Origin of the sequence: Epilithonimonas zeae (assembly GCF_900141765.1) — a bacterium.
Lineage (GTDB): Bacteria > Bacteroidota > Bacteroidia > Flavobacteriales > Weeksellaceae > Epilithonimonas > Epilithonimonas zeae.
The window spans coordinates 2364528-2422198 of record NZ_FSRK01000001.1 but is presented as its reverse complement, the minus strand read 5'-3'; the positions used below and the strand labels follow the sequence as shown (position 1 = coordinate 2422198).

Genomic DNA, 57671 nt, shown 5'->3' with positions numbered 1-57671 from the left:
TTTTTTAAAACAGAGGAAACCCTAGAGTTTCCTCTGCTTCTGTTAACTGAATATTTAGAAAGCTATGGCTGCTTCTAATACAAATCCATTGAATTTGCCACCATAAAGGATGTTGGTTGGCGCATACCCATCATATTTTTGGTTGACGTACTCCAGTTTGGTAAGGATATTTTTTGTCATAAACCATCCACCCCCAACATTGAATCTTGTGACATCCACTTTTTCTCCGGTAGCCAATTTTCCGTCTACGCCATTGTATCTTCCTGCAACGTATAGATTTTCGTTATTTCCAAATCTGTAAAGTAATTCTGCAGCGTATTGGTTCCATGTTCTTCTGTCTGTCTCCGCGAAGTTTCTGCCAGACGCATTTTCATAAGTTCCGAAGAATTCCAATCCTTTGTATTTTACAAACGGGTTGATCATAAATGAGGTCAGTTTGTTTTTGAAGTCAGGAACAATCTGTCCAGATCTGAAGTTGGCAGAAGAAGTTGCTGCTGTATTTTCCATTACAAAGTAATATCTTGATCCTGCTCTGTCGCCATCATAGAAGTCGAGTCTTTGGGTGTGCGCTGTATTATAAACAGATCCTGTTAGTCTCACTCTAAGATCTTCATTGAGCTGTTTGTCATAGCCTAATTTGGCGTAAAGTGAAGGACTCGTTCCACCATTAGCAGTTTGGTTCAGTCTTCCGTTGGTTATACCTGCCATTCCTATAAATCCGTCTCTTCTGTAATAGACCTCAGCAAAAACCATTGTTGCAAAAGCATCCATCAGATAGTTGCCTACAAAAGGATTGTTTGTAACATAAGCATTATCACTTCTTCTGAAATGGACATCGCCATAGTTGATCTCATCGTGACCAAATTTGATGGTTGCATACTTCATCACATCTTTAAGAAAGTCTTTCTTGATGAAGTCTAATTTGTTGATTTGTAAATATCCACCTTTTACATAAGTCTCGTTATGGTGACGAGAAGATAAAAAAGTTCTCAAGTGTAAGTTAACGCCGTCGTATAATGCCACGTCAAGATCAAGGTTGGCAGTTGCCAGGTTGAAGTTGTTTCCGATATCATACAATTGGTTTGTATTGACTCCAGCAGCGTTGAGTACAGGTGTTGCATTATTCTCGTGCTGGATAGCCTGGAACTGAAGTGCGAATGCGCCTCCAACTCTCACTTTCATTTTTTCAAAAGTACTTACAGTATCTTTTGGGTTTTCAAAAGCATTGATGCTTCTGTGATCACGTGGATTAAGATTGTCGATTGGAAATTCTTGAGCCAAGCCAAGGTTTGCCATTGCTAAAGCAGCGATGAAGCTAACTTTTAATAGATTTCTTTTCATGATATTAAAATTATTCAGTTATTATTCAGTTTGATTTTTTATTCTGCTACAACATTCACTTTTACAGTGACAGCATCTCCGGTTTTGATTCCCATAAATCCTGGACGATCCATCCCAAATTCAGATAATTTAACCGTTTCGGTTCCGTCTATGATGTAAGCATTTCCTTTTTTTACTACAGACACTGGGAAAGAAACATTTTTAGCAGTTCCTGCTATGGTTAATTTTCCTGTAACATTGCTTTTCCCGATATTAATTGAGCTTGCTGTGAAGGTTACGTTTGGTGCTTTGTCAGATTTTAAAGCTTCATAAGCTTTCTTTTCCATTGTTTTACCTTTTTCTGCATTCAAAGCCTTTACTGGAACTATAAGGTTTACATTTGTAATTACATTTCCGGCTACTATTCCACTGAAAGTTGATGTTGAACCTTTCATTTCCCAATCGTGCATTGGAGAAGTTCCTGAAATAGTGATTGTGGTAGTTTTTTGAGTTATTTTTTGAGCATTTGATAATTGAGGTAATAATAGGCCTCCTAAAACTAAACCAAGACTAATTAGATTTTTCGCTGTTTTCATTTTATTAAATATTAATTGTTATTATTATGTATCTTGTGTTATTGATAGGGCAAAGGTATAAGGATGATAAATAATTTGCTATTTTTTTACAATGACAAAAATCTTATTAAACTTGCCTGTTGTGATATTGATAAATAATATCAATATGACTTATCGATTTAATCAAATAGTAATTTGTTTTGTCAATAAGTTAAAGTCGTTTATGGGTAAAGATTATAGAATAATCAGAGATGATATTTGTTAGGTCGTTAATTGATGATGAATATCAGTATTGATATTTTTTAATTTTTATAAAAAATGTTAAATTATTAAGGGATTAATAAATTTTTATGACGGATGTCATGGTTTAGTTTTTTGGGAATTGCTTCAAGTATTTTTTATAAAAGATTTAGTTTGTTAAGCCAAATTAACAATGGTTTTGTTGAAAATTTTAAAATTGACAGCTTATATTGTTGGGAAAATAGATAAAGAATGTCATTTAATTGATGGAAAACCAACAATTAATTCATATTACCAAACATCAGACGATGATAATCCTAGACTTATACCTTATAACTTTGCACAAGGAGAATTTTTAGAAGGCAAATATCAAGGAATTTGGAAGTATTATGATAAAAAAAGACAGGCTTATTAAAAAAGAAAAATGAGATAATGGCAAGCTTATTTACAGGAAAGAATATAATTTTAATACGTGTGATAATTTAGAAGAATATGAATTTTGTAATATAAAATCATCAGGATGTAATTCGATAGAGCAATTAAAAAAAAATTTTCAATTAAGTCAGGGAAATTAGTTTGTAAAATGGGGTTATTAAAAGTATGCGACTAATATTTGATGAAGAAACTATTTCTGATAAGGTCAATTGGAAAAAGAGATAGATGAAATAGAATCAGAGTCTAAAAAACAAAGTATCGACTTGGAAAATAAAATAATCTCTACAGAAACCATAATTAAATTTTACACAAGAATTGAGGAATACCATAAAATATACTTTAATAAATCTACGACTGATACCATTATGGATTATAATTCTTTTAAATATGGTTTTTTGATTATCAATTTGACATAATAACAAAGCTCAATGAAGAATTTAAACATATGTAGCTTGTTTTTCCTGCAATTTTTTTTGCTTTTTTTTTGCATGTAAACCAAAAATATATATAAATGAAAAACCAAATCCAAATAATGATGGAACTTGAGACATTGCATGGGAATTGAGAAAAAATTTATGAAAAAAAAGAACAGGCATATTCATATATCCTAATTTAGGACCCAATTTTCTTTGAAAAGAGGTACATTTAATGGCGTTTTCAAAATAATTGATATTGATAAGAATGGTACAATATTTTATTGTAACTATGTTGATAATCTACCAGTTGGTAGGTATGTTAAAAATTTCTATCACCGAAATAAATATAGACATTTTAGAATACTTCCATTGAAACCTAAAATAGATTTTAATGATGGTAAAGGTTATAACCAACATCAAAAAGAAGGGGTTTGAATAGAAGGTTTTGGACATTGTACTCGTAAAGGCAATTATATAAATAATAAAAAGGAAGGAGTCTGGGAAGAAAATTGTTTTGAAGATGTTAGAGGTTTCTATACAAACAAAATAGATTTATATAAAAATGATAGTATAATAAGTATGAATCAATATTGATAAGTTAAAGAAAAAACTTTTTAAGAAACAAGATTTAACATTGAACTATATAAAAGTTTCAAAATTTGATTTCGAATCTCGAACATTTTATAACGGAGACACTTTGGCTTATTGGAATCTTACAACCTATAAAAAGTTTGGATACTAAAAAAATGTAGTGCAAAAAAAAGATAAAATATAGCTTCGGTTGTGGATATGAGAAATATGAAAGGACTCTCTGTTTTTGATAGGAAAATCATAAATAACCAAATCAAAGTGTTTTAATTTTTTTTATTAAGTTTTGATAATCTCTTTACAAGATATTATTTTGTAATAAATTTTGTGATATTCCTTAACTCAATTGTATTAAGTTAAGGAAAAATCAAAATATCTAAAAATTAATATTTTTTTTCTCTAAAATGTAAAATTGAATATTCGCAACAAATTTTGGTAAAATATTAAGTGTTAAAATTACATTTTTTAATGCTTTTTGCCCTTAATTTTTGATTTATTAAAAAAAAATAAGATTAATTTTAAATAATTCTTATCATCATTTACCTTAAGTTATATATTATAAATTTAATATTTTTTAACATCCTAATTCTTTGTTTATTAATAGTTTTAAAAATTATATCATTAAAATAATGATAACCTTATCATATAATTGATATAAATCTTATCATAAAAAATAGATATGTAAAGTGTTGATATATAGTAAGTAATTGAAAATTTATTTTTTTTTATCAATTGTATTTTTATATTTGTGATGTTACGTAAATGTTAACAGGCAAATGAATCCAAATTTCATTCATACTTATTTATCTGTAGACTGTGTGGTCTTTGGTTTTGATTTTGAGAATAAACTTAATATTCTCTTGGTGCAACGTCACGTGGAAGATATTCCTGTAGAACAACAGAAAAAATTGCCAGGCAGCCTTATTTATAGTAATGAGGATGTAGATGATGCAGCAAACCGAGTTCTATTGGAATTGACGGGGATCAAAAAGATGGTTCTGAAGCAATTTAAGTGTTTTGCAGACCCTAATCGTGCGAGCAATCAAAATGATATCAGATGGATGGGAGAAGAGTATAAGCATAATATAGACAGAATCATTACTGTAGCTTATCTTTCACTATGCCGTATTGACCATAAAATAAACAGTACAAAATATGATACTGTAGATTGGCATCCCATAGACAAAGTTCCGCAACTGCCATTTGATCACAATAAAATTATAGACGAATCTCTAATAGAAATAAGAAAGTGGATCGATTCTGATTTTTCTATCATCTTTGTGCTCCTGCCAAAGAAATTTACAATCAGACAATTGTATCAGCTATATAACGCTTTGAGTGAGAAGAAAATAGATATTAAGAATTTTCATAAAAAAATCTCCTCATTCAGTTATATCATTCCGTTAGATGAGATAGAAACCAATGTATCACACCGTGCAGCAAGATATTACAAGTTCGATCCGAAAATCTACAAGAAAACTCAAAATAAATTAATCAAATAAAATAAGCCTCAAAATAAAATGTATTTATTAGGATTCGATATCGGCAGTTCATCTGTAAAAGTTTGTCTTATTGAGGCATCCAGCGGCAAAGTCATTGCATCTGATTTTTCTCCGAAAAAAGAGATGAAGATCATTGCAGAACAGCCTGGATGGGCAGAACAAAATCCTTCCGATTGGTGGACTAATCTTAAACTGGCGCATCAGTCTGTAATGTCTCACGCAAATATTGAGCCAGAAGATATCAAGGGAATCGGGATTACTTGGCAGATGCACGGATTGATTTTGGTAGATAAATATCAGAATGTTCTTCGTCCGTCCATCATCTGGTGTGACAGCCGCGCAGTTCCTTATGGCGAAAAAGCGTTTAAAGAAATTGGCGAAGAAAAATGTTTGTCTCACCTTTTGAATTCACCAGGGAATTTTACAGCTTCAAAACTGGCTTGGGTTAAGGAAAATGAGCAGGAGCTTTTTGATAAGATTGATAAAATAATGTTGCCAGGAGATTACATCGCAATGAAACTTTCCGGCGAAATTGGAATTACTGTAGAAGGACTTTCCGAAGGGATTTTCTGGGATTTTAAAAACAATTGCATCTCGGAAGATGTTATTAATTATTACGGAATTCCGAAGAGCTTCTTTCCAGAGATTGTTCCAACATTTGGAATTCAGTCTACTGTTTCTTCATCTGCAGCAGAAGAATTAGGATTAAAAGAAGGAACTCCAATTTCGTACAGAGCCGGAGACCAGCCGAATAATGCATTATCGCTTAATGTTTTCAATCCGGGAGAAATTGCTTCCACAGCAGGAACTTCAGGTGTTGTTTACGGCGTTTTGGATCAGTTGGATTATGATAAATTATCAAGAGTTAATACGTTCGCACACGTCAATCATACTGAGGAGCAGATGAGATTAGGCGTTTTACTTTGCATCAACGGAACAGGAATTCTTAATTCTTGGTTGAAGCACAATTTCGCAACTTCATTATCATCTTACGGCGATATGAATGAACTGGCTTCTCTTTCTCCGATTGGTTCCAGGGGTTTAAGCATTATTCCATTTGGAAACGGTGCAGAAAGGGTTTTAGAAAATAAAGATACAAGATGTTCTATCCACGGAATTAATTTTAATATTCATTCAAAAGGTGATGTTCTTCGCGCTGCACAGGAAGCCATCGTTTTTTCTTATGAATACGGGATGAACATTATGAGAGATATGGGAATGGACATCAATGTCATCCGCGCCGGGAATGCCAATATGTTTTTAAGTTCCATTTTCCGCCAGTCATTGGCGAGTGTAAGCAATGCAACAATTGAACTGTTTGATACAGACGGAGCAGTTGGTGCCGCAAGAGCCGCAGGAATGGGAATCGGTTTTTATGCAGATTCCAAAGAAGCATTTTCTTCGTTAGAAAAAATCACTGTTATAGAACCTGAACACGAAAAAAGAGAACAATACCTGGAAGCCTATGAGAGGTGGAAAGATCATCTTCAAGAAATAATTTAATCCAAAAAAAACATACCGAATTTACATTCACTTGCTGGCTCAAAACATCAGCAGGGAAGGGATTCTACAATCAAAATTAAAATCAATAATTAAAAATAAATTAAATAAATATGAACATTTCAAAAGAAACAAAAGCATTTTTTCCAGGGGTAGATCAAATTAGATTTGAAGGTAGAGAGAGTAGAAATCCTTTGGCGTTTCGCTATTATGATGCAGACCAGGTTGTGATGGGAAAACCGATGAAAGAATGGATGCGTTTTGCAATGGCTTGGTGGCATACACTATGTGCAGACGGAAGCGATCCATTTGGAGGACCAACTATTCACCATCCTTGGAGCCAGGGAACTGAGGCAGTTTCCAGAGCCAAATATAAAATGGACGCCGGATTTGAATTTATGCAAAAGATGGGATTTGGTTATTACTGTTTCCACGACATCGATTTGGTAGATCCTGCTGACAACTGGAGAGATTATGAAAAAAATCTACAAGCAGTTGTTGATTACGCTAAAGAAAAACAATCAGAAACGGGCATCAAATTGCTTTGGGGAACGGCTAACGTTTTCACACACGAAAGATATATGAATGGTGCTTCTACCAATCCAAACTTCGATGTTGTGGCTTGCGCAGGAACTCAGGTGAAGAATTCTATCGATGCAACTATTGCTCTAGGAGGCGAAAATTACGTGTTTTGGGGCGGAAGAGAAGGTTATATGAGCCTTTTGAATACCGATATGAAACGTGAAAAAGAGCACCTTGCTCGTTTCCTTACTATGTCTCGTGACTATGCAAGAAGCCAAGGTTTCCAAGGAACTTTCCTTATCGAACCAAAACCAATGGAGCCTACAAAACACCAATACGACTACGATGCAGAAACGGTCATTGGATTCTTGAAAAGCCACGGTTTAGAAAAAGATTTCAAATTAAACCTTGAGGTAAACCACGCAACATTAGCAGGGCACACTTTCGAACACGAACTTCAGGCAGCGGTTGATGCAGGAATGTTAGGAAGCATCGATGCCAACAGAGGAGATTATCAAAACGGATGGGATACAGATCAGTTTCCAATCGATTATTTTGAATTAGCTCAGGCTTGGTTGGTGATTCTTCCGAGTGGCGGTTTAGGTTCAGGAGGTGTCAACTTTGATGCAAAAATCCGTCGTAATTCGGTAGATGCAGATGATCTTTTCATTGCTCACGTTGCAGGTATGGATGCTTTCGCAAAAGGACTTTTGGTAGCAGCAGATATCCTAGAAAATTCGGATTACAGCAAATTGAGAACAGAAAGATATTCATCATTTGATAGCGGAAATGGGAAAGCATTTGAAGAAGGCAGATTGACTTTGCAGGATCTTCAGAAAATTGCTCACCAATCGGGGGAACCTATGCCAAAAAGTGGTAAACAGGAACTTTTCGAAGCGATCGTGAATATGTATATCTAAAATTATATAAGAAAGTTAATCCAATCTCAACGACGAGACTCAAAACTTTCTTATCAAACTAACTTTAAAAATAATAATTATGAATCTATTTCATTTAAGTAAAACCAATAGAGCGGCATTATTTTTTGCTATGACTCTATTACCAACAGGTCTTGTTTACTCGCAGAGTAAAAAAGATACTGTTCAAAAGGAGAAGCAGATTGAGGAGGTTGTTGTTATTGGATATGGAACTCAAAGAAAGGAATCAGTAACAGGGTCTGTTGCTACGGTGAAGGGAGATGCGTTAAGAGAAGTACCATCAGCTAATATCACTCAAGCTTTACAAGGTAGAACTGCGGGTGTGGATATATCACAAACTTCATCAAAACCGGGTGCTTCTATGCAAATTCGTATTAGAGGTGTACGTTCTTTAACTGGCGATAATAATCCGTTAATTGTTTTGGATGGAATTCCATTTGTAGGATCACTTGGCGACATCAGTTCCAGCGATATTAAAAGTATTGATATCCTTAAAGATGCCTCTGCTACAGCTATCTATGGTTCTAGAGGAGCAAATGGTGTAATCTTAGTAACTACAAACAGAGGTGCGAAAGGCCAAAAACCAAGATTTAGCTATAATTCTTTTACAGGTGTTCAAACCTTGTTTTCAAAGTATCCAATGATGAATGGTCCTAAATATGCCAAATTAAGAACCGATGCTGGTAATATTTATGGACTTGGAACTGACGAGACATTGACCACCAATACAGATTGGCAAAGTTTGTATTATAAACCAGCAATGATCACCAGCCAAGATGTTGGTGTTTCTGGCGGAACCGATGGAGGTAATTACAATGTTGGTTTGTCATACTTTAAACAAGATGCTTTGGTGCCGATTCAGAATTATGAAAGGTTTGCATTGAGAATTGGCTTAGATCAGCAGGTTGGTAAAAATTTTAAATTTGGTTTTACAACCAATACCAATTTTACTATTTCAGAAGGTAATGGTATTGCGGCTGCACCAACTCTGGGTAACTCTCCTTTAGCAAATCCATATAACCCAGACGGAACCTTCAAAAGAACGATCAGCACGGCTTCAAATGTTGACCAAGGTTGGGTATATACCAGAAAAACTGTTCAAAATCTGGGAGATAAATATATAGATGAAAGCAAAGCTTTCGCTTCTTACAATAATATATATGGAGAAGTAACCTTACCACTTAATGGATTGAAGTACAGATTAAATGTAGGCTTAGATTACCGTACCTCCAATAGCGGAAACTATACTGGTGTGGGAGCTTTCAATGTAAATGCGGCAGCACCTTCGTCAGCTGGACAAGGTAATAATCAGACATACCACTGGGTATTGGAAAATTTATTAACTTATGATAGAACTTTTGGTAAGCATAAAGTGAATGCAGTGGGTCTATACTCGGCTGAGCAAAACAGATATGTAAGTAGTTACATAAGCGCTAGAAATGTACCTGGTGATTTCTTCCAGTACTATAACATTGGACAGTCACCTCAGGCAGATATCACTATTGATCCAAATAATCAAGTCTATCAACAATGGGGGTTAATGTCTTATATGGGGAGAGTGATGTATACATTTGATAATAAATATATGTTAACCGCAACATTACGTGGAGACGGCTCATCTAGATTAGCCCCAGGAAACAAATGGCATACTTATCCGGCACTTTCATTAGGATGGAATGTGACAAACGAATCTTTTATGCAGAATTTCAGCTTTATTAATCTTTTCAAGTTAAGAGCAGGATGGGGACAAACCTCTAACCAGGCTGTCAATCCATATTCAACTTTGGGTGTGCTAACAGTAGTACCATATAACTTTGGTACCACAAATGGAACAGGACTTTACGTTAGTTCTGCGCCTAATCCAAATTTAGGATGGGAATATTCAAAAACACAAAACTATGGGGTTGATTTTGCATTTCTTAATAACAGATTAACTGGGACTGTAGAATATTATAGAACCAAAACAGAAGGACTTCTTCAAGCGGTGGCACTTCCACAATCCAGTGGTCTAGGATCACAAACTGCCAATGTAGGTGTAACAGAAAATAAAGGTTGGGAATTTTCATTGAATGGAAGTATTATACAAAGTGCGGAAGGTTTCAATTGGGATGCTGGAATTAACTGGTATACCAATAAAAATCAAATCTTAAGTCTGGCATCTGGTAGAGATAGAGACGAGGGAAATCTGTGGTTTGTAGGACACAATATTAATGCTTTGTTGGACTATCAAAATATAGGACTTTGGCAGCAAGGTGATCCTTATTTGAATATTCTGGAACCCCAAGCAGGTGCTGCAGTAGGAATGATTAAAGTATTATATACTGGTGGTTATAATGCGGATGGAACACCTATGCGAGCAATAGGAGCAGCGGATAGACAAATTATTGATACGGCGCCAGATTGGCAAGGTGGATTTAATATGAGATTTGCTTATAAAAACTTTGAATTAAGTACTGTAGGTGCTTTCCAACACGGCGGTGTTTTGATCAGTACTTTATATGGTTCTTCAAGTTATCTTAATCGATTGACAGGTAGAGGAGGCAACGTAGATGTGGACTATTGGACTGAAGAAAATCCGAATGTTAGATATCCAAAACCTGGTGGGCTAAGAGATGGTGATAATCCAAAATACGCTTCCACATTAGCACTTTTTGATGCTTCATATCTTAAGTTAAGAACTATAACTTTAGGATATAATGTAAATAAAGAATTTTTGAAAGATTTGAATTTAAATAGTTTGAGAATTTATTTTACAGTTACAAACCCATTAGTTTTATTCTCACCATACCACAAAGAGTCTGGAATGGATCCAGAACCGAACTCCGTGGGAGATCAAAATCAAGCTGTTAACTCAAATTATAAATCGAGACAATTGATTATAGGAACTAATAATCCGGCAACCAGAAACTATTTGATGGGACTTAATTTAACGTTTTAAAAAGAAGGTCATGATAAATTTAAACAAAAAAATAATAATCGGCTCAGTATTTTTATCACTAGCATTCACAGGATGTAATGATATTTTAGAAGAGCAACCAAGATCAAGTTATACTGTAGAGTTTTTCAATACCGAAGATGGTATTAGACAAGGTGTTACATCTCTCTACAGACATATGAGATCGCTTTATGGAAATGGCTATTATATGAGTAACTGCCAAAACGGAACAGACGAATCTACTTGGGGACAAAGTGCTGATGGAAACTTCAAAGACCTTGATATGACAGGTAATGTTGGAAGTATAAACCCAAACACATTTCCTACGAGTATGATATGGGGTTCAGTTTTTCCGTATATCAATAGCGCAAATGGAATTATTGAAAAAGGACCCAATTTTGGTATCGCAGAATCTTTGGTTTCTGAAGCAAGATTTTTCAGAGCTTTTGATTATTTCCTACTAGTTCAGACTTATGGCGGAGTGCCTTTGGATTTAGGTTCGGGAGAGCTGAAATTTAACACGTCTGCGGTAACAACTTCTACAAGAAATACAGTCACAGAAGTCTACACTAAAGCTATTTTTCCAGATCTCTTAAAAGCAATTGATAATCTACCAGTTGCACCAAGAGTAACTGGTGGGGTTACAAAAAATGTAGCAAGACTTTTCTTGGCTAAAGCTTACCTGACATATGGTTGGTGGTTACAAAACCCAAATAGTATTCCAACTTATCCAGAAACGCCAAGAGTTGATCCAAACGGTCAAACTGCACAATGGTACTTTCAACAAGCTTACGATATAGCGATGACAGGAATCACTAATCCTGGTCCTTACTCATTACAACCTACGTTCTATGATGTTAACGTTGGATCTAATGACCGTAATAGCGAGTGTATGCTTTATGCAGATCATACAGCTTCAAGTACTTATTATAACGAAGGTGATCCAACAGGTTTTGGTGCGGCATGGTCGCCAGATAACTTTGCAGCTTGGATGCAGACTTGGAATTATACCAATCTAAAAAGCAGTAAAACGCCAGCTTGGGGAACTAATGACATTGTAAGTTCTGTACAAAGAGCTGCTACACAATCTCTTGGTAGACCTTGGGTACGTATGGCTCCTCCTATTGGAGTTATTAAAAATACTTTTGCCGATAAATCTGTGGATTCTCGTTACGATGGAACATTTGTAAGTGCATACAGAGGAAATTGGGATAAAGCTGGATTGGGTAATATTACACTTTACAATGCTAATGCATTACCTGTACAACCAGGTGGAGTTATCCTATCTTTCTTAGATGATGATTCTGTGACACCAACTTATCCAACAGGAGCAGGGCAAAACGGCGTTGGAGCAGGAACCTTGCCAGGCAGAGCTGATTATGTTGTTGCACCTAATGGTATTAGTAGAATGGTGTATCCAGGTCTTTGGAAAATTGGAACTTACACTACGCTTGACCCTAATGGTTTAGGATATCCTAACGCAGGTTTAACAAGACCTTTTAATGTTGCTAAATTCTCAGAATTTTATTTCATCGCTGCTGAAGCTGCTGTAAAAGGTGCGACTGGTACAATGTCAGCAAGAGAGTTGATCAATGTGATCCGAGCTAGAGCGGGTAAATGGAAATTTAACAATGCTAAAAATGCTCCTATGGTTGCCGATAATAGTGCTGCAATGGTTGCAGCAACACCATCTGTTATTACAATTGATTATATTTTGGCGGAACGTTCTAGAGAATATTATGGAGAATTTTACAGATGGTATGATCTTGTACGTACTCAAAAATGGGAAGAGTATGCTGCTACTTATCAAATTGGTGGAGTTAATTATGGTGATCATACGCCTCAAACCTTTACTCGTAATATTCAAAAGTTTCATTATCTAAGACCAATTCCTCAAGGTCAGTTGGATAATATGAGCTTAAGTGCAGAAGAAAAAGCAAAATACCAGAACCCTGGTTACAATTAATAATTTTCACATTCATATCAATCAAAACAAAGTAGGTGTAGCCTTTACACCTGCTTTGTTTAATAAATAAAATTAAAGAAAAAGTATGGAAAAAACCTGGCGTTGGTTTGGGAAAAAAGATAAAATTAAATTACAGACACTTCGGCAAATTGGTGTGGAAGGAATTGTTTCTGCACTGCACGATATTCCGAACGGAGAAATCTGGAGTCTCGAGGCTGTTAACTATTATAAAAACTATATAGAAAGTCATGGACTTCGCTGGTCTGTAGTTGAAAGCCTTGCTGTGAGCGAGTCTATCAAATACGGAGGAAACGACAGAGACCAACTGATAGAAAATTATATCAAAAGTCTTGAAAATCTCGGTAAAGCAGGCGTGACAACAGTTTGTTACAACTTTATGCCGGTTCTCGATTGGGCCAGAACAGACCTTTTTCACGAGTGGGAAGACGGTTCATCATCTTTATATTTTGATAAGGCCAAATTCGCCTATTTTGAAATTCATATTCTGAAAAGAGACGGAGCAGAAAAAGATTATACACCTGAAATTCTCAAAAAAGTTGAGGAATTAAAAAATACGCTTACAGAAGCCGATAACAATGATTTGATAGATTCGGTCATTGTGAAAACGCAGGGATTTGTCAATGGAAATATCAAAGAAGGCGACTTAAATCCGGTAGAAAAGTTCAATAGTTTATTGGCATTGTATGACGGAATTGATAAAAATCAACTTCGTGAAAATTTAAAATATTTCCTCGAAAAAATAATGCCGGTTTGCGAAGAGTGGAACATCCAAATGTGTGTGCATCCGGACGACCCACCATTTGCTTTGCTTGGTTTGCCAAGAATCGTGACCAACGAAGACGATATCGATTGGTTTTTGAATGCTGTCGATAATCCACACAACGGACTGACATTCTGCGCAGGTTCTCTAAGTGCCAATCTTCAGAACGATGTTCCGAAATTAGCTCAAAAATATGCCCACAGAACTAAATTTGTTCACCTCAGAAGTACCAATGTTTTTGAAAACGGAGATTTTATCGAGGCTCATCATTTAGGCGGAAGAGGAAAACTGATTGACGTTATCAGAGTTTTCGAAAAAGAAAATCCGGATTTACCAATGAGGATAGACCACGGAAGATTGTTGACAGAAGACGTTGACAAAGGGTACAATCCAGGTTACTCGTTCTTAGGAAGAATGTTGGCTTTAGGTCAAATTGAAGGCGTGATGGCAACAGTACAATCAGAATTGCAAAAAAAATAAATTTAAAATTTGCAATCATTTTAAAAAGTAAAAAATGAACGAAATATTCAGCATAAAAGATAAAGTAGCGGTCATCACAGGCGCTTCCGGCGTTTTGGGAGGAAGTTTGGCGAAAAGTTTCATCGAAGCCGGAGCTAAAATTGTTGCGGTAGGCAGAAATCAGGAAACTCTGGATTCCCGTGTAAAGGAGCTCGCAGATTCAGGAGGTGACGCATTTGCCGTGGAAGCCAATGTAATGAACATCGAAAGCCTTGAAGCTGCTTCGAAAAAAATCATCGAAAAGTATGGTAGAATAGACATTCTGCTGAATATTGCGGGCGGAAATATTCCCACAGCAACTTTATCTCCTGAACAATCTTTTTTCGATATTAATATGAAGGGATGGGATGAGGTCACTGATCTCAATATCAACGGAACGGTTTATCCAAGTTACGTGTTCGGAAAAGTGATGGCTGAACAGGGAAGCGGCAGCATTGTTAATATTTCTTCAATGGCCGCTTATTCGGCTATTACAAGAGTGGCGGGATATTCAGCGGCAAAATCAGCAATTACAAACTTTACACAATGGTTAGCTTCAGATTTGGCACTGAAATTCGGAGACAAAATCCGTGTGAATGCTGTTGCCCCGGGATTTTTCATCGGTGACCAGAACCGTGCTATTTTGTTGAATCCAGATGGTTCTTTAACGGACAGAAGCAAAAAAGTGATTGCCAAAACACCAATGCAAAGATTTGGTGAAGTGGAAGAACTGAATGGAGCTGTCCAGTTTCTTTGTTCCGATGCCGCAAGTTTTATAACAGGCGCATTATTACCTGTGGATGGCGGTTTTAGCGCATTCAGTGGTGTTTAAATTAAGTATTATTTTCTTTATACAGTAAGCAGGGCCTTAATAAATTTTTCTCATAGTTAAGGTCTTGTTTTTAAAGATTTTCACAAAATAAAAATCAGTTTTTTAGATTAAATAATGACTCATTCCATTAAAAATAAAGGAGTTTTCGGAGAATCATTTTTGCTGGAATCGGCAAAGGCGGAAAATCTCTATTTTGGATATGCGAAAGAGATACCGATTATTGATTACCATAATCATCTTGAGCCTGACGTGATTTCAAATAATCAGAATTTCCGTTCTCCAACAGCCATCTGGCTGGATGGCGACCATTACAAATGGCGTGCAATGCGGAATTTTGGGATTGATGAAAAATTCATTTCCGGCAATGCCTCAGACTTAGAAAAATTTAAAAAATGGTCAGAAGTGGTACCCAACACGCTTCGGAATCCATTATTTCACTGGACTCACCTCGAGCTCAAAAATCCTTTCGGAATCAAAGAATATCTTTCGATGAAAAATGCAGAATCTGTTTACAGTCAGATGAATGCAAGTCTTCAGACATCAGAATTTCTGCCGCAATCTATCATCAAAAATTTTAAGGTGGAAGCACTTTGCACAACAGACGACCCATCAGACGATTTGGTATATCATAAAGCTTTGAAAGACAGTAGTTTCGAGACCGCTGTTTTACCTGCTTTTCGTCCGGATGCTTACATTAACATCATCAATACTGAACAATATTTATCTGCAATTAAAAAACTTGAAAAAGTTTCCGGAATTGAAATTAATTCTGCTTCAGATTTGCTGAATGCGCTACAATCAAGAATTAATTATTTTGCAGAAAACGGAGCGAAAGTGGCAGATCACGGCTTCGAATATTTTCCAGATACAACCATTTGGAATCAAAATCTTGAAACCGAATTTTCAGAGTTTTTAAAGGGAAACAGACCCAGTTTTTCAAATCCTGAAGCGTTGTGTGGTTACTTGCTGAAAGAACTTTGCAAGATGTACAATGAACAAGGTTGGGCTCAACAGTTTCACGTGGGCGCAACCAGAAATAACAATTCTCAAATGCTGAGCAAAATTGGAATTAATGCTGGTTATGATGCCATTGGCGAACAATATTTTGCACAAAGATTAAGTGTTCTTTTGGATGAATTAAATTCTACCGGACAGCTTACTAAAACAATTATTTACAACCTTAATCCCACTTTTAATGAAGTTTTGGCGACCCTTGCCGGTAATTTTAATGAAAGCGGAATTAAATCCAAAGTACAGTTTGGTGCAGCCTGGTGGTTTCTCGACCAATTAGACGGAATGAAAAAACAGATGAACACGCTTTCCAACATCGGTCTCATTAGCACTTTTGTCGGAATGTTGACCGATTCAAGAAGCTTGTTGTCATTCTCAAGACACGATTATTTCAGGAGATTGTTGTGCAATATGTTTGGCAGCGAGATGGAAAGAGGATTGCTTCCCAATGACGAAGAATGGATAGGAAAAATCATTCAGGATATCTGTTATCACAACACCAAAAACTATTTTGAATTTTAAAAAATGAATTCCAGCTCTAATAAAATATTGTGTTTCGGAGAATTGCTTCTTCATTTTGCACCGGATTCCGAAGGAAACTGGCTGAATGAACAGGCTATGAAAATCTTCCTTGGCGGCGCAGAATATAACGTGGCTTCCGCACTTGCTCAATGGCAGAACCCTGTTAAATTACTTTCAGCTTTACCGGAAAATTTTGTCGGAAATCAATTGGAAATTCAGCTTCAAAATAAAGGAATTGAAGTTTTAGCAGAGAAAAGCAATGGCAGAATCGGAACTTTTTATCTTTCATCGGATGGCGATATGCAGAATGCTTCGGTTGTTTATGACCGTTCTCCATCGGTTTTTACACAGTCAGATTTTTCTGAATTTAGTTTTGATGAAATTTTTTCTGAGGTTAAATGGCTTCACATCAGTACAATCACACCAGCTTTAAGCGAAAATGCTTACCAGAAATGTATCGATTTAATGAGTGAAGCTGCAAAGAGAAATATCACGGTTTCTTTGGATTTAAATTACCGCGCAGCGCTATGGCAAGGAAGAAATCCATCAGAATTAGTCAGAAAAATGATGCCTTTCGTGAATGTGTTGATGGGAAATATCTGGTCGATTCAGCAGTTTCTTGAAATCCCGATTGAATATGAACTGAACGAAAATTTTGATGATGAAAATCTTTTAAAGCAAGCCGAAAAATCAGCGTTAGAAATTCAGAAACAATATCCGAATGTAGAATTGATTGCCAACACTTTTAGATTTACAAAAGGCAAAAAAGTGAATTATTATGCGACTTTGTTCACTAACCAACTTTTAGTTTCTGAGCAATATTATTCTGATAAGATTTTGGAAAGAGTAGGAAGTGGCGATTCATTTATGGCAGCATTAATTCACGGAAAAATCAAAGGAAATTCTTCACAGCAGATTTTGGAAGATGCAACAAAAGTGGCCTTCAGTAAACTATTTGTAAAAGGTGACACCATCGATAAATCTATAAATATCGAAAAACTATGAATCCAATCATACAAAAAATAAAAGACCAGAAAATCGTTCCGTTGTTCTACAACGAATCGTTTGAGTTTTCAAAAAATACCGTAAAAGCCTTGTACGAAGCAGGAATCCGTGTGATAGAATACACGAATCGAGGTATTCAAGCTTTGGAAAACTTTACAAAACTGAAAGATATTTCCACTACCGAATTTCCGGAACTTTTATTAGGAATCGGAACTGTGAAAAATATAAAGGAAATGGATGATTATGCCAATGCAAAAGCAGATTTCATCATTACACCTGTCATCAGTGAAGAACTTGTAAAACATTCAGTCTCAAAAAATATCAATTTAATTCCAGGATGTTTTACGCCTTCTGATGTTAATCTGGCTTTTCAAAACGGACTTCGATTGGTAAAGATTTTCCCCGCAGATGCTTTGGGTAAAAATTATATCAAATCCATCCAGCCCGTTTTTCCGGGAATGAATTTTATGCCAACAGGTGGCGTGAATGCCGATGTTGAGGATATCAACGAATGGTTCAAAGGCGGTGCAATAGCCGTTGGATTGGGAAGTTCTTTGGTGAAATCGGATTTAAACGAAGAGAAACTTACCGAAAAAGTAAAAAATTTATTACAACAACTTAATGAAAACTAATGCAGGCTCCTAAAAACCGAAATATCAGATGGTTTATGCTGTCTATGGTCTTTCTAGCTACTACGATCAATTATCTCGACCGTCAGGTAATGGGTTTGCTGAAACCTGTTCTTGAAAAAGAATTCAGCTGGGACGAGAAGGATTACAGCTACATCGTGATGGCTTTTACGACTACTTATGCCATCGGATATCTCGCAATGGGACGTTTTATCGACAGGGTCGGAACTAAAATCGGATATGCCGTTTCTTTGATAGTCTGGAGTTTAGCATCTATCGGACACGGTTTTGTGAAAAGTACGGTCGGTTTTTTAATCGCAAGAAGTACTTTGGGAATTAGTGAAGCAGGAAATTTCCCAGCAGCAATAAAATCTGTCGCCGAATGGTTTCCGAAAAAAGAACGAGCTTTGGCGACGGGAATTTTTAACTCAGGTGCAACGGTTGGAGCTATTTTAGCGCCACTCTTAGTTCCTTTTATTTTAGGTCATTACGGCTGGAGACAAACTTTTGTCTGGATTGGTGCATTGGGTCTGTTATGGATTGTTTTGTGGTGGAGATTTTACAATATTCCGGAAAAAACTAAAAATCTTAGCCAAGAAGAACTTCAATACATCAAAAGCGATCAGGCTGGACAAACGGAAGTACCGTCTAAAGTTCCACTTTCAGAATTATTAAAATATAAAGTAACTTGGGCTTTTGCCATCGGAAAAATCCTTACCGATCCGATTTGGTATTTCTTTATGTTCTGGCTGCCTGCGTATTTTTCAGACGTTTTTAAAATGGATTTGACCAAACCTTCCATTCCACTAATCATTATTTACAGCGGAACCACGATTGGAAGTATTGGTGGCGGTTATCTGTCTTCATTATTAATTAAAAAAGGCTGGGCGATCGGAAGAGCGAGAAGTTTTACAATGTTACTGTTCGCCTTGATGGTAGTTCCGGTAATGTTTTCAAAATATGTCGACAATATGTGGATGATTACGATTATCATTGCTTTGGCAACAGCTGCGCATCAAGGTTGGGGAGCAAATCTGATGACAACAGTCGGAGACAAATTACCCAATAATTATGTGAGTTCGGTCATCGGTTTTGGCGGAATGCTCGGTTCTGCAGCCGGAATTCTTTTCCCACTTTTCATCGGGATTGTTTTGGATACATTCAAAAAAGCGGGAAATATCAATGGTGGTTACAATATCATATTTTTCATAGCTGGTGTTTCTTACATTGCAGCTTGGGGAATTATTTGGTTGATTAATAGAAATACGACCGTAAATTCTGTCTCAGAAAAGAAAATTTAAAAAAATGAACTTCAAATTTTCCATATTAACCTTCTGTCTTTTCCTTAGCGGATTTTCCTTTGCTCAAAAAGGAGGAAAATATAAGCTTTGGTATGACAAACCTGCCAAACAGTGGGTGGAAGCGTTACCGGTTGGAAACGGAAGATTAGCAGCGATGGTTTTTGGCGATCCTTCTCAGGAAAAACTTCAGCTGAACGAAGCTACTTTTTGGTCAGGCGGACCTTCCCGAAACGATAATCCGGATGGCCCGAAAGTTTTAGATTCAATAAGATATTATTTATTCAACGGCAATTACAAAAGAGCGCAAATCCTAACCGATAAAGGTTTAACAGCAAAGACTCTTCACGGTTCAGCGTTTCAGAATATTGGTGAGTTAATTCTTGACTTTAAAAATAATAATGATGTTAAAAATTATTACAGAGAATTAGACATAGAAAAAGCAATCACAACAACGACTTTTACCGCCAACGGAATCAATTTCAAAAGAGAAGTTTTCGCTTCAATTCCGGATAATGTAATTGTGATTAAACTAAGTTCAGACAAAAAAAATGCGCTGAGTTTCTCCGCCAATTTCAACAACGAACTTAATAAAAGCGTCAGAGCCATTGATTCCAACATATTGCAGATTGACGGATTGTCTTCAACTTTAGACGGCGTTCAGGGTCAGGTTAAATTCAATGCCATCGCAAAAATTCTCAACAAAGGTGGCAAAACAGATGTTTCAGAAAACAAAATTTCAGTAAGCAATGCCAATGAAGTCACGATTCTGATTTCCATTGCGACCAACTTTACAGATTACAAAACTTTGAACACAGATGAAGTTTTAAAAAGTAAAAAATACATCGAAGCCTCAGAACAAAAAAGTTTCAATACTTTACTGAAAAACCATCTGGCTTTTTATCAAAAATATTTCAAAAGAGTTGATTTGGATTTAGGAACTTCCGAAGCTTCAAAAAATCCAATCGATGTTCGGATTAAAAATTTCGCAACCAATTACGACCCTGAACTTGTGGCTTTATATTACCAGTTTGGTCGTTATCTTTTGATTTCCTCTTCACAACCTGGTGGTCAGCCGGCGAACCTTCAGGGAATCTGGAATAATTCCAACAAACCCGCTTGGGACAGCAAATACACCATCAACATCAACACGGAAATGAACTATTGGCCGGCGGAAAAAACCAACCTTTCCGAGATGCACGAACCGCTGATTCAGATGGTCAAAGACTTGAGCGAATCCGGAAAAGAAACGGCAAAAACGATGTACAAAAGCCGTGGTTGGGTCGCACATCACAATACGGATATCTGGAGAATCACAGGAGTCATAGACTTTGCCAACGCAGGAATGTGGCCATTGGGCAGTGCCTGGCTTTCCCAGCATCTTTGGGAAAAATATTTATACAGTGGAGATAAAAATTATCTTCAATCCATTTATCCGATTCTAAAATCTGCCGCTCAATTCTATGAAGATTTTCTGATAGAAGAACCGACGCACCATTGGCTGGTCGTAAGTCCGTCAATGTCTCCCGAGAATATTCCAAACGGACATCAGGGAAGTGCTTTGGCAAGCGGAAATACGATGGATAATCAGCTGATCTTTGACCTTTTTACCAAGACAAAGAATGCAGCCGAAATTCTTAATATAGACTCAGATAAAATCCCGGTTTGGAACAATATTATTTCAAAATTACCACCGATGAAAATCGGAAGGTATGGTCAATTGCAGGAATGGGCAGAAGACTGGGACAATCCGAAAGATAATCACAGACACGTCTCGCATCTTTACGGATTATTTCCGTCCAACCAAATCAATCCTTTCACCACGCCCGAATTGCTGGACGCTTCCAAAACGGTTTTACTGCATCGTGGCGACGTTTCCACAGGCTGGAGTATGGGCTGGAAAGTGAATCTTTGGGCGAAATTATTAGACGGAAATCACGCCAACAAATTAATCAAAGACCAATTAACTTTGGTAGAAAAAGACGGTTGGGGCAAAAAAGGCGGAACGTATCCCAATCTTTTTGATGCGCATCCGCCGTTCCAGATTGACGGAAATTTTGGCTGTACCTCGGGAATTATCGAGATGCTTTTGCAAACTCAGAACGGGTTTATCGACATTCTTCCCGCACTTCCGGATGAATGGAAAAATGGAAAGATTTCCGGGCTGAAAACCTACGGCGATTTTGAAATCAGCATTGTCTGGGAAAATAATAAAGCGAAGGAAATCACCATAAAATCCAATTTAGGCGGAAACTGCAGAGTCAGAATTCCCAACAAAATGGAATTATCAGGAAAAACAAAACTCAAAAAAGCGGAAGGCAAAAACCCGAATCACTTTTTCGAAACACCTGAGATTAAAAAGCCAATAATTTCCAGTGAAGCAAAATTAAACCTTGTCGAAATAAAAGAATCTGTGATGTATGATTTCCCAACAGAATCAGGAAAAACATACAAACTGAAAATAAAAAATTGATTAATAGGAACGGGCTTTAGCCCGTTTAATAAATGGATCAAACAATTGGCTTTAGCAAAAATTTAAATGATAATCAAAGTCCCGAAGGGACGATTTAAACGAGAATAGGATAAAATCCTATCAATATAAATAAAACGAACCCGAAATGTTCAACGATTAAAAAAAATTAAAAATTATATATGAAAAAGATAACAATGAATCCAAATTTCCTAAGAAACAAAACCAGCATTTTTGCTACTCTGGCTCTACTTTCTGTAACCAGTTTGCAAGCACAGATTTTTACCGATTTTCAATACAGAGGAAACGATAAAATATATAATGACAACCCTCTGAAACCGGACGAATTCTATTCTCCGATTCTCCAGGGCTGCTATCCTGACCCAAGTATCACCAAAAAAGGAGAAGATTATTACTTGGTTAATTCTTCTTTCTCAATGTTTCCGGGCGTTCCGATTTTCACCTCTAAAGATTTGGTCAATTGGAAGCAGATTGGGCACGTTCTCGACAGGCCTTCACAACTTAAAGTAGAAAAAGGTGTCGTTTCTCAGGGAATTTATGCACCGGACATCAAATACAACAAGTACAACGACACTTTTTATATGATTACCACCCAAATCGCGGGCGGAGTCGGTAATATGGTCGTAAAAACCAAAGACCCGGCAAAAGGCTGGAGTGAAGTGCAAAAACTGAATTTCGACGGGATCGATCCTGCCATTTTCTTTGATGATGATGGCAAAGCATACATCGTTCATAACGATGCACCGCCAAAAGGAACAGAACAGTATCAAGGTCACCGCGTCATCAAAATGTGGGATTACGATTTGGAAAAAGATCAGGTTATCGCAGGTTCAGACAGAATTATTGTAAACGGTGGAGTCGACCTTTCTCAAAAACCGATTTGGATTGAAGGTCCGCATTTATACAAATACAAAGGAAAATATTACCTGATGTGCGCAGAAGGCGGAACCGGAGGCAACCACAGCGAGGTTATTTTTATGGCAGATTCTCCGAAAGGACCATTCGTTCCCGCTAAAAATAACCCGATTTTGACGCAGAGATATTTTCCTAGAGACAGAAAGGAAAAAGTGGATTGGGCGGGTCACGCCGATTTGGTAGAAGGCCGTAACGGACAGTGGTACGGTGTGTTTTTAGCCATTCGTCCCAACGAAAAAGGACGTGTAAATCACGGTAGAGAAACCTTTATTCTTCCGGTTGACTGGAGCGGAACTTATCCTGTGTTTCAAAATGGCTTGGTTCCAATGAAGCCGAAATTGAAAATGCCACAAGGTGTTCAGAATCAAACTGGACAAAACGGATTCTTTCCGAACGGGAATTTCACGTATAATGATAAACTGACCGATAAAAACCTCGATTTCCGTTGGATTGCGATGCGCGGACCGCGTGAAAACTTCATTACGACTACGAAAACGGGTGTAAAAGTGAATCCTATGGAAACGAATATCAAAGCATTGGCTCCGATCTCATCTTTGTTCCACAGATTACAGCACGAAGATTTCGAAACTTCCGTAACCTTAGATTATAAACCAAAATCTGAAAAAGAATTGGCTGGAATTACGCTCTACCAAAGCGAAACATTCAATTACGTTTTCGGAATTACGAAGAAAGACAAAGATTTCTACATTGTTTTGGAAAGAACCGAAAAAGGGGCGTCAACATTAGTAGCCAGCGAGAAAATTTCTTTAGGTAAAACCATTAAATTTCAGGTTACAGGAGAGAAAGACAACATCAGCTTTAATTACGCAACAGATGGCAAGAATTTTAAAAATTTGGGAGGTCCGGTTTCCGGCGATATTCTTTCCACAGATGTTGCAGGCGGTTTCACAGGAAGCTTAATCGGATTGTACAGTACTTCGTCAAACGATATTGTGCCAAATTAGCATTGAAATAATCGTACATAATATCAATAGGAACGGGCTTTAGCCCGTTTTCAAAGAAAAACAATCAATCGGCTTTAGCCAAAACTTAAGATAATATAGGCTTTGATGTGATAAGCCAATTTGAAATAAACAGTTAGTATTAGCAATGTCACACTGAGCTTGTTGAAGTGTTTTTAAGATTGATTAAATCAACCAAACCAAAATATCAAAACCGTGAAAATTAATCAACCATTTTATATAGTTTCTTTTTTGGGATGTATCGGGCTGAATCTTCTTTCAGCCCAGGTAAATCCTGTGAAAAAACAGGAGACAACGGCATTCAGAAACCCGATTATCTGGGCGGATGCACCGGATTTGTCAATCACCAGAAATGGCGACGATTTTTACCTGATAAGCACCACTATGCACCTGATGCCGGGCGCTCCGGTAATGCATTCCAAAGATTTGGTCCATTGGGAAATGTCGAGCTATGTTTTTGATACACTAAATGATAATTCAAAATACGATTTGATAGACGGAAGCGTTTACGGACGTGGGCAATGGGCGTCGTCCATTCGTTATCACAAAGGAAAATATTACGTTCTGTTTTCCCCGAATGATGAGCCTTTCAAATCCTATTTTTATGTTACCGACAATCCTGAAAAAGGCAATTGGAAGCTCATCACGAGAACCAGACATTTTCACGATGCATCTTTGCTTTTTGATGATGATGATAGAGTTTACGTTTTTACTTCCAACAAAGTTTTTGAGCTGAGTCCGGATTTTAAAACCATTATCGGAAATCAGGATGGAACGGAAGTTTTTCAGAAAGATGAATCGGAAACCGGACTTTTGGAAGGTAACCAAATCATTAAAAAAGACGGAAAATATTATATGATGATGATTTCCTGGCCGAGAGGCGGAAAACGTCGTCAGGAAGTTTACAGAGCTGATAGAGTAACGGGACCTTATGAGAAAAAAGTCATTCTTGAAGACAATTTTCTTGGATTTTCCTACGCCGGACAAGGTGCTTTGATTGACGATAAAAACGGAAATTGGTATTCCCTGATTTTTCAAGACAGAAATGGAGTAGGAAGGGTTCCTATTTTGCTCCCTGTGAAATGGGAAAATGACTTGCCCATTTTGGGTGACAACGGAAAAGTGCCGTTGACAGGTGAAATTCCACTTTCGCCATTTAAACCAAAAAATCATTTGGTAGAAAGTGATGAATTCTCCGACAAAAAAATGAAAATCCAGTGGCAGTGGAATCATAATCCTGTCAATTCAGCTTGGTCTTTATCCGACAGGAAAGGCTTTTTAAGGTTAAAAACGAATAGAGTCGTTGATAATCTCTACCTTGCTCCCAATACACTAACGCAAAGAATGGAAGGTCCGAAATCCAGTGGCATTGTTGCTCTGGATGTGAAGGGGATGAAAGACGGTGATGTTGCAGGTTTCAGTGCGTTCAACGGTGATTCCGGGATTTTGTCTGTGGTAATGGAAAATGGTAAGAAGTTTATTGTTTTTTCAACCAATGAAGTCAGTTTAGATAATAAGACGAAGGCGGTTACAGGTGTTAAAAAAGATGAAAAAAAGAGAATCCCATTAAACTCGGACAAAGTTTATTTTAAAATTGATGCCGATTTTAATCTCGGAAAAGATTTGGCCGATTTTTATTACAGCACTGACCAAAAAAACTGGACCGAAATGGCAAAAGATTACAAAATGATTTTCGATTACCGGAGATTTTTTATGGGTTCAAAGTTTGCGATTTTCAATTATGCTACCAAAAATCTGGGAGGTTTTGTAGATGTTGATTTTTTCAGAGTGAATAAAAGTTCGGAATAATTAGAGTTGAATAATTTGGGAAGCTTTATCCGCCTTCCGCTCTCAATCTTTTTTGCAGAGATTAAATAGAACTAGAGTACAAGCAAAAAAGGATTTCCGCTCAAGTCGGGCTGCGAGAGATTCGCTGTTAAAATAAATTAGGATTATTGCTCCATAGGAGAATCCTGTTAATAGCAAATAATTGTTAAAACCCCAAAGCCTCGTAGAGGCGACCTGTTAATTACGGCAATGATAATTAACATTAAAAATGTAAAAAAGATAAAACCCTTGTCGGTCTTATTTTTTTGTCTAAATTAATAAGTGTAAAAATCACAAATAAAAATTTATGAAAAATTCCCTGATATTCACTGTCACTTTTCTATTGTATGGTCTGTATGTTTCTGCGCAAAATACTGACAGACAGGCGCCGCAAGGTTTTGATGTGGAAAGAAAAGATATTCCGCACGGAAGAATTGATACGATTCAATATACTTCAAAAACCGTCGGAACTACAAGGAAAGCTTTGGTTTACACACCGCCGGGATTCAAAAAAGGGGAAAAATATCCTGTTCTTTATCTTCTTCACGGCATTGGCGGAGACGAAAAAGAATGGTTTAACCAAGGAAAACCGAATGTTATCCTGGACAATCTCTACGCACAGGGAAAACTCACACCGATGATTGTTGTTTTGCCGAACGGCCGTGCGATGAAAGATGATAGGGCAACAGGAAATATTATGGCTCCGGATAAAGTCGAAGCTTTCGCAACTTTTGAAAAAGATTTGCTGAATGACCTGATTCCGTTTGTAGAGAAAAAATATCCTGTTAAAAAAGACCGTGAAAACCGGGCTTTAGCGGGTTTGTCAATGGGAGGAGGACAAACACAGAATTTTGCTTTCGGAAACATTGATAAATTTGCGTGGCTGGGGGCATTTTCTTCAGCACCTAACACGAAAGAACCGAGCAAGCTTTTACCCAATCCACAAGATGCACTGAAGCTGAAGCTCATTTTTATTTCTTGTGGCGATGCAGACGGATTGATGCCTTTCAGCAAAAGAACCAGCGATTATCTGAAGAAAAATAAAATCCCGCATATTTTCTACATCGAACCGGGCGGTCACGATTTTAAGGTTTGGAAAAATGATTTATACATCTTTTCACAGCTCTTATTTAAGCCTGTTGATAAAACTAAATTTGACGGATTTACCGTTTTAGGAACACCTGCAGCAACCAATATCAGAAATGCGCAGTATCCTCAAATCCTTCCCGATGGAAGAGTGATGTTCAAGGTAAAAGCGCCGGAAGCGCAAAAAGTTCAGATCGATTTAGGAAAAAAATATGACCTGAAAAAAGATACAGACGGCTTTTGGACAGGAACGACGGATGCACAAAGCGGAAGTTTCCATTATTATTCTTTGCTGATTGATGGTGTTACAGTAGCAGACCCATCCAGCGAAACATTTTACGGGATGGGAAGATATGCCAGTGGAATCGATATTCCTTTTGATGGCGATGATTTCTATGCATTAAAAGACGTTCCGCACGGTGATATCCGCATCAAAAATTTCTATTCCAAAGTCACTAATTCTTGGAGACGGGTTTTCATCTACACGCCACCGGGTTACGACCAAAATTCTTCTGAATCTTATCCGGCATTGTATATTTTACACGGTGGTGGCGAAGATGAAAGCGGTTGGGCGAATCAGGGCAAAACGAATCTGATTTTGGATAATCTTATTGCGGAAGGGAAAGCTAAAAAGATGGTCATCATTATGCCCGATGCGAATATTGGACAAGGCGGAATCCGAAATTTTGGTGAGCGCAATCTTCAGATGTTTGAAAAAGAGCTGAAAGAATCCATCATTCCCTTTGCAGAATCTAATTACAGAATAAAAAAAGGTAAAGAAAACCGCGCTTTGGCCGGACTTTCTATGGGCGGGATCTATACATTGTATGCAGGAATTCAGAATTCGGATATGTTCTCAAGTCTAGGTGTTTTCAGTTCTGGATATATGTTGCCGATGCTTCAGGACGTTGCCGACAAACAGTACAAATTTTTAAATGAAAATAAATCTGCCTTTTCATCCAATGTCAAAAATTTCTGGATTTCAATGGGCGGAAAAGACGATATCGCTTACGAAAACGGTCAGAAAATGCTGAAAGAACTGGATAAAATCGGAATTAAATATTCGTACAGAGATTATCCGGGAGGTCACAGCTGGCCGGTTTGGAGAGACAGTTTACATCAGTTTGCTCAGGAGCTTTTTAAAAATTAAAATGTAATCCTAACAGACTGTTAATGTTCAACTCTAAAATCCCTGTACAATGAATTTCAACAGAATAAAAATAAAAGCACTTATTATCACGGTCGTTATTGTATCGGGAAATATTGTTGCGCAATCTTATCAGAAGACAGATTCAGGATTGAAGTTTTCTAATGATAATATGAATGTTGAAGTGAAATTGTATGGAGAAAATACGATTAGAATTATTAAATATCCCGCCGGAAAATCATTTGTCAAAAACAGTCTGTCAGTAATCAAAAAAGAACAGAAAACTAAATTTTCAGTTTCAGAAAACAATCATATTATTTCATTAAAAACAAATGATTTAAATATTTTCATTGATGCTAAAAATGGTAAAATCACTTACAATTCATCCTCAGGAAAAGAACTTTTAAAGGAAATAGGAAGTGATTTCAAACCCTTTAATGATGCTGGAAACCCTACTTATTCGGTGACACAGTCTTTTCAGCTGGAAAAAGACGAACCCATCTACGGCTTAGGAATTTTACAGAATGGTAAAATGTCCCAGCGAAATACGGATGTAAAAATGATTCAGAATAACACTTGGGATTTTGTGCCGTTTTTTCAGACTGTAAAAGGTTATGGCGTTTTCTGGGATAACTATTCTCCGACACAATTTACCGATAAACCAGACAAAACATCATTCTCATCGGAAGTTGGGGAAGGTGTGGATTATTATTTTATCTACGGAAAAAATGCGGATGGTGTAGTTGCTGGAATACGAAACCTGACGGGAAAAGTGCCGATGATTCCTTTATGGACTTATGGTTTCTGGCAGAGCAAGGAACGCTATAAAAGTCAGGAAGAATTGGTGGATGTCGTTAAAAAATACCGTGATTTGAAAGTTCCTTTGGACGGAATTATCCAGGATTGGCAGTATTGGGGCAACAATTACCAGTGGAATGCGATGGATTTTATCAGCCCCGATTTTCCTGATGCCAAAAAAATGATACAGGATATCCACGATATGAATGCGCATCTTTCCGTTTCCATTTGGTCGTCATTTGGTCCGATGACGAACCCGTACCGTGAAATGGACAAAAAAGGAATGCTGTTCAATTTCAAAACCTGGCCGGAATCTGGCAGAGAAGTCTGGCCACCCGATATGAATTATCCTTCCGGAGTCCGCGTTTACGATGCTTACAATCCCGAAGCCAGAAATATTTACTGGAAATATCTCAACAAAGGCGTTTTCAGTCTAGGTGCCGATACTTGGTGGATGGATTCTACGGAACCCGACCATCTCAGCCAAAAACCGGAAGATTTGGATACCAAAACGTACCTCGGCTCATTTCGAAAAGTTAGAAATGCATACCCACTGATGACGGTTGGTGGCGTTTACGACCATCAGCGTGAAACTACGAGTGATAAAAGAGTTTTTATTTTAACACGGTCGGCTTTTGCAGGACAGCAAAGATACGCAGCTAATACGTGGTCGGGCGATGTCAACTCTTCGTGGGAAATGTTGCGCAATCAGGTTCCGGCAGGTTTAAATTTCAGCCTCACAGGAAATCCGAATTTCAACTCTGATATCGGCGGTTTCTTTGCCGGTATTTATAAAAGAAACGGAGGTGCCAAAGATCCGATGTTTCAGGAATTGTACGTTCGCTGGTTGCAATACGGCACTTTCACACCAATGATGCGTTCGCACGGAACCGATGTTCCGAGGGAAATTTATCAGTTTGGGAAAAAAGGAGATGTAGTCTATGATGTAATAGAGAAATTCATCAACCTTCGTTACAGTATGTTGCCCTACATTTATTCCATTTCTTGGGATGTTTCTAAAAATAATTCGAGTTTTTTGAGGGCACTTTCGATGGATTTTTCATCAGACCAAAAAACCTGGGATATTAACAATGAATATCTTTTCGGTAAATCATTCTTAGTTGCGCCTGTTCTAAATGCTCAATATACCCCCGAAAAAATAGTAAAAACCGATGAAAATGAAGGCTGGAGTAAAACCGATGCTACCAAAAAAGAAAATTCGCTTTCCAATATAGATTTTACACAAAATAAAACCGTTAAAGTTTACCTTCCCGCAGGTTCAGACTGGTTTGATTTCTGGACGAATGAAAAATACAAAGGCGGTCAGGAAATTGAAAAATCCGTTAATCTTCAAAGCATTCCATTATATGTTAAAGCGGGAAGTATTATTCCGTTCGGCCCAGATGTACAATATGCTACCGAGAAAAAATGGGATAATCTTACCGTAAAAATCTATCCGGGAACTGACGCAGATTTTATCTTATACGAAGACGAATTCGATAATTACAATTACGAAAAAGGAGACTATACCGAAATCCCTTTCCACTGGAACGAAAAATCAAAAACCTTAACGATAGATTCCCGAAAAGGAAATTTTAAAGGAATGATTGATAAACGGAATTTTATTGTAGTTCTTCCTGATGGACAGCAGAAATCGGTGAGTTATTCAGGAAAGAAAGTGACTGTAGATTTCAAATTATAAAACTTACTAATGAAAAACCGTCAGATAAATAACCAACTATTCATCCTGTTTCTGTTTTTTGCAGCAAGAACTTTTGCCCAGCAAACCTCAGGAATCACGGAAAATATCATTTCAGATGATAAAGGATTCCCTATTGTTTCAAAAGAAGGAAAGGTTGCCGATTTATTTTATGACCCATCAGAAAATGTTGCCGTCATTCGTGCTGCAAAAGATTTACAGAACGATATTCATAAAGTAACGGGAAAACTACCGAATCTATTCGCCACAGAAACTTCCGGCGAATTTGAAATCAACATCGGAACAGTTGGAACCAGCAAGCAGATTGATAAATTGATTTCCTCAAAAAAAATCAATGCCAAAGATTTGAAAGGAAAGTGGGAAATTTTTGTCATTACAACCGTAGAAAATTCAAAATCCAAATCCAAAAAACAGCTCATCATCGCCGGAAGCGACAGGAGAGGAACGATTTACGGAATCTATGAATTATCAAAACAATTAGGGGTTTCTCCGTGGTATTACTGGAATGATGTTCCGGTAAAAAAACGTTCTTCGGCATACGTAATTCCGGGATATTTTGCTTCAGGTGAGCCCAAAGTAAAATACCGTGGGATTTTTATTAATGATGAAGAACCTGCTTTCGGAACGTGGGCAAGAACCAAATTCGGAGACATCAACAGCAAGATGTATGAGAATATGTTTGAGCTTTTGCTTCGTCTCAGAGCCAATTATCTCTGGCCTGCAATGTGGGGAAAAGCCTTCAACGAAGACGACCCGCTCAACCCGAAAGTTGCTGATGAATACGGAATCGTGATGGGAACTTCGCACCACGAACCGATGATGCGTGCCCAGAAAGAATGGGGAAATCACCGCAAAGAATACGGAAACGGCGAATGGAATTACCACACCAACAAAGATGCGCTTCTGAAATTCTGGGAGGATGGTTTTAACCGAAATAAAAATTACGACAATCTCGTAACGATGGGAATGCGTGGCGACGGCGACGAACCGATGAGCGATTTGGGAAGTGCAGAAGCCAATTTTAAATTGCTTGAGAAAATTATGCAGGACCAGCGAAAAATCATTGAAAAAGTAACCCAAAAACCTGCAAAAGAAACACCTCAGCTTTGGGCTTTGTACAGCGAAGTTCTTGATTATTACGACCAAGGAATGAAAGTTCCGGATGATATGACGATTTTGTTGTGTGACGACAATTGGGGAAATGTCCGCAGGCTTCCATATCTAGATGCCAAAAAACATCTCGGCGGTTACGGAATGTATTACCACGTCGACTTGCACGGTGCGCCAAGAGCGTATCAATGGCTGAATATGACGCAGATTCCGCATATGTGGGAACAGCTGCAGCTGACTTATAATTATGGCGTCGATAAAATCTGGATTCTGAATGTAGGAGATTTAAAACCCAACGAATATCCAAAGGATTTCTTCCTGAATATGGCTTGGAATCCGACTTCTTTTACCCAGGATAATCTTGAAAATTATACTGTAAAGTTTGCAGAAGAACATTTTGGAAAGACCAATGCAAAAGAAATTGCAGAAATCATCAATCTGTATTGTAAATATAATTCAAGGGTTTCCGCAGAAATGATGAACCATAAAACTTACAATCTTCAAAGCGGCGAATTTTTGCAGGTGAGAGATTCGTATTTGGCTTTGGAAACAAGAGCTTTGAGACAGTTTTTGACTTTAGATGAAGCTTATAAAGACACTTACAAACATATCGTTTTGCATCCCGTTCGTGCAATGGCAAATCTGTACGATATGTATTATGCAGTCGCTATGAATCATAAATTGGCAGACGAAAAAAACCTAAAAGCCAATTATTGGGCAGATTACGCCGATGAATGTTTCGCAAGAGATGCAGAATATACCGAAGATTACAACCTGAATATCTCCGGTGGAAAGTGGAATCATATGATGGACCAAACACATATAGGTTATAAATCCTGGGACGAGCCGAAAGAAGGAAACATAAAGCCAACGGTTTACAGAATCACACCTGAAGAAGCAAAAACCGGAGGTTATATTTTCGAAGAAAAGAATGGCGTGGTTGCGATGGAAGCCGAACATTTCTTTGAAAATAAAAATTCAAAGGATACAAAATGGACAGTCATTCCCGACTTGGGAAGAACGCTTTCCGGAATTGCTTTGATGCCTTACACACAGAAAACAGAAGGAGCTTTCATCAATTATCAGTTTAAATTAAAGAATAATCCTACCTCTATAAAAGTTCATTTCTTCTTTGATTCTACGCTTCCGTTCAAAAAAGGCGGTCACAACATCAAAACGTATATTGATAAAAATGATTCAAAAACCATCGGCATCAATCGGGATTTAACTTGGGCAAATAATTATACTAAAATGTATCCTGCAGCTGCGGCGAGATTGGTGGAAAAAGTAGAAACATTCAAACTTCCGACAAATCAAAATGGTAACTATACATTGACGATTGAACCTTTGGATCCCGGAATTGTCTTGTACAAAGTAGTTGTAGATAACGGAGGTTATGAAGAAACGTATTTGAAAATGGATGAAAGTCCGTATAAAAAATAAAATTAAATTGATTAAGATTTTAAAAAATATTGTGGCATTTTCATTATTCATTTTTACTTTGAATAATGCGTTTGCTCAGACTGAAAAAAGCAAAAATTCATTACAGAAAGAATTTCGCTACACCAATCCTATAACAAGAGATTCCGCCATTTCGATGCGCGATCATTTCATTATTAAAGTTGATGATTTGTGGTATTGTGTGGGAACCTCCAACCCGGTTTGGACAGGTCCAAATCCAGGCGTCCGAATGTTGGTTTCGAAAGATTTAATCAACTGGAAACAGCATTCTTTTATCATTGATGCTAAAAAACTTCCGAAAGACACTCCTTACAACGGAAGATTCTGGGCTCCCGAAATCCACTTTATTCAAGGAAAATATTGGTTGACCGTAAACAGCGGAAAAGTTACCAAAGAAGAACCGAAAGGAATGGCAACGCACAGCGTTTGGTTGTTTTCAGCGGATAAAGTGACCGGTCCTTACAAATTAGTCAACGGTCCTCTGACACCTCAGTATAATAATGATTCAACATTGTTTGAAGACGAAGACGGACAGGTTTATTTATATTGCAGTGGCAACGGACTTTTTCAGGCTAAAATTGATTTGAAAACAGGAAAATTGACCACACCTATTCAAAAATTTCTCGACAAAAAACAACCAGGCTGGCCGGAATGGATGGTTGGCGGAATCGAAGGACCTTTTGTCATCAAAAAAGAAGGAACTTACTTTATGTTTTTCTCGACTTGGACAAGAGGTTACGAAGTGGGTTTATTAAAATCAAAATCGCCTTTAGGACCTTGGGAACTGGCATCGCCTGAACCAATTTTCGGAACTCGAAAAAAAGGTTATCGAACCGAAATGGCAAAAGAAAACGGCTACGAGAATCTTTTCTTTACCGATACCGAAGATCCTTATCAGGAAACAGGACACAACGCTTTGTTCATCGGTCCCGACGGAAATCTCTGGAATTCCTGCCACTATTTTATGTACGAAAAAAGACCTTATCCGTACAGTCAGACTTTCCAGCCTTGGGAATCAGGACCACAAATGGGAATCGAGCCGGTACATTACAGAGACGGAATGTTTTACATCGATGGACCAACCTGGACAGAACAAATCATTAAATATTAAATTCAAAAAAAACTGATTATGATTAAGAAAACAGTTTTAAAATATACTTTAAATATTGGGTTGATGCTGACAGGATTTTCGCTGTCTGCCCAGAATCCCATCATTCAGACCAAATTTACGGCTGATCCTGCGCCAATGGTTTACAAAGACACCGTTTTTCTGTACACCAGTCACGACGAAGATGATGCGTTCGGATTTAAAATGAAAGACTGGCTGTTGTACACTTCGACCGATATGGTCAACTGGACAGACCACGGCGTTGTGGCTTCCTTAAAAGATTTCAAATGGACAGACCCGGAAAACGGAGCGTGGGCTCCACAAGTCATAGAAAGAAACGGCAAGTTTTATATGTATTGCCCGATGCCCGGACAGAGAGGAATCGGTGTCTTGGTAGCAGACAGTCCGTATGGTCCGTTCAAAGACCCAATCGGAAAACCGCTTGTGAAAAATTCGAGTGACGATATTGATCCGACTGTTCTCATTGATGATGACGGACAAGCTTATCTGTACTGGGGAAATCCCAATTTATGGTACGTAAAGCTTAATAAAGATATGATTTCTGTTGACGGACCAATCGTGAAAGATCCTTCGATTGCCAAAGTCAAAGGTTCGCCAGACCCATTTCATTATCAGGAAGGTCCTTGGGCGTGGAAACGCAACGGGAATTATTATATGGCGTATGCCTCAACGTGCTGTCCGGAAGGAATTGGCTATGCAATGGGCAAATCGGCAACCGGTCCGTGGGAATACAAAGGAATGATTATGGACAGCGACAAACGTTCCAACGGAAATCATCCGGGAATTATTGACTACAAAGGAAAATCTTACGTTTTTGGTTTCAATTACAATCTTGGAAAACAAACCATAAGCAAACATTACGAGCGCCGTTCCATTTGTGTGAGCGAATTGATGTACAATACCGATGGTACCATTCAAAAATTGCCTTTTTGGAATCCTGAAGGCGTAAAAAGAATTGCAACATTAAACCCTTATGAGAAGGTAGAAGCGGAGACGATTGCTTATAGTGAAGGCTTAAAAACAGAAAAAAAGACCGAGTGGGAAAGAAATAATCCTTACGATACCGGCAAAAAAATTACCGACCGATTGGTGGTTTCATCTATCAACAACGGAGATTATCTAAAAGTTCAGGGTGTGGATTTTTCCAAAGGAACGAAATCCATAGACGTTTCTGTTGCTTCAATGTACGGCGGAACGATTGAAATCCGCACAGATGCACTAGACGGACCAGTTTTAGGAACTGTAAAAGTGACAGGAAAAGCGGAAGGTGATATTTTTAAAACCATCAACACTCCTGTGAAAACTATCAAAGGCGTTCACGATTTATATTTTGTTTTTAAGGGAGAAAAAGACCTTTTCTATTTTGATTGGTGGAAATTTAATTAAATCCAAATTTTTAAATTATGTTGAAGACGAAAATACTTTTAATTGCTATAACATTTTTGTTGTCGGGAAATATTTCTAAGGCGCAGTCAACCGTTTGGTTAGACCAGTTGGATTTAAGCGTGGCAACACAGGGATACGGAAAACCGGGCATTAATACTTCGGTAGACGGAAAATCTATAACCATTGCCGGCGATGTTTTCAAAAGAGGCTTCGGAACACACGCAGAAAGTTCTTTATTGATTAAATTAAATGGCAAAGCAAAAAACTTTTCCGCAATGGTGGGGATGGATGATGAAATCAAAGGTCAAAATCCCGCTGCCGAATTTGAAATTTACGGCGACAACAAAAAACTTTGGTCAAGCGGGGTAATGAAATTAGGGGATAAAGCAAAGCTTGTTTCCGTTTCGCTGGAAGGTGTAAAACAATTAGAATTAGTCGTAACAGACGGCGGAAACGGACCTTATTATGACCACGCCGATTGGGCAGATGCCAAATTTGAAACAGCGGAAGGTGCAAAACTGATAACATTTAACCCGATTTCATCAGTACCTTATATTTTGACACCAAAACCTGTGGCAACTCCAAAAATTAATTCAGCAGGCGTTTACGGCGTTCGTCCCAGCTCACCTTTTTTGTTCAGGGTTGCAGCAACGGGTGACAGACCGATGACTTTTACAGCAAAAAATCTTCCGAAAGGTTTGACAATAGATTCCAAAACCGGAATTATTACCGGAAAAATAGATACGAAAGGAACCTATGAAGTCCTTTTATCAGCTAAAAATGCTAAAGGCTCGGTTTCTAAAAAATTAAGAATCGAAAGCGGTGACAAAATAGCTTTGACACCAACAATGGGATGGAACAGCTGGAACTGTTTCGGACACGAAGTTTCTACCGATAAAGTAAAACGCGCTGCCGATGCTTTGGTTAAATCAGGATTAGTAAACCACGGCTGGAATTATATCAATATCGATGATTCGTGGCAATTTAATAGAGACGGAAAAGACCCGTCTTTCAAAGGGAAAATGCGTGATGAAAACGGTTATATTCTGACCAATTCAAAATTTCCGGATATGAAGGAATTAACCGATTACTTTCATTCAAAAGGTCTGAAAGCAGGAATCTATTCCTCTCCCGGACCTTGGACTTGCGGTGGTTGCGCAGGAAGCTACGGCTACGAAAAGCAAGATGCAGAAAGCTACGCCAAATGGGGAATCGATTATCTGAAATACGATTGGTGCAGTTACGGTGGTGTGATTGACGGTTTGCCCGATAACGACCCGAATAAAGTTTCTTCCCTCAATTTTCAGGGTGGAGGAGATTTGGATAAAGGCGTAAAGCCATTTAAATTAATGGGAGATTTATTAAAAAATCAGCCTCGTGATATTGTGTACAATCTTTGCCAATACGGGATGGGCGATGTATGGAAATGGGGGAATGATGCCGACGCGCAATCCTGGCGAACAACCAATGACATCACCGATACCTGGGCGAGTGTTAAAAATATTGCTTTGGCTCAGGATAAAGCCGCTTCTTACGCAAAACCCGGCAACTGGAACGACCCGGATATGTTGGTGGTAGGTGTCGTAGGCTGGGGAAATCCACATCAGAGCCGATTGAAACCGGACGAACAGTATCTACACATCAGCCTTTGGAGCATATTTTCAGCACCATTACTGATTGGTTGCGACCTTGAGAAACTGGATGATTTTACTTTAAATCTTTTAACGAATGATGAAGTTATCGCCGTAAATCAGGATGCTTTTGGAAAACAGGGCGTTTGTCTTCAAACCATTGGCGAATTGAAAATTTATGTAAAAGACCTTGAAGATGGCGGAAAAGCGGTGGCTTTTGCCAATTTCGGAAGGGAAAAAGTGGATATGTCTTACAAAGATTTTAGGCAGCTCGGGATTTCTGGTCGCCAAACCGTAAGAGATATCTGGAGACAGAAGGATATTGCAAAAATCAATACAACGAATCAGGTATTATCACTGGATATTCCGGCGCACGGTGTGGCTTATTATAAATTTATTTCATCAAAATAATAAAATATGATTCAATTTAAATCAAAATATATCGCCTTATCATTTTTGCTGGCAGGAATTTATATTTCTGCCCAAAATCCCGTAATCCAAACCCATTTTACACCGGACCCTGCGCCGATGGTGTACAAAAACAAGATGTATGTCTACACCGGAGATGATGTTCCCGGCTATGATTTTTATTATATGACTAAATGGAGAGTGTATTCTTCTGATGATATGGTCAACTGGACCGACCACGGTTCTCCGCTTTCACTGGAATCTTTCAGCTGGGCCCGTGACAGAGCCTGGGCGGCACAATGCATTGAACGTAACGGCAAATTCTATTGGTACATCTGTGTTCAGACCGTTGATAACAATATGGCGATTGGCGTTGCGGTATCCGACAGTCCTACAGGTCCTTTCAAAGATGCACTCGGAAAACCATTGGTGACAACGGGAACCTGGGATAATATCGATCCGACGGTTTTTATTGATGATGACGGACAAGCCTATTTATATTGGGGGAACAGCAAATTATTTTACGTGAAGCTTAACAAAGATATGGTTTCCTATGATGGAAAAATCACCGAAATTCCACAATCGGTAGAAGCTTTTGGCGGATTGAGACGTCCCGGAAGAAGCGATGAGGTTTTGCAGAAACAGGAACAGTTTAAAGATGTTTTTGTTGAGGGACCTTGGTTCTACAAACGCAACAAGCAATATTATATGATGTATGCCGGAATGACCGACCGAACCGAATGTCTGTCTTATTCGATAAGCGATTCACCGACCGGACCGTGGAAATATCAGGGAAAAATAATGACCGGCCAACCTACCAACAGTTTTACCAACCACGGCGGAATTATCGATTTTAAAGGCAAATCCTACCTGTTCTATCACACAGGATTATTGCCAGGCGCAGGAAGTTACGGAAGGTCAACGTCTATTGAAGAATTCAAATACAATCCGGATGGAAGCATTCCAAAAATTTCTATGACCAAAGAAGGCGTAAATCCCGTTGCAACACTCAATCCCTACAAAAGAAACGAAGCGGAAACAATAGCCTGGTCAGAGAAATGCAGCACTTCCGAAAACAAAAAGACAGGTGTTTATGTTTCTGATACCAGAGTGGGAGGTTATATCAAAGTCCGTTCGGTAGATTTTGAAAAAGGTCCCTCTGAATTTTCAGCGTCAATTGCTGCAGGTGTTGACGGAGGAATTTTAGAAGTGAGATTGGATAGAGTGGACGGAAATAAAATTACCGAGATTGAAGTTCCGAGAACCGGAGGTTGGGAAGAATTTAAAACCTTGACATCCAAAATTTCAGAATCAGTTTCTGGTGTTCACGATGTTTATTTTGTCTTTAAAGGTAAAAACATTACAGCCGGAAGAGTGCTTTTCAATTTCGACCACTGGAGTTTAAAAAGAAATAGAATAAAATTCCCCTCCTTTGGAGGGGGGGCGAAAATTCAAAGAATTTTTGACGGGGTGGTTAAAATGGTCTGTATAACAATATCGGAAACCTGATTTACCAAACCAAACAATACAGCCACACAGCTTATACAAACGTTAGCGGCTTTGTGAAACTAAAGAAATATTTATAAAAAAACTTTGCGCACTTAGTGTTCAAAATCAAAAAGTTAAATATGAAAAAAACAATACTCAATCTCTGTTTAATAGCATATTCGGGAATATTATTTTCTCAGAATCCCATTATTCAGACCAATTATACGGCAGACCCGGCGCCGATGGTGTATAACGACAGGCTTTATGTCTACACCACTCACGATGAGGACGATTCCACCTGGTTTGTAATGAACGACTGGAAGGTCTATTCCACCAACGATATGGTGAACTGGACCGACCACGGAAGCATTCTGAGCTATAAAGATTTCGACTGGGCAAAACGAGATGCCTGGGCAGCGCAATGCGTGGAAAGAAACGGCAAATTCTTTATGTATGTTCCGATGTGGTCCAAAACCAACAACAAAGGAGCAATTGGTGTTGCGGTAGGTGACAGTCCGTTTGGACCATTTCACGACCCGCTTGGAAAACCTTTGGTACAGAGCGAATGGGGCGATATTGACCCGACGGTTTTCATTGATGATGACGGTCAAGCCTATATGTACTGGGGAAATCCGAAACTTAAAATGGTTAAGCTCAATCAGGATATGATTTCCTATTCCGGCGATATTGTGGAAGTGCCAATGACCGCAGAATCTTTCGGAAAAAGGGATGGAAAAGAAAACCCGGAAAGACCCACAAAATACGAGGAAGGGCCTTGGCTGTACAAAAGAAAAAATCTGTATTATCTGTTCTGGCCGGGCGGTCCGCTCCCTGAATTCATCGGATATTCAACCAGCAAAAGTGCACAGGGACCGTGGAAATACGGCGGAATTGTAATGCCAACCGAAGGGAAATCTTTTACCAATCATCCCGGAATTGTTGATTTCAGAGGAAAATCCTATTTCTTTTATCACAACGGCGCTTTGCCGGGAGGAAGTGGTTTTACAAGGTCGGTAAGTGTTGAGGAACTTAATTTTAATAAAGACGGTTCTATTTCACCCATCAAAATGACCAATGGCATTACCAAAGCCATTGCAACCGTTAATCCTTATGCTTTTAATCAGGCAGAAATGATTGCGTGGTCTGAAAATGTAAAATCTTATCAGAACAAAGAAGCAGGCGTCTTCATCAAAGCTAAAAAAAGTGGCGCTTACACCAGTGTCAAAAATGTGGATTTCGGCAAAAAAGGAGCATCAACATTTTCGGCCAAAGTTGGGACTACACATAATAGCGATGTTACGATGGACGTTCATCTGGACAGTGTAAGCGGACCGATTATCGCCACGGTAAAAGTTCCGTTGACTGGTGGAGACGATCGTTGGGAAACGGTGAAAGCCGAGGTTAAGGAAAAAATTACCGGTGTTCACGATGTATATTTTGTATGTAATGGAAAAGCGGCAAAAGATATAATGTTTTTCGATTATTGGACTTTTCTTGAAAATAATTAATTATGATTAAACTTTTTTTAAAACTATCACTCGCCTTTAGTATTCTGATTATGAATACTGTTTTTGCACAGGTTGCAGAAATCTCCAGTCCTGACGAAAAATTAAAACTGAATGTCTTTTCAGAAAACGGAAAAGCGCTTTATAATGTTACTTTTCAAGGGAAAACAATGCTTGATAAATCTCCGTTGGGCTTAATCACCAATGAATCTGATTTTTCTAAAAATTTAAAATTCATTGACAGCAAAAAAGATAAGGTTTCTAAAAATTATACGAACGAAAAAATCAAAAAATCACAAGTCAGTTATACAGCTAATACTCTGATAGTCAATTTTACCAATGCAGATAACTTCAATATCGGAATTGAATTTCAGGTGAGCGATAATAATGTCGCTTTCAGATATGAGATTCAGCCGATGAAAGACCATTTGAGCGCAATTGTACAATCGGAAATTACAGGTTACAGATTTCCGTCTCAAACCACAACTTTCCTTTCTCCGATGATGAAGCCGATGACAGGTTTTGCCAGAACCGCCCCAAGCTATGAAAGCGGTTACAAAGCTGATGCGGAATTAGGAACAAAAGCCGATTATGGTTACGTTTTCCCTGGACTGTTTCATATTGGAAACGACGGCTGGATTTTATTGTCCGAAACAGGAGTGAACAGTTTGTACTGCGCTTCTCATTTGGATACAACTTCAGAAAAAAAACTTTACCGGGTTGCTTATCCGAATATGGCAGAAAACAATGGTTTCGGAAGTTCCGGAGCTGCCATTTCACTTCCCGGAAAAACACCTTGGAGAACCATTACGATTGGCGATTCTTTGAAACCGATTGTTGAAACGACAATTCCTTTTGATGTATTAGAACCGATGTATGAACCCTCACAAAAATACACTTTCGGAAAATCGACCTGGAGCTGGATTTTGTGGCAGGACAACAGTATGAATTATGAAGACCAGAGTCTCTTTATCGATTTAGCATCAAAACTCGGTTATGAATACATTTTGATTGATGCGCTTTGGGACAAAAATATCGGAAAAGAACGAATGAAAGACCTCATTCAGTATGCGAAATCCAAAAATGTTGGGGTATTGCTTTGGTATAATTCCAATGGTGCTGCGAATGACGCGCCGATGGGACCGAGAAATAAAATGAGCTCTTCCATCGAACGAAAAAAAGAAATGAAATGGCTGAAAGATATCGGTATAAAAGGTCTGAAAGTCGATTTCTTTGGTGGTGACAAGCAGGAAACGATGCGCCTTTACGAAGATATTCTTTCCGATGCCAATGATTTTGGATTAAAAATTATTTTCCACGGAGCTACTTTGCCGAGAGGCTGGGAAGTAATGTATCCGAATTATGCCGGAAGTGAAGCGGTTTTAGCTTCAGAAATGCTGTATTTTTCTGAGGACGTTCGCAGACAGGAAGCCTTTTTTGCGACTTTGCACCCATTCATCAGAAATACGGTCGGAAGTATGGAGTTTGGCGGAACTTTCCTCAACAAATATTTGACAAAATCCAACAAGGATAAAAATAAAAGATACACAACAGATGGTTTCCAGTTGGCAACGGCGGTTCTGTTTCAAAATCCGGTTCAGATGTTTGGTATAATGCCGAATAACCTGAGCGACGCACCGAAGTTCCAGCTCGATTTTATGAAAGAAGTTCCGACGCTTTGGGACGAAACAGTGTTCATCGACGGATATCCCGGGAAATATTCCGTGATTGCCAGAAGACATCAGAATCAATGGTTTGTTGCCGGTGTGAACGCTGAAAATGCTGTTCAGAAGCTTACTTTAAAACTTCCGATGCTTGCCGGAAAGTCGGTTAGATTCATCAATGATGATTCGAAAGGGGAGACTTCTGAAAAAACAATTACTGTTGGCAAAAACGGAGAACTCAAAATAGAAATTCAATCCAAAGGCGGATTTGTAATTCATTAATTTCATTTTAACCCGAAAAAATAAATCTTAATGGAACCCAGAAATTTCAAATTCTCAACGATTTTTAAAATTGTCTTTTTGATGATTGTTCTTAGCCATCAATTGTCTTTCGGGAAAATAAAACTTCCCGATTTGGTAAGTGATAAGATGGTTTTACAACGTGATGTCGAGCTTAAAATTTGGGGTTGGGCAGATAATGGTGAAAATATTACCATCAAATTCCGAAATGAAACCTACAATACATCACCGGACAAAAACGGAAAATGGTCTGTCCAATTGAAACCACAGAAAGCAGGAGGGCCATTTGTGATGGAAATTAACGAAATTACGATTCGGGATATTCTGGTGGGGGATGTCTGGCTCGCTTCCGGACAGTCTAATATGGAAACGCCTATTGCCCGTTTAACAGACCGTTTTCCGGAGATTAATGTTTCTGATTTTAATAAAATCCGCTACTTCAAAGTTCCTACTCAGAATACTGTTGAATCTGTGCGGGAAAATATAGCATCCGGCGGAAAATGGTTTACCGGAACCGCTTCGGAAGTAATGAATTGGACGGCCTTTGCGTATTTCTATGCGGTAGAAGCGTATGAACACAGCAAAATTCCGCAGGGAATGCTGGTTTCCAGTTTAGGTGGTTCGTTAATTCAGAGTTGGGTCAGTCAGGAATATCTTAAGAATTTCCCTGATGAAATCATTGATAAACAGGCATTGTCAGTACTCAATTCTTCAAAACTGGATCAGGGAAGAAACCTTTGGAATCAAAAGGATTTTAATGACGGGAATTGGGAAAAGGCAAAAGTTCCCGGAAAATGGAAAGATAATGGAATCCGCACAAAAGGAACGGTCTGGTTCCGGAAAAACTTTGAACTTCCTGCGTCAATGGATGGGAAATTTACCCGATTATATCTGGGAGTAATGGTGGACAGTGATTCGGTTTTTGTGAATGGAAAATTCGTTGGTTCTACTTCATACACTTATCCACCAAGAAAATATGATATTCCGGGCGGAATTTTAAAACAGGGAAAAAATACGATTGCCATTCAGCTGACTTCCAATTTCGGAAACGGAGAATTTGTTGCTGATAAACCTTACAAAATTGTTGGAGATGGCTTTACCGTTGATTTGACGGGCGAATGGAAATATAACATCGGAAGAGATACGAGCAAAGATGAAGAATATAAATCGAAACTGAAAAACCTGAGAAGCACGCCTTCCGGATTGTATAACGGGATGATTTATCCGATTCGGGATTACAAAGTCCGGGGAGCTATCTGGTATCAGGGCGAAAGCAATGCCGGTCAATCCGAAGATTATGCAGGTTTGCTGAAAAATCTTATCGAAAATTGGCGGGAAGTATTTCAATGGAATCAGATGCCGTTTTTATTGGTTCAGCTGCCCAATTTTATGGAGAAAACAAACGACCCGAATGCGCCAAGCGGATGGGCTGGAATTCGTGAGGCTCAGTTTAAAACGTCACAGACTGTTCCGTACACGGCAATGAGCGTCAATTATGATATTGGAGAATGGAATGACATTCACCCCCTCAATAAAAAAAATATGGCAAAACGTCTATTCCTGGCTGCACGAAAATTGTTGTATGGTGAAAAATTGGTAAGCGGTGGTCCTGTTTTCAAATCGATGAAGGTGGAAAATTCAGATATCATCCTTTCGTTTGACAATGTTGGAAGTGGCCTTCAAAGTAAAACAGGAAATCTGAAACATTTTGCAATTGCCGGAAGCGACAAAAAATTTGTCTGGGCTGATGCGAAAATTAAAGGGAATACAGTCATTGTAACCAGCAAGGAAATCAAAAATCCGGTTGCCGTGCGATATGCGTGGAGCAATAATCCCGAAGATGCCAACCTGCAAAATAAAGAAGGTTTGCTGGCGTCGCCATTCAGAACGGATGACTGGTAGCGCAATATATATTAAAATAAAATACTCATAAAATATTGATTATGAAGACGATTTTTAACTATTTTTCTCTTTTGATAACGTTGGTTTTTACAACGATTGTAAAAGCCGCCGACCCTTTTATTTCTTTTACTAAAACGGAAAACTCGGTTGTGTTGAAAGAGCACAATTTAGGTTTGATGCTGTTTTCGGATAGCGATTCGGATAAAGGAATTCTTCGTGCGGTTGCGAATCTTCAATCGGATTTTCAAAAAGTAACAGGGGTTCAGCCTACTCTTATTTCCCAAAATTCCGGGGCGAATGGAATGCTCATCATTATTGGTGAGGCCGGGAAAAGCAAGACCATTGATGCTTTAATTAAAGCTAAAAAAATTGATGGAACTTCAATCAAAGGAAAGAATGAAAAATTTATCATTCAAAATATCAGCAATCCGTTTCCCGGCGTTTCCGAAGCGATTGTAATTGCAGGAAGCGACAAACGCGGAACAATTTACGGAATTTACGAAATGTCGCAGCAAATCGGGGTTTCACCTTGGTATTACTGGGCGGATGTTCCGGTTGAGAAAAAAGAAAATCTATACTTTAAAAAAGGAATTTACACAGACGGAGAACCGGCGGTAGAATATCGCGGCATTTTCCTGAATGATGAAGAACCTTCGCTCGGAGGCTGGGCAAGAGCAACTTTTGGAGGAATCAATTCTAAATTTTACGAAAAAGTTTTTGAGTTGATTTTGCGAATGAAAGGCAATTACATCTGGCCTGCAATGTGGGGAAAAGCGTTTTATGATGATGACGTTTTGAACGGACCTTTAGCCAGCGAAATGGGAATTGTGATGGGAACTTCGCACCACGAACCGATGGCTCAGGCTCAAACCGATTGGCACAGATACATCAAGAAGAATAATCTTCCGAATGTCTGGGATTATTCGAAAAATGAGAAAGTTTTGCAGGAATTCTGGAAATTAGGGCTCGAAAGAAGCAAAAACTGGGAGAAATTAGTCACAGTAGGAATGCGCGGCGACGGCGATGAAGCGATGGGAGAGGGAACTAATATTTCCTTACTTGAAAAAATCGTGAAAGACCAGCGAAAAATTATTGCTGACGTAACAGGAAAAAAAGCGGAGAAAACGCCTCAGGTTTGGGCTTTGTACAAAGAAGTTCAGGATTATTACGACAAAGGAATGCGCGTTCCGGACGACGTTATTTTATTGTTTTGTGATGACAACTGGGGAAATGTGAGAAAACTTCCGGACCTTTCAAAACCTTTACACAAAGGCGGTTACGGGATGTATTATCACTTCGATTACGTGGGCGGACCAAGAAATTCAAAATGGATTAATATCAGTCCGATTCAGAGAGTTTGGGAACAGATGAATCTTTCTTACGAACATAAAGTGGATAAGGTTTGGGTCGTCAATGTCGGAGATTTGAAGCCGATGGAATTTCCAATCAGCTTTTTCCTGGAAATGGCCTGGAATCCGAAACAATTCAATTCAAAAAATCTTTTAGAATATACCGAAAAATGGGCGGCGCAGCAATTTGGTGAAAAATATGCCAAAAAAATTGCAGGAATGATTAATCTTTATTCAAAATATAACCGCCGTGTAACGCCAGAAACATTAGACTGGAAAACTTACAGCCTTCAAAATTATAATGAATTTGAAACGGTTTTAAATGATTACAGAACTTTGGCATTAGAAGCTTTACGTTTGAAAGAGAAGATTCCGGCAGAATATCAGGACGCATACTTTCAGCTGATATTATATCCGATTGATGCGTGCAGCAATTTGTATGAAATGTACTACGCAGTGGCAAAAAACAAAGAATTGGCAGCTAAAAAAGATGTTGAAGCTAATGTCTATGCGGATAAAGTCAAAGAATGTTTTCAGAGAAATGCTTATCTCGATAATCAGTATAATAATGTCATTGCCGGTGGAAAATGGCAGCATATGATGGACCAGATGAAGATAGGTTACAAAGCCTGGTTTGACGGAAAAGAAAATATAATGCCTGAAGTTACCCGTGTTTCTGAGTCTGAAGTTCCGAAAGAAAAAGTATTTCAAGAGAAAAACGGTTATGTTTCCATAGAAGCTGAAAATTTTGCAAGAATTGGCAATTCAGACCGAATCCATTGGGAAGTGATTCCGGATTTCGGGAAAACTAAATCCGCTGTGACGACTTTTCCGCAAAATGCTTATCCGAAAGCTGATGAAAATCTTTATCTGGAGTACGACGTAAATTTTGAATCAAAAGGTGAGTTTGAAGTCCAGTTATTATTAGCCCCAACTTTGAATTTCAATCATAATAAAGGTTTGCGTTATGAGATTTCCTTTGATGGCGGAACCCCGCAGATTGTCAATTTCAATGGTCACTACAAAGGTGAATTGGGAAGATGGCAGTCTGAACATATCATCAAGTCTACAACAAAACACCAGATTGCTCAACCCGGGAAACATACGTTGCGATTCAGAGTACTCGAACCGGGAATCGTGCTGGAAAAAATTCTGATTAACACAGGAGGTTTACAGCCTACTTATCTGGGTGCACCGGAAAGTGAAGTTTCCACAGAAAAATAACTATCCTTTATTTTTAATTATACTAAAAGTTAAAATAAGTAACCACTCAAAGACAATTCTTTGAGTGGTTTTTTTGATTTGTATTCGTTATAATTTCATTTTTAATTTTTGAAGACTATTTCGGTGAATTTGAAATTGATTTTCATATTAGATTTAGACTTAAATCAATGTAAATATGATATTTTTTTTGTGATATTTAAGGATTAATATTGTTTTTTTAATTTGTTAATGTAAATACTTATCATAATGTAATATTACATAGCGAATACACTTTAAAATTTTCATTTTTAGAATATGCTTTTAAATCTACATTTCAATGTTACGTAATCATCAACGCAATGATAACATAATCATATTTAATCTAATTTTAAATTATTATATTAAATAATAATTTCTAAAAATATTGTGAATTTTAGGGACTCTAGTATTGTTTTATTATGTTATTTATTATATTAGTGTTGAAATAACACTTAATTATTTAGTTAATATATGGAAGCAAAAAATTTACTTTTCCGATAATCCGGGATAGGATTAAACAAAACTAAAAATCAGTTCGAAATTTCTTTTTAACTGTTTTACAAAAATTTTTCATTCTCTACAAAGATGCTACTCAAAAAGCATCCGGACATTCTTATGCCCTATCTGAAAAAAACAAAATTCAAAAACTATTGTAAAATCTTAAGCTATGAAAAAAACTATTTTAAAATCACTTGGCCAATTTGCCTTTATCGCGATGGTATTTCTAAGTTTTCTGGCAAATGCCCAAACACCGAAAGTCCGAATAGACAATACGCCACGGCAAAAAATTACTGGTTATGGTGGCTTCGTGTGTAGCCCGCAGTTTGCTTACGATCATATGACACCTGCAGAAATCGAAAAAATGTGGGGAACAAACAGCGAAGCAGGTTACAACATTATGCGACTTTATATTCCTACAACCAGAGAGAATTGGAACTTGGCTCTCGCTACTGCACAAAAAGCGAAATCTCTGGGTCTGATTATTTTTGCGAGTCCGTGGTCACCACCTGCAGAATGGAAAACCAACGGAAATGATGCTGGAACATACAATGGCGTCGAGGGTTTTCTAAAACCTGAGCATTACGGAGATTTTGCAAATTACCTGAATGATTTTGTTCTTTATCTTAGGAATAATGGTGTTGAGCTCGAAGGTATCTCTCTGCAAAATGAGCCAGATTATGTAGTAGAATATACAGGATGCACTTGGACAACTACTCAAATGACCAATTTTCTGAAGAATTATTCAGATGTTATTAGTTGTAAGATTATTGCGCCGGAAACTGTGGGATTGTCAAACAATTTTGCTAATGCACTTCTTGCCACAGATGTATTGCCGAAGTTTGAAATCTACGCTGGACATCAATATGGAGGAATAGGTTCTGCGTACAAAGGTTTCCTTAATACAAACAAAGAAATCTGGATGACAGAGTTTCTAATCAATTGGAATTCCAATGGTGGCACAAGAAATTTTTCTTGGAATACAGATGCATTTGACTTTGCAAAAAGCATCAATGATGTTATTGTAGGCGGTGGTAATGCCTGGATCCATTATGCTACAAAAAGATATTACGGAATGATGGGAGATGGGCTTTACGGAACGGTAGCTGGCGAAATCACCAAGCGTGGTCATATTCTCTCTCATTATGCAAAATATACAACGGGTTACAAAAGATTGGATGCTATTTGGAGCGACCAAGGCGCTATGCAGGGTTCTGCGTTTATCAATGATTCTGGAGATAAAGTGACATTGATGATTTTAAACTCATCGGCTAATGCTTACACTTTGAAGGTGGATTTGCCTTTCTACACGACTTCAGCACAAAAGATTATGACCAATGAAACTTCTAATATGGTTTCCTCTAATCAGACTTTTACAGAAACTTTCCGCCCGACTATTCAGGTCAATCCTTCAAGTGTTATCACTTTAGTTTTTGATAAAAGTAATATCAGAGAAGTTTCCAATATGACGGGTCAGGATGTTAATTACACTAAAATTGAAAGTCAATCTGTTACCAATCCTGCGTTTGGAATAACTTATCAATTGAGCGGCAAAACAGCAACTTTATATAATTCTACCCCTTTAATCAGTTCTAATATGAATGATGCAAACGGCTATGTCAGCTTAGACGACCGTTATAATAAATTGGTTTTCCACGTGAATAGTTATACAACGAGCAATTTGCCAACTTCATCTAATACAACTTTATATTATGTTGATAATGCAGGTGTCGTGAAATCTTACAATTATGGAACTGTAAATTTGCCATCATCTGGGTCTTCCAATTTCGATTTGACATTTGATATCTCCAGAGCAGTTCTTACAACCGGTTGCAAGGGAATTATTGGACTTAGAAATGGTAATTTCAGCTCTATTCTGACATTCAATTTCGGAGATGTCTATTTTGCAATTTCAAATGAAAAATCGATGAAGTTTGCCGGTGTTTATTCAGATGGCGATAGCAATCTGATGGATGTTTATGAAAATACGTATTATACTTCATTGGATTTTACCAACACAACAGGTATTAATACTTCTGCTAATTGGAAGAGCAAAATGGCCAATTCCAACAGTATATTTTACGTTAGCAGTGGAGCAGGATTCCGCAAAGATTCTAAAGCAAGCAATACAAATGTTGTTTCAGGAACTGTTGCTGCATCGTTGGAATTATCCGATCAGGGCGGCGATTTTAATGTACCTTTCGCTTTCACCGCAACAGCCGCATCATATACAAAAACATTGAATGGATATGCCGTGATTGTATTACCTTTTGAAGCGAATGTTCCAAGTGGATTGCAAGCTTACAATATGCTGCCGTCATCATCAAAAGTTTTATGTACAAGTGTTCCAAATGGAAAAATTCCAGCTAATATACCGGTGCTGATTAATGGAAACGGAACATTTACTTTCACAGGATCCGGATCTGTTTCTACACCAAAAGCGATTGTTTCTAATCAGCTTAATGCAGATTACAGCACGGTAAAAGCTTACACAGGAGGATATGTTCTCAAAACAGTTGGAGGAGTTACAGGATTCTATAAAATAAGCAGTGGAAGCGAGACTGTTCCGGCGTTTAGCGCTTATATTTCTGAAGAAAATGCTTATTCAGCTTCACTTTTGCCATTGGAATTTGAAACACTTGCAGCTCAAAGTATATCTGATTCGAAAATGCAATTGTATCCAAATCCTGCTAAGAACGAAATCTTTGTTAATTGGAAATCGTCCGATACAGTTTATTCGATTATTGACGCTAAAGGAAGCCTGATCTCACATCAGTCGAAACTTGTCAGTGGTAAAAATAGAATTGATGTTTCAAAACTTGCTCCCGGACTATACTTTATTGAAATATACGAAGCAGGGAAAAACACCAGAACCAAATTTATAAAACAATAATTATCATATTTTCAAATCAAATTTTATTAAAAGTCACCGTTTATTCTGGTGACTTTTTTAATTAATATGAGCCAAACCTATTATTCGAATAAAAAATATAGGTCAGTCGGCAAGCTGCAAATATTATTATTTTAAATTAAGTGTTAATTTTACATTTATATAAAATAGAATCTTATATTTGTTAATAATCAAATATCAAATGTCAGTTTTTGAAATCAATCTGATATTTTAAATCAATTATAATGAAAAGAATCCTGTTTTACTTATCAATCTTCATCTGCGCAATCTATTCAGCACAGAACTATAAATTTCCTTTCCAAAACCCCAAACTTCCCGTCGAACAAAGAATAGAAAACCTTCTTGGATTACTAACTGTTGATGAAAAAATAGGAATGATGATGGACAATTCCAAAGCAGTTCCGAGATTGGAAATTCCCGCTTACGGATGGTGGAATGAGGCACTTCACGGTGTCGCAAGAGCCGGAACAGCGACTGTTTTTCCTCAAGCCATTGGTTTGGCGGCAACCTGGGATGTTCCGGAACATCTCAAAACTTTTGAAATGATTTCTGATGAAGCCAGAGCAAAATACAACAAATCATTTGATGAAGCCAGTAAAACCGGACGTTACGAAGGTCTGACATTCTGGACGCCGAATATCAATATTTTCCGTGATCCTAGATGGGGAAGAGGTCAGGAAACCTATGGAGAAGATCCCTATTTAACTTCTGTTTTGGGTGTTGCTGCCGTAAAAGGCTTGCAGGGAAACGATCCAAAATATTTCAAAACACACGCTTGCGCCAAACATTTTGCGGTTCACAGCGGTCCGGAATGGAATCGCCATTCTTACAATGCGGAAGTTTCCAAAAGGGATCTGTATGAAACCTATCTTCCTGCTTTCAAATCTTTGGTTTTAGAAGGAAATGTAAGGGAAGTGATGTGTGCTTACAACGCTTTCGACGGACAGCCGTGCTGCGCAAACAATACTTTGCTTACCGAAATTCTTCGCGGAAAATGGAAGTACGACGGAATGGTAGTATCAGACTGTTGGGCTTTGGCAGATTTCTATCAGGAAAAATACCACGGAACACATCCCGATGAAAAGACAGCAGCATCAGACGCATTAAAGCATTCAACTGATTTGGAATGCGGAGATACGTATAACAATCTTAATAAATCTCTTGCCAGCGGATTAATCACCGAAAAAGACCTCGATATATCAATGCGCAGAATCCTGAAAGGCTGGTTTGAACTCGGAATGCTGGACCCAAAATCGTCCGTGCATTGGAACCAAATTCCATATTCGGTTGTAGATTCGGAGGAACACAAGAAACAGGCTTTGAAAATGGCTCAAAAGTCAATCGTGCTGATGAAAAATGAGAAAAATATTCTTCCTTTAAATAAAAGCATTAAAAAAATAGCTGTAGTTGGTCCAAACGCCGATGACGGAATGATGCAATTGGGAAATTACAACGGAACACCTTCTTCAACGGTTACAATTTTAGATGGAATCAAGGCAAAATTTCCAAACGCTGAAATCATTTATGAAAAAGGAAGTGAAGTCGCAGATCCTACGGCAAGAACATCACTCTACCAAAATTTCATCAGTCAGAAAAACGGACAAAAAGGAATGAAGGTAGAATTTTTTAACAATAATGAATTCAAAGGTCAACCAGTCAATACATCAGTCAATAATACTTCAATCACGTATAATAGTTTTGGAGGAACACAACTCGCTGCAGGTGTTGCCAGAGAAAATACTTCAGCAAGAATATCAGGTATTTTTAAGAGCAGTTATTCGGGTGAAGTGATATTTTCAGCTGCAACATCAGATATCTACACACTTTTTGTTGATGGTAAAGAAATCGCTACCAGAAAAGGTCCTGACGCAAGACATCCTTCGGAGTTTCCTGTGAAAATGGAGAAAGGGGAAGAGTATCAAATAGAGCTACGTCACAGCCAGAAAGGAAAATATGTAAGCATTGTCTTTGAAGTGTACAGAAAAGACCCGGTAAATTTTGCTTCAGTAAAAGAAAAAGTAAAAGATGCAGATGTCATTGTCTTCGCAGGCGGACTTTCCCCAAATCTTGAAGGCGAAGAAATGTTGGTAAGCGCCGAAGGTTTCAAAGGAGGTGATAAAACCTCAATAGAACTTCCGAAAGTTCAACGTGAATTGCTTGCAGAATTAAGAAAAACCAGAAAACCTGTTGTTTTTGTGCTGTGTACAGGAAGTTCACTCGGTTTGGAGCAGGACGATAAAAATTATGATGCTTTGCTGAATGCCTGGTACGGCGGTCAGTCGAGTGGAAATGCAGTTGCAGATGTTTTGGCAGGCGATTACAATCCGTCTGGAAAGTTGCCGATTACGTTTTACAAAAATCTCGAGCAATTGGATAATGCACTTTCTAAAACCAGCAAGCATCAGGGTTTTGAAAACTACGATATGCAGGGAAGAACCTACCGTTATATGACAGAAAAACCTTTGTATGCATTCGGTCACGGTTTGAGCTATTCAAAATTTACTTATGGAGATGCTAAATTGAGTAAAAACTCTATTAATTCTAAAGAAAATTTGACTATTACAATTCCGGTTACCAACATTTCAGAAAGAGATGGTGAAGAAGTTGTTCAGGTTTATGTGAAAAGAAATAACGATGCTTTGGCGCCTGTAAAGACTTTAAGAGCTTTTGAAAGGGTTTTGATTAAATCTAAAGAAATAAAGAATATTCAACTGACAATTTCTCAGGAATCATTCAAATTTTACGATGAAAAAGCCGATGATTTGGTTTCAAAGCCTGGAGATTACACCATTTTCTACGGCGGAACTTCTGAAAATTCAGGATTGAAAAGTATGATATTAAAAGTTAAATAATGACAGACTGCCACACTCCATTAAACATTTAGTATTAGATATGTCACACTGAGCATAGTCGAGGTGTCTGTTTGAACAATCAAAAAATAGTATCAATGAAAACTAAAAATAAAATCTTCACCCTTCTTCTTTCAGGTTGCGTTGCATTTTCATCGGCACAAACCTCAAAGTTTACTTTAGATTTGGACGGAACATCTACCAACATCAAAATCCAACCAACGATGTACGGAATCTTCTTTGAAGATATCAATTTTGCAGCCGATGGCGGTATTTATGCCGAACTCATCAAAAACCGGAGTTTTGAATTTGACGAACCATTAACGGGCTGGAAACAACAAAATACGAAAACCCTTTCTCCGAATTTAGATTCCGGGTTTCTGACGATTTATTCTGACGATTCTAAAACCAATAAAAACTACGCAAGAATCACCGTTTACAATGATAAAAATTATATTTTGGGAAATGAAGGTTTCAGGGGAATCGGACTTCATCAGAACTCGAAGTATGATTTTAGTTTCGACTTGGAAAATGTATCCGGAAACATTTCTGCCGTCAACGCAAGTCTGATTGATGAAAACGGAAAGATAATCTCGACAGTTCCCATTCTCATTAAAGGAAAAGGATGGCAAAAATATACGGCTGTTTTTTCTCCATCAAGAACAGTTGAAAAAGCAAAACTTCAAATCACTTTTACCGGAAACGGCGTGGTAAATATGGATATGATTTCGCTCTTCCCGCAAGACACTTGGAAGGGACGAAAAGGTGGTTTGCGAAAAGATTTGGTTCAGAAATTATATGATTTGCAACCTGGATTTTTACGTTTTCCCGGTGGCTGTATTGTCGAGGGAAGAACACTTGCAGAAAGATATCAATGGAAAAAAACATTGGGAAATGTTGCCGACAGAGAATATCTCATCAACAAATGGAGTTCCGGATTTGACCATCGTCTCACTCCCGATTATTATCAGTCTTTCGGATTAGGTTTTTATGAATATTTCCAGCTTTCCGAAGATTTGGGAGCAGAACCATTACCGATTCTAAGTTGCGGAATGGCGTGCCAGTTCAACACAGCTGAATTGGTTCATTTGGAAGAATTAAATCCTTTCGTTCAGGATGCTTTGGATTTAATTGAGTTTGCTAACGGAAGTGAAAATACAAAATGGGGTAAAATTCGTGCTAAAATGGGACATCCGAAACCATTCAATATGAAATATATCGGTGTTGGGAATGAACAGTGGGGAGAAGATTACATCGAGCGTTACAAGATTTTTGAAAAAGCCATTCATTCCAAATATCCTGATATTAAAATCATTTCAGGAAGTGGACCGTCGCCCGACGGAGAATTCTTTGAATACGGCTGGAAAGAACTCAAAAAACTCAATGCACAGATTGTCGATGAGCATTATTACAATTCGCCCGAATGGTTTACAAAAAATGCCGGAAGATATGACGATTACGACCGGTCCGGTCCGAAAGTTTTTGCCGGAGAATATGCCGCACAATCAGTGGGTGTAGTGAAACCAGATAATAAAAACAATTGGCAGACCGCACTTTCAGAAGCCGCTTTTATGACAGGATTGGAAAGAAATGCAGATGTTGTCACAATGACTTCTTATGCACCGCTTTTTGCCCACGCAGACGGGTGGCAATGGACACCGGATTTAATTTGGTTCAATAATCTCCAGTCGTATGCGACACCAAATTATTATGTTCAGAAATTATTTTCCAATAATAAAGGAACCGATTTAATTAAAATTTCTGAAAACGGGAATGCTGTAAAAGGTCAAAATCAACTCTTTGCATCGGCGGTGAATGACAGTGAAAATAATGAAGTAATCATTAAAATTGTCAATACAGATTCTCACGAAAAATCAATTGAAATCAATCCAAAAAACATCAAAATAGGAAGTAAACTGACCAAAATAACATTAACAGCTTCACAACTTTCGAGTGAAAATAATTTTGAAACAGAAAACATAAAACCTCTGGAAGAGAATTCTGTGATCAAAAAAGGGAAATTTTCTGTTCAAATCCCACCCAATTCTTTCGTTGTTTTAAAGATAAAATAGCTGTTAAATACCATCAATAAAAGAAAAATAAAAAATAAGTGTAATATTTACATTTATTTAAAATAAAAATTTATATTTGTTTAAATCTCTTAATAGAAATGCAACGATTTCGTTCAACCTAGACATTTAGTATTAGAGATGCCACCCTGAGCCAAGCTTGTGCTGAGACTGCCGAAGTAAAGGGTTTACCAAAATAAAAATTAATAAAAATTAATTCATCGCAACAATGAAGAAATATGTTATCGGATTAGACTATGGAACAGATTCCGTTCGTGCTGTCTTGATTGATACAGAAAACGGAGCTGAGCTCGCAACATCCGTAAACTACTACCAAAGATGGAAAGAAGGAAAATTTTGCCAGCCGGAACAAAATCAATTCCGTCAACATCCTTTAGATCATATTGAAGGCTTGGAAAAAACCATTTCCGATGTTGTCAAAGAAAGTGGAGTAGCACCCGAAAGTATTGTCAGCATTTGTATTGATACCACTGGTTCATCACCGCTTCCGGTAAACAAAGAAGGAATTGCATTGGCTCTGACTCCCGGATTCGAACAAAATCCAAATGCAATGATGGTATTGTGGAAAGACCATACTTCAATTTCAGAAGCCGAGGAAATCAACCATTTGGCGAGAAATTGGGGCGGCGAAGATTATACCAAATTTGAAGGCGGAATCTATTCCTCCGAATGGTTTTGGGCAAAAATTCTCCACATCAACAGAGTTGATGAAAATGTGAAAAATGGGGCTTACAGCTGGATGGAACATTGCGATTATATCACATTTCTACTTTCCGACCATCAGGATTTGACAACTTTCAAAAGAAGCCGTTGTGCGGCCGGTCACAAAGCGATGTGGCACGAATCGTGGAACGGATTGCCGTCAAAAGATTTCCTTGGTCAGTTAGACTCGTCTTTAGCTGAACTTCGGGACAGATTGTACGATAAAACTTACACTTCCGATGAGGTTGCAGGAAATTTAAATCAAGAATGGGCAGCAAAACTAGGCTTGACAACCAACACAGTGATTGCCGTAGGAACTTTCGACGCCCATTCCGGAGCAGTCGGCGCAAAAGTGGAGGAGAATACGCTCATTAGAATTATGGGAACTTCAACCTGCGATATTATGGTTGCACCTAACGAAATTATCGGAGACAAAACGGTCAAAGGAATCTGCGGACAAGTAGATGGTTCGGTTATTCCAGGATTGATGGGTCTTGAGGCTGGTCAGTCTGCGTTCGGAGATTTGCTGGCCTGGTACAAAGACATTCTGATGTGGCCGACGCAAAATATTCTGATGAATTCTAATATCATCGATGACAATCAAAAACAACAATTAAAGGAAGAAATAGAACACAATCTCATCCGAAATCTTACTTTAGAAGCCGAAAAAATTCCTCTTTCCGAAGCCGTTCCTATCGCATTGGATTGGGTGAACGGACGTAGAACGCCCGATGCCAATCAGGAACTGAAAGCTGCTATCAGCAATCTTTCACTCGGAACAAAAGCGCCACATATTTTCAAAGCGTTGGTGAATGCCATTTGTTTCGGGTCCAAAAAAATTGTTGACCGTTTCGAAGAAGAAGGTGTGAAAATAGAAAAAGTAATTGGAATTGGCGGTGTTGCCAGAAAGTCACCGTTCATTATGCAGACCTTGGCAAACGTCCTGAATATGCCGATTGTCGTAGCTGCATCCGACCAGGCTCCGGCATTGGGAGCCGCAATTTACGCAGCCGTTGCAGCAGGAATTTATCCGAATGTCCAAGACGCAAGCCAGAAAATGGGTTCCGATTTCGAAGCAGAATATTTCCCGCAGACAGAACACGTGGAAAAATATGCAGAATTAATGAGCCAGTATCAGATTCTTGCAGACTTCACAGAAAATAATGTCAAATTAAAGAAAAAGTTGATAGTTGACAGTTTGTAGTTGATAGAAATCACATTCAATTTTAAAATAACAACTAATAACCAAAGATTTTATGGCAGCTTTATCCGTCTTCCACTCCCGCTTTTTTGCTCGTCGTGCCTCCTCACAAAAAGAGCTCCGTTCAAGCCGGGCTGCGTGCAATTCGCTGTAACAGAAGTAAAGACAGTCAAATAATTTTTTTATCATTTAATCTTTCAATCATTTAATAAAACTAAAATGAGCATCTATAAAGAACTCCAGAGAGAATGTTACGAAGCCAATATGCAGCTCGATGCATTGAAGCTGGTCGTTTACACATTCGGAAACGTAAGCGCCGTCGACCGTGACAAAGAAATATTTGCCATCAAGCCGAGCGGTGTTCC

Annotated in this window: 33 protein-coding genes (1 of these 33 only partly in view); 31 read left to right on the top strand and 2 right to left on the bottom strand. The window is 38.0% G+C overall.

The window, feature by feature from the left end; translation table 11 throughout:
* Positions 1–54 precede the first annotated feature (54 nt).
* Entirely contained in the window at positions 55–1341 is a 1287-nt protein-coding gene (locus tag BUR19_RS11005) for a hypothetical protein (protein WP_074235370.1), read from the bottom strand.
* A 38-nt stretch (positions 1342–1379) separates the two neighbouring features.
* Entirely contained in the window at positions 1380–1916 is a 537-nt protein-coding gene (locus BUR19_RS11000; protein WP_074235369.1) for a YceI family protein, read from the bottom strand.
* A gap of 421 nt (positions 1917–2337) precedes the next feature.
* Here BUR19_RS11000 and BUR19_RS10995 point away from each other — a divergent pair, with 421 nt between their 5' ends.
* The 31 genes from BUR19_RS10995 to BUR19_RS10835 all read left to right on the top strand — a co-directional run.
* Positions 2338–2550 (top strand): hypothetical protein, encoded by a 213-nt coding sequence (locus tag BUR19_RS10995; protein WP_139297315.1) that lies wholly within the window; start codon positions 2338–2340, stop codon positions 2548–2550.
* A 1800-nt stretch (positions 2551–4350) separates the two neighbouring features.
* Positions 4351–5076: an NUDIX hydrolase gene (locus BUR19_RS10980; RefSeq protein WP_074235365.1), complete on the top strand. Its 726-nt coding sequence runs from the start codon at positions 4351–4353 to the stop codon at positions 5074–5076.
* 18 nt (positions 5077–5094) lie between these two features.
* Positions 5095–6579, top strand: a complete 1485-nt coding sequence (locus BUR19_RS10975; protein ID WP_074235364.1) for a xylulokinase — start codon at positions 5095–5097, stop codon at positions 6577–6579.
* Between the two features lie 110 nt (positions 6580–6689).
* Positions 6690–8018, top strand: coding sequence for a xylose isomerase (gene xylA / locus BUR19_RS10970; protein WP_074235363.1), 1329 nt, complete (start codon positions 6690–6692; stop codon positions 8016–8018).
* A gap of 79 nt (positions 8019–8097) precedes the next feature.
* A complete protein-coding gene (locus BUR19_RS10965; RefSeq protein ID WP_074235362.1) occupies positions 8098–10974 on the top strand; it encodes a SusC/RagA family TonB-linked outer membrane protein in 2877 nt (958 codons plus the stop codon).
* A 10-nt stretch (positions 10975–10984) separates the two neighbouring features.
* Entirely contained in the window at positions 10985–12937 is a 1953-nt protein-coding gene (locus BUR19_RS10960; protein ID WP_074235361.1) for a RagB/SusD family nutrient uptake outer membrane protein, read from the top strand.
* 85 nt (positions 12938–13022) lie between these two features.
* Complete coding sequence (gene uxuA, locus BUR19_RS10955) at positions 13023–14198, top strand: mannonate dehydratase (protein WP_074235360.1); 1176 nt, start codon at positions 13023–13025, stop codon at positions 14196–14198.
* A gap of 34 nt (positions 14199–14232) precedes the next feature.
* Positions 14233–15048 (top strand): SDR family oxidoreductase, encoded by an 816-nt coding sequence (locus BUR19_RS10950; protein WP_074235359.1) that lies wholly within the window; start codon positions 14233–14235, stop codon positions 15046–15048.
* A 114-nt stretch (positions 15049–15162) separates the two neighbouring features.
* Positions 15163–16581: a glucuronate isomerase gene (gene uxaC, locus BUR19_RS10945; protein ID WP_074235358.1), complete on the top strand. Its 1419-nt coding sequence runs from the start codon at positions 15163–15165 to the stop codon at positions 16579–16581.
* Positions 16582–16584: 3 nt separating this feature from the next.
* Entirely contained in the window at positions 16585–17586 is a 1002-nt protein-coding gene (locus BUR19_RS10940; RefSeq protein WP_074235357.1) for a sugar kinase, read from the top strand.
* Positions 17583–18218 carry a bifunctional 4-hydroxy-2-oxoglutarate aldolase/2-dehydro-3-deoxy-phosphogluconate aldolase gene (locus BUR19_RS10935; RefSeq protein WP_074235356.1) on the top strand — a complete coding sequence of 212 codons (636 nt, stop codon included), beginning with the start codon at positions 17583–17585 and terminating at the stop codon, positions 18216–18218. Before BUR19_RS10940 ends, BUR19_RS10935 begins: the two co-directional genes overlap by 4 nt.
* Positions 18218–19516: an MFS transporter gene (locus BUR19_RS10930; RefSeq protein WP_074235355.1), complete on the top strand. Its 1299-nt coding sequence runs from the start codon at positions 18218–18220 to the stop codon at positions 19514–19516. The genes BUR19_RS10935 and BUR19_RS10930 overlap by 1 nt, the downstream gene beginning before the upstream one ends.
* A gap of 4 nt (positions 19517–19520) precedes the next feature.
* Positions 19521–21986, top strand: coding sequence for a glycoside hydrolase family 95 protein (locus BUR19_RS10925; protein ID WP_074235354.1), 2466 nt, complete (start codon positions 19521–19523; stop codon positions 21984–21986).
* 179 nt (positions 21987–22165) lie between these two features.
* Positions 22166–23884: a glycoside hydrolase family 43 protein gene (locus BUR19_RS10920; RefSeq protein ID WP_074235353.1), complete on the top strand. Its 1719-nt coding sequence runs from the start codon at positions 22166–22168 to the stop codon at positions 23882–23884.
* A 213-nt stretch (positions 23885–24097) separates the two neighbouring features.
* On the top strand, positions 24098–25711 hold the full coding sequence (locus BUR19_RS10915) for a glycoside hydrolase family 43 protein (protein ID WP_074235352.1): 1614 nt from the start codon (positions 24098–24100) through the stop codon (positions 25709–25711).
* Between the two features lie 325 nt (positions 25712–26036).
* A complete protein-coding gene (locus tag BUR19_RS10910) occupies positions 26037–27965 on the top strand; it encodes an alpha/beta hydrolase-fold protein (protein WP_074235351.1) in 1929 nt (642 codons plus the stop codon).
* A gap of 49 nt (positions 27966–28014) precedes the next feature.
* Entirely contained in the window at positions 28015–30462 is a 2448-nt protein-coding gene (locus tag BUR19_RS10905; RefSeq protein ID WP_083600744.1) for a glycoside hydrolase family 31 protein, read from the top strand.
* A 9-nt stretch (positions 30463–30471) separates the two neighbouring features.
* Positions 30472–33033, top strand: a complete 2562-nt coding sequence (locus BUR19_RS10900) for a glycosyl hydrolase 115 family protein (protein ID WP_074235350.1) — start codon at positions 30472–30474, stop codon at positions 33031–33033.
* Between the two features lie 31 nt (positions 33034–33064).
* Positions 33065–34162 (top strand): glycoside hydrolase family 43 protein, encoded by a 1098-nt coding sequence (locus BUR19_RS10895; protein WP_175565896.1) that lies wholly within the window; start codon positions 33065–33067, stop codon positions 34160–34162.
* A gap of 18 nt (positions 34163–34180) precedes the next feature.
* Positions 34181–35566 (top strand): glycoside hydrolase family 43 protein, encoded by a 1386-nt coding sequence (locus BUR19_RS10890; RefSeq protein ID WP_074235348.1) that lies wholly within the window; start codon positions 34181–34183, stop codon positions 35564–35566.
* Positions 35567–35583: 17 nt separating this feature from the next.
* Entirely contained in the window at positions 35584–37608 is a 2025-nt protein-coding gene (locus tag BUR19_RS10885) for an NPCBM/NEW2 domain-containing protein (protein WP_074235347.1), read from the top strand.
* Between the two features lie 6 nt (positions 37609–37614).
* Positions 37615–39114, top strand: coding sequence for a glycoside hydrolase family 43 protein (locus BUR19_RS10880; protein WP_083600743.1), 1500 nt, complete (start codon positions 37615–37617; stop codon positions 39112–39114).
* Between the two features lie 119 nt (positions 39115–39233).
* Positions 39234–40601, top strand: coding sequence for a glycoside hydrolase family 43 protein (locus BUR19_RS10875; RefSeq protein WP_074235346.1), 1368 nt, complete (start codon positions 39234–39236; stop codon positions 40599–40601).
* A gap of 2 nt (positions 40602–40603) precedes the next feature.
* Entirely contained in the window at positions 40604–42544 is a 1941-nt protein-coding gene (locus BUR19_RS10870; RefSeq protein ID WP_074235345.1) for a glycoside hydrolase family 97 protein, read from the top strand.
* Between the two features lie 30 nt (positions 42545–42574).
* Entirely contained in the window at positions 42575–44464 is a 1890-nt protein-coding gene (locus BUR19_RS10865) for a sialate O-acetylesterase (protein WP_074235344.1), read from the top strand.
* A gap of 41 nt (positions 44465–44505) precedes the next feature.
* Positions 44506–47037, top strand: a complete 2532-nt coding sequence (locus tag BUR19_RS10860; protein ID WP_083600742.1) for a glycosyl hydrolase 115 family protein — start codon at positions 44506–44508, stop codon at positions 47035–47037.
* 685 nt (positions 47038–47722) lie between these two features.
* On the top strand, positions 47723–50446 hold the full coding sequence (locus BUR19_RS10855) for a T9SS type A sorting domain-containing protein (protein ID WP_074235343.1): 2724 nt from the start codon (positions 47723–47725) through the stop codon (positions 50444–50446).
* Between the two features lie 242 nt (positions 50447–50688).
* The gene (locus tag BUR19_RS10850) at positions 50689–53316 is read left to right on the top strand and encodes a glycoside hydrolase family 3 C-terminal domain-containing protein (protein ID WP_083600741.1); all 2628 of its coding nucleotides are present in this window, start codon (positions 50689–50691) and stop codon (positions 53314–53316) included.
* Between the two features lie 95 nt (positions 53317–53411).
* A complete protein-coding gene (locus BUR19_RS10845; RefSeq protein ID WP_074235341.1) occupies positions 53412–55385 on the top strand; it encodes an alpha-L-arabinofuranosidase C-terminal domain-containing protein in 1974 nt (657 codons plus the stop codon).
* A 226-nt stretch (positions 55386–55611) separates the two neighbouring features.
* Positions 55612–57309, top strand: a complete 1698-nt coding sequence (locus BUR19_RS10840; RefSeq protein WP_074235340.1) for a ribulokinase — start codon at positions 55612–55614, stop codon at positions 57307–57309.
* Between the two features lie 216 nt (positions 57310–57525).
* Positions 57526–57671 carry the beginning of an L-ribulose-5-phosphate 4-epimerase gene (locus tag BUR19_RS10835; protein ID WP_074235339.1) on the top strand. It continues 553 nt past the right edge of the window, so the window shows 146 of its 699 coding nt (coding positions 1–146); it begins with the start codon at positions 57526–57528; the stop codon falls past the right edge of the window.

What these genes read in the sequence shown, in the direction of transcription:
- BUR19_RS11005 (WP_074235370.1), bottom strand. Translation starts at nt 1,341, where the DNA reads ATGAAAAGAAATCTATTAAAAGTTAGCTTCATCGCTGCTTTAGCAATG.
- BUR19_RS11000 (WP_074235369.1), bottom strand. Translation starts at nt 1,916, where the DNA reads ATGAAAACAGCGAAAAATCTAATTAGTCTTGGTTTAGTTTTAGGAGGC.
- BUR19_RS10980 (WP_074235365.1), top strand. Translation starts at nt 4,351, where the DNA reads ATGAATCCAAATTTCATTCATACTTATTTATCTGTAGACTGTGTGGTC.
- BUR19_RS10975 (WP_074235364.1), top strand. Translation starts at nt 5,095, where the DNA reads ATGTATTTATTAGGATTCGATATCGGCAGTTCATCTGTAAAAGTTTGT.
- xylA (WP_074235363.1), top strand. Translation starts at nt 6,690, where the DNA reads ATGAACATTTCAAAAGAAACAAAAGCATTTTTTCCAGGGGTAGATCAA.
- BUR19_RS10965 (WP_074235362.1), top strand. Translation starts at nt 8,098, where the DNA reads ATGAATCTATTTCATTTAAGTAAAACCAATAGAGCGGCATTATTTTTT.
- BUR19_RS10960 (WP_074235361.1), top strand. Translation starts at nt 10,985, where the DNA reads ATGATAAATTTAAACAAAAAAATAATAATCGGCTCAGTATTTTTATCA.
- uxuA (WP_074235360.1), top strand. Translation starts at nt 13,023, where the DNA reads ATGGAAAAAACCTGGCGTTGGTTTGGGAAAAAAGATAAAATTAAATTA.
- BUR19_RS10950 (WP_074235359.1), top strand. Translation starts at nt 14,233, where the DNA reads ATGAACGAAATATTCAGCATAAAAGATAAAGTAGCGGTCATCACAGGC.
- uxaC (WP_074235358.1), top strand. Translation starts at nt 15,163, where the DNA reads ATGACTCATTCCATTAAAAATAAAGGAGTTTTCGGAGAATCATTTTTG.
- BUR19_RS10940 (WP_074235357.1), top strand. Translation starts at nt 16,585, where the DNA reads ATGAATTCCAGCTCTAATAAAATATTGTGTTTCGGAGAATTGCTTCTT.
- BUR19_RS10935 (WP_074235356.1), top strand. Translation starts at nt 17,583, where the DNA reads ATGAATCCAATCATACAAAAAATAAAAGACCAGAAAATCGTTCCGTTG.
- BUR19_RS10930 (WP_074235355.1), top strand. Translation starts at nt 18,218, where the DNA reads ATGCAGGCTCCTAAAAACCGAAATATCAGATGGTTTATGCTGTCTATG.
- BUR19_RS10925 (WP_074235354.1), top strand. Translation starts at nt 19,521, where the DNA reads ATGAACTTCAAATTTTCCATATTAACCTTCTGTCTTTTCCTTAGCGGA.
- BUR19_RS10920 (WP_074235353.1), top strand. Translation starts at nt 22,166, where the DNA reads ATGAAAAAGATAACAATGAATCCAAATTTCCTAAGAAACAAAACCAGC.
- BUR19_RS10910 (WP_074235351.1), top strand. Translation starts at nt 26,037, where the DNA reads ATGAAAAATTCCCTGATATTCACTGTCACTTTTCTATTGTATGGTCTG.
- BUR19_RS10905 (WP_083600744.1), top strand. Translation starts at nt 28,015, where the DNA reads ATGAATTTCAACAGAATAAAAATAAAAGCACTTATTATCACGGTCGTT.
- BUR19_RS10900 (WP_074235350.1), top strand. Translation starts at nt 30,472, where the DNA reads ATGAAAAACCGTCAGATAAATAACCAACTATTCATCCTGTTTCTGTTT.
- BUR19_RS10890 (WP_074235348.1), top strand. Translation starts at nt 34,181, where the DNA reads ATGATTAAGAAAACAGTTTTAAAATATACTTTAAATATTGGGTTGATG.
- BUR19_RS10885 (WP_074235347.1), top strand. Translation starts at nt 35,584, where the DNA reads ATGTTGAAGACGAAAATACTTTTAATTGCTATAACATTTTTGTTGTCG.
- BUR19_RS10880 (WP_083600743.1), top strand. Translation starts at nt 37,615, where the DNA reads ATGATTCAATTTAAATCAAAATATATCGCCTTATCATTTTTGCTGGCA.
- BUR19_RS10875 (WP_074235346.1), top strand. Translation starts at nt 39,234, where the DNA reads ATGAAAAAAACAATACTCAATCTCTGTTTAATAGCATATTCGGGAATA.
- BUR19_RS10870 (WP_074235345.1), top strand. Translation starts at nt 40,604, where the DNA reads ATGATTAAACTTTTTTTAAAACTATCACTCGCCTTTAGTATTCTGATT.
- BUR19_RS10865 (WP_074235344.1), top strand. Translation starts at nt 42,575, where the DNA reads ATGGAACCCAGAAATTTCAAATTCTCAACGATTTTTAAAATTGTCTTT.
- BUR19_RS10860 (WP_083600742.1), top strand. Translation starts at nt 44,506, where the DNA reads ATGAAGACGATTTTTAACTATTTTTCTCTTTTGATAACGTTGGTTTTT.
- BUR19_RS10855 (WP_074235343.1), top strand. Translation starts at nt 47,723, where the DNA reads ATGAAAAAAACTATTTTAAAATCACTTGGCCAATTTGCCTTTATCGCG.
- BUR19_RS10850 (WP_083600741.1), top strand. Translation starts at nt 50,689, where the DNA reads ATGAAAAGAATCCTGTTTTACTTATCAATCTTCATCTGCGCAATCTAT.
- BUR19_RS10845 (WP_074235341.1), top strand. Translation starts at nt 53,412, where the DNA reads ATGAAAACTAAAAATAAAATCTTCACCCTTCTTCTTTCAGGTTGCGTT.
- BUR19_RS10840 (WP_074235340.1), top strand. Translation starts at nt 55,612, where the DNA reads ATGAAGAAATATGTTATCGGATTAGACTATGGAACAGATTCCGTTCGT.